Source organism: Micromonospora sp. 15K316 (assembly GCF_004348525.1).
Taxonomy (GTDB): Bacteria; Actinomycetota; Actinomycetes; order Mycobacteriales; family Micromonosporaceae; genus Micromonospora.
Map to the genome: position 1 here is coordinate 1 of NZ_SMKG01000010.1, position 57,671 is coordinate 57,671.

Annotated in this window: 39 protein-coding genes and 5 tRNA genes (1 of these 44 running past the window's edge); 24 read left to right on the forward strand and 20 right to left on the reverse strand. The window is 72.6% G+C overall.

Annotation, left to right across the window (positions count from 1 at the left end):
* Positions 1–2 precede the first annotated feature (2 nt).
* Both E1211_RS04460 and E1211_RS04465 read right to left on the reverse strand, forming a co-directional pair.
* Entirely contained in the window at positions 3–1,226 is a 1,224-nt protein-coding gene (locus E1211_RS04460) for an acyl-CoA dehydrogenase family protein (RefSeq protein WP_132345663.1), read from the reverse strand.
* Positions 1,226–2,326, reverse strand: a complete 1,101-nt coding sequence (locus tag E1211_RS04465) for a phosphotransferase family protein (protein ID WP_132345665.1) — start codon at positions 2,324–2,326, stop codon at positions 1,226–1,228. Before E1211_RS04465 ends, E1211_RS04460 begins: the two co-directional genes overlap by 1 nt.
* A gap of 149 nt (positions 2,327–2,475) precedes the next feature.
* Between E1211_RS04465 and E1211_RS04470 the strand changes: the two genes are divergently transcribed.
* Both E1211_RS04470 and E1211_RS04475 read left to right on the forward strand, forming a co-directional pair.
* Positions 2,476–3,171, forward strand: a complete 696-nt coding sequence (locus E1211_RS04470) for an amino acid-binding protein (protein WP_132345667.1) — start codon at positions 2,476–2,478, stop codon at positions 3,169–3,171.
* A 272-nt stretch (positions 3,172–3,443) separates the two neighbouring features.
* Positions 3,444–4,475: a GNAT family N-acetyltransferase gene (locus E1211_RS04475; RefSeq protein WP_132345669.1), complete on the forward strand. Its 1,032-nt coding sequence runs from the start codon at positions 3,444–3,446 to the stop codon at positions 4,473–4,475.
* 39 nt (positions 4,476–4,514) lie between these two features.
* On the opposite strand, the gene E1211_RS04480 is transcribed toward E1211_RS04475, so the two are convergent.
* The gene (locus E1211_RS04480; RefSeq protein ID WP_132345671.1) at positions 4,515–6,080 is read right to left on the reverse strand and encodes an aldehyde dehydrogenase family protein; all 1,566 of its coding nucleotides are present in this window, start codon (positions 6,078–6,080) and stop codon (positions 4,515–4,517) included.
* A gap of 128 nt (positions 6,081–6,208) precedes the next feature.
* Positions 6,209–6,721, reverse strand: a complete 513-nt coding sequence (locus tag E1211_RS04485; protein ID WP_132345673.1) for a GNAT family N-acetyltransferase — start codon at positions 6,719–6,721, stop codon at positions 6,209–6,211.
* 246 nt (positions 6,722–6,967) lie between these two features.
* Between E1211_RS04485 and bioD the strand changes: the two genes are divergently transcribed.
* The 3 genes from bioD to E1211_RS04500 are packed head-to-tail and all read left to right on the forward strand — an operon-like array spanning position 6,968 to position 10,075.
* Positions 6,968–7,672 (forward strand): dethiobiotin synthase, encoded by a 705-nt coding sequence (gene bioD, locus E1211_RS04490; RefSeq protein WP_132345761.1) that lies wholly within the window; start codon positions 6,968–6,970, stop codon positions 7,670–7,672.
* Between the two features lie 55 nt (positions 7,673–7,727).
* A complete protein-coding gene (locus tag E1211_RS04495) occupies positions 7,728–9,401 on the forward strand; it encodes a sensor histidine kinase (protein ID WP_243709339.1) in 1,674 nt (557 codons plus the stop codon).
* The gene (locus E1211_RS04500) at positions 9,398–10,075 is read left to right on the forward strand and encodes a response regulator transcription factor (RefSeq protein ID WP_165947167.1); all 678 of its coding nucleotides are present in this window, start codon (positions 9,398–9,400) and stop codon (positions 10,073–10,075) included. The genes E1211_RS04495 and E1211_RS04500 overlap by 4 nt, the downstream gene beginning before the upstream one ends.
* Before the next feature lie 21 nt (positions 10,076–10,096).
* Here the strand turns inward: E1211_RS04500 and E1211_RS04505 are convergent, their stop codons facing one another.
* The 8 genes from E1211_RS04505 to E1211_RS04540 form a co-directional block, all read right to left on the reverse strand.
* On the reverse strand, positions 10,097–10,963 hold the full coding sequence (locus tag E1211_RS04505) for a polysaccharide deacetylase family protein (protein WP_243709340.1): 867 nt from the start codon (positions 10,961–10,963) through the stop codon (positions 10,097–10,099).
* Positions 10,964–11,030: 67 nt separating this feature from the next.
* Positions 11,031–11,828, reverse strand: a complete 798-nt coding sequence (locus tag E1211_RS04510; protein WP_132345676.1) for an ABC transporter permease subunit — start codon at positions 11,826–11,828, stop codon at positions 11,031–11,033.
* Complete coding sequence (locus E1211_RS04515; RefSeq protein WP_132345678.1) at positions 11,825–12,760, reverse strand: ATP-binding cassette domain-containing protein; 936 nt, start codon at positions 12,758–12,760, stop codon at positions 11,825–11,827. The genes E1211_RS04510 and E1211_RS04515 overlap by 4 nt, the downstream gene beginning before the upstream one ends.
* Positions 12,761–12,892: 132 nt before the next feature.
* Entirely contained in the window at positions 12,893–13,561 is a 669-nt protein-coding gene (locus E1211_RS04520; RefSeq protein ID WP_132345680.1) for a methyltransferase, read from the reverse strand.
* Between the two features lie 159 nt (positions 13,562–13,720).
* Positions 13,721–16,660, reverse strand: a complete 2,940-nt coding sequence (locus E1211_RS04525) for a M36 family metallopeptidase (protein ID WP_132345682.1) — start codon at positions 16,658–16,660, stop codon at positions 13,721–13,723.
* A gap of 128 nt (positions 16,661–16,788) precedes the next feature.
* Entirely contained in the window at positions 16,789–18,915 is a 2,127-nt protein-coding gene (locus E1211_RS04530; RefSeq protein ID WP_132345684.1) for an acyltransferase family protein, read from the reverse strand.
* A 234-nt stretch (positions 18,916–19,149) separates the two neighbouring features.
* Positions 19,150–19,731 (reverse strand): TIGR03086 family metal-binding protein, encoded by a 582-nt coding sequence (locus tag E1211_RS04535; protein ID WP_132345686.1) that lies wholly within the window; start codon positions 19,729–19,731, stop codon positions 19,150–19,152.
* A 69-nt stretch (positions 19,732–19,800) separates the two neighbouring features.
* Complete coding sequence (locus tag E1211_RS04540) at positions 19,801–20,403, reverse strand: TetR/AcrR family transcriptional regulator (RefSeq protein ID WP_132345688.1); 603 nt, start codon at positions 20,401–20,403, stop codon at positions 19,801–19,803.
* Positions 20,404–20,702: 299 nt separating this feature from the next.
* On the opposite strand from E1211_RS04540, the gene E1211_RS04545 reads away from it, so the two are divergent.
* The 3 genes from E1211_RS04545 (at position 20,703) to E1211_RS04555 (ending at position 20,972) form a co-directional block, all read left to right on the forward strand.
* Positions 20,703–20,775, forward strand: a tRNA-Gly gene (locus E1211_RS04545).
* Positions 20,776–20,809: 34 nt separating this feature from the next.
* Positions 20,810–20,880 (forward strand) — tRNA-Cys (locus E1211_RS04550).
* A 17-nt stretch (positions 20,881–20,897) separates the two neighbouring features.
* A tRNA-Val gene (locus E1211_RS04555) sits at positions 20,898–20,972 on the forward strand.
* 103 nt (positions 20,973–21,075) lie between these two features.
* On the opposite strand, the gene E1211_RS32910 is transcribed toward E1211_RS04555, so the two are convergent.
* Positions 21,076–22,011: a hypothetical protein gene (locus E1211_RS32910; RefSeq protein ID WP_207915234.1), complete on the reverse strand. Its 936-nt coding sequence runs from the start codon at positions 22,009–22,011 to the stop codon at positions 21,076–21,078.
* 480 nt (positions 22,012–22,491) lie between these two features.
* Here E1211_RS32910 and E1211_RS04560 point away from each other — a divergent pair, with 480 nt between their 5' ends.
* Complete coding sequence (locus E1211_RS04560) at positions 22,492–23,163, forward strand: YceI family protein (RefSeq protein ID WP_132345690.1); 672 nt, start codon at positions 22,492–22,494, stop codon at positions 23,161–23,163.
* A 31-nt stretch (positions 23,164–23,194) separates the two neighbouring features.
* Here E1211_RS04560 and E1211_RS04565 read toward each other — a convergent pair whose 3' ends face one another.
* Positions 23,195–24,166 (reverse strand): DUF5937 family protein, encoded by a 972-nt coding sequence (locus tag E1211_RS04565; RefSeq protein WP_132345769.1) that lies wholly within the window; start codon positions 24,164–24,166, stop codon positions 23,195–23,197.
* 72 nt (positions 24,167–24,238) lie between these two features.
* On the opposite strand from E1211_RS04565, the gene E1211_RS04570 reads away from it, so the two are divergent.
* The gene (locus E1211_RS04570) at positions 24,239–25,057 is read left to right on the forward strand and encodes an isocitrate lyase/phosphoenolpyruvate mutase family protein (RefSeq protein ID WP_132345692.1); all 819 of its coding nucleotides are present in this window, start codon (positions 24,239–24,241) and stop codon (positions 25,055–25,057) included.
* A 97-nt stretch (positions 25,058–25,154) separates the two neighbouring features.
* Here the strand turns inward: E1211_RS04570 and E1211_RS04575 are convergent, their stop codons facing one another.
* Positions 25,155–25,442 carry a DUF6458 family protein gene (locus E1211_RS04575; RefSeq protein WP_132345694.1) on the reverse strand — a complete coding sequence of 96 codons (288 nt, stop codon included), beginning with the start codon at positions 25,440–25,442 and terminating at the stop codon, positions 25,155–25,157.
* Between the two features lie 151 nt (positions 25,443–25,593).
* On the opposite strand from E1211_RS04575, the gene E1211_RS04580 reads away from it, so the two are divergent.
* Together E1211_RS04580 and E1211_RS04585 are read left to right on the forward strand one after the other, a co-directional pair.
* A tRNA-Gly gene (locus E1211_RS04580) sits at positions 25,594–25,666 on the forward strand.
* A gap of 54 nt (positions 25,667–25,720) precedes the next feature.
* Positions 25,721–25,795: transfer RNA gene (locus E1211_RS04585), tRNA-Val, on the forward strand.
* Positions 25,796–25,929: 134 nt separating this feature from the next.
* Here the strand turns inward: E1211_RS04585 and E1211_RS04590 are convergent.
* Entirely contained in the window at positions 25,930–27,255 is a 1,326-nt protein-coding gene (locus E1211_RS04590; protein ID WP_132345697.1) for a hypothetical protein, read from the reverse strand.
* A gap of 13 nt (positions 27,256–27,268) precedes the next feature.
* Positions 27,269–28,837: a hypothetical protein gene (locus E1211_RS04595; protein ID WP_132345699.1), complete on the reverse strand. Its 1,569-nt coding sequence runs from the start codon at positions 28,835–28,837 to the stop codon at positions 27,269–27,271.
* Between the two features lie 409 nt (positions 28,838–29,246).
* Between E1211_RS04595 and E1211_RS04600 the strand changes: the two genes are divergently transcribed.
* From E1211_RS04600 to E1211_RS33680, 6 genes are all read left to right on the forward strand, one after another.
* Positions 29,247–32,327 (forward strand): S8 family serine peptidase, encoded by a 3,081-nt coding sequence (locus tag E1211_RS04600; RefSeq protein ID WP_132345701.1) that lies wholly within the window; start codon positions 29,247–29,249, stop codon positions 32,325–32,327.
* A gap of 139 nt (positions 32,328–32,466) precedes the next feature.
* The gene (locus tag E1211_RS04605; RefSeq protein ID WP_165947168.1) at positions 32,467–34,851 is read left to right on the forward strand and encodes an AAA family ATPase; all 2,385 of its coding nucleotides are present in this window, start codon (positions 32,467–32,469) and stop codon (positions 34,849–34,851) included.
* A gap of 74 nt (positions 34,852–34,925) precedes the next feature.
* Positions 34,926–35,939 (forward strand): NAD-dependent epimerase/dehydratase family protein, encoded by a 1,014-nt coding sequence (locus tag E1211_RS04610; protein ID WP_132345705.1) that lies wholly within the window; start codon positions 34,926–34,928, stop codon positions 35,937–35,939.
* Positions 35,940–36,377: 438 nt separating this feature from the next.
* Positions 36,378–39,854: a LamG domain-containing protein gene (locus E1211_RS04615; RefSeq protein ID WP_132345707.1), complete on the forward strand. Its 3,477-nt coding sequence runs from the start codon at positions 36,378–36,380 to the stop codon at positions 39,852–39,854.
* Positions 39,855–39,943: 89 nt separating this feature from the next.
* Positions 39,944–46,918, forward strand: coding sequence for a polymorphic toxin-type HINT domain-containing protein (locus E1211_RS04620; protein WP_132345710.1), 6,975 nt, complete (start codon positions 39,944–39,946; stop codon positions 46,916–46,918).
* A 465-nt stretch (positions 46,919–47,383) separates the two neighbouring features.
* Positions 47,384–47,749, forward strand: a complete 366-nt coding sequence (locus E1211_RS33680; RefSeq protein ID WP_256371307.1) for a barstar family protein — start codon at positions 47,384–47,386, stop codon at positions 47,747–47,749.
* A 448-nt stretch (positions 47,750–48,197) separates the two neighbouring features.
* Here the strand turns inward: E1211_RS33680 and E1211_RS04630 are convergent, their stop codons facing one another.
* The 3 genes from E1211_RS04630 to E1211_RS04640 all read right to left on the reverse strand — a co-directional run bounded on the left by E1211_RS04630 (position 48,198) and on the right by E1211_RS04640 (position 52,397).
* Positions 48,198–49,061 (reverse strand): universal stress protein, encoded by an 864-nt coding sequence (locus E1211_RS04630; protein ID WP_132345714.1) that lies wholly within the window; start codon positions 49,059–49,061, stop codon positions 48,198–48,200.
* Positions 49,058–51,460, reverse strand: a complete 2,403-nt coding sequence (locus E1211_RS04635) for a phosphoketolase (protein WP_132345716.1) — start codon at positions 51,458–51,460, stop codon at positions 49,058–49,060. Before E1211_RS04635 ends, E1211_RS04630 begins: the two co-directional genes overlap by 4 nt.
* A 106-nt stretch (positions 51,461–51,566) precedes the next feature.
* Positions 51,567–52,397 (reverse strand): universal stress protein, encoded by an 831-nt coding sequence (locus E1211_RS04640; protein ID WP_132345718.1) that lies wholly within the window; start codon positions 52,395–52,397, stop codon positions 51,567–51,569.
* Positions 52,398–52,543: 146 nt separating this feature from the next.
* Between E1211_RS04640 and E1211_RS04645 the strand changes: the two genes are divergently transcribed.
* From E1211_RS04645 to E1211_RS04670, 6 genes are all read left to right on the forward strand, one after another.
* Positions 52,544–52,780, forward strand: a complete 237-nt coding sequence (locus E1211_RS04645; RefSeq protein WP_076471445.1) for an HTH domain-containing protein — start codon at positions 52,544–52,546, stop codon at positions 52,778–52,780.
* Positions 52,780–53,358, forward strand: coding sequence for a Clp protease N-terminal domain-containing protein (locus E1211_RS04650; RefSeq protein WP_132345720.1), 579 nt, complete (start codon positions 52,780–52,782; stop codon positions 53,356–53,358). Before E1211_RS04645 ends, E1211_RS04650 begins: the two co-directional genes overlap by 1 nt.
* Positions 53,359–53,531: 173 nt before the next feature.
* Positions 53,532–54,536, forward strand: coding sequence for a diacylglycerol kinase family protein (locus tag E1211_RS04655; protein ID WP_132345723.1), 1,005 nt, complete (start codon positions 53,532–53,534; stop codon positions 54,534–54,536).
* On the forward strand, positions 54,529–55,572 hold the full coding sequence (locus tag E1211_RS04660; protein WP_132345725.1) for a YihY/virulence factor BrkB family protein: 1,044 nt from the start codon (positions 54,529–54,531) through the stop codon (positions 55,570–55,572). The genes E1211_RS04655 and E1211_RS04660 overlap by 8 nt, the downstream gene beginning before the upstream one ends.
* Positions 55,573–55,626: 54 nt before the next feature.
* Positions 55,627–57,117 carry a phosphatase PAP2 family protein gene (locus E1211_RS04665; protein ID WP_132345727.1) on the forward strand — a complete coding sequence of 497 codons (1,491 nt, stop codon included), beginning with the start codon at positions 55,627–55,629 and terminating at the stop codon, positions 57,115–57,117.
* 3 nt (positions 57,118–57,120) lie between these two features.
* A protein-coding gene (locus E1211_RS04670; protein WP_132345729.1) for an endonuclease/exonuclease/phosphatase family protein crosses the window boundary here: on the forward strand, positions 57,121–57,671 show its 5' portion. 247 nt of this gene lie beyond the right edge of the window; only the first 551 of its 798 coding nucleotides appear in the window; it begins with the start codon at positions 57,121–57,123; its stop codon lies beyond the right edge, outside the window.

Here is a 57,671-nt window from a genome sequence, read left to right on the forward strand (position 1 = left end):
GGTTAGGTGGGGGTGGGGGTCCAGCGGCGGAGCTCGCGCTTGGCCAGGGAGGCGCGGTGCACCTCGTCGGGCCCGTCGGCGAGGCGCAGGGTGCGTGTGGCGGCCCAGAGGGCGGCCAGCGGAGTGTCCTGGCTGACGCCGGCACCCCCGTGCGCCTGGATGGCCTTGTCGATCACCCACTCGGCCATCGCCGGCGTGGCGATCTTGATGGCCTGGATCTCCGTGTGGGCGCCCTTGTTGCCGACGGTGTCCATCAGCCAGGCGGTCTTCAGCACGAGCAGGCGGGCCTGCTCGATGCGGACGCGGGACTCGGCGATCCACTCCCGCACCACGCCCTGCTCGGCGAGGGGCCGACCGAACGCGACCCGCTCGCTGACCCGTCGGCAGAGCAGTTCGAGGGCCCGCTCCGCCATGCCGATCAGCCGCATGCAGTGGTGGATCCGCCCCGGGCCGAGCCGGGCCTGGGCGATGGCGAAGCCGCCCCCCTCCACGCCGACCAGGTTCGCCGCCGGCACCCGCACGTCGGTGAAGTCGATCTCGGCGTGCCCGCCGTGCGCCGCGTCGCTGTACCCGAAGACCGTCATGCCCCGCCGGACGGAGACGCCCGGGGTGTCCCGCGGCACCAGCACCATGCTCTGCTGGCGGTGCCGGTCGGCGCCCGGGTCGGTCTTGCCCATCACGATGAAGATCTCGCAGCGCGGGTCCATCGCCCCGGACGACCACCACTTGCGGCCGTTGACCACGTAGTCGTCGCCGTCGCGGACGATCCGGGTGGCGATGTTGGTGGCGTCGGAGGAGGCGGCGTCCGGCTCGGTCATGCAGAACGCCGAGCGGATCTCGCCCGCCAGCAGCGGAGCGAGCCACCGCTCCCGCTGCCGCTCGGAGCCGAACTCGGCCAGCAGCTCCATGTTGCCCGTGTCGGGGGCGGCGCAGTTGAGCGCCTCGGGGGCCAGGTGCGGGCTGCGGCCGGTCAGCTCGGCCAGCGGCGCGTACTGGAGGTTGGTCAGCCCGGCACCGTAGCGCCGGTCGGGCAGGAAGAGGTTCCACAGCCCCCGCTTGCGCGCCTCGGCCTGCAACTCGGCCATCACCGGCGGACGCGCCCACGGGTCGCCCGCCTCGGCGACCTGCGCGGCGTGCAGCGCCTCGGCCGGGTACACGTGCTGCTCGAGAAACGCGGTCAGCTCGACCCGTAGCTCTTCGGTGCGGCTGTCGTACGCGAAATCCATCAGCGCTCCCCGGCGGCGGTCAACCCGTACGCGATCAGCGGCGCCACCATCTCGCCGATCCGGTCGAATCCCTCGCCGAGCGTCTGCCCGAGCGTGTGCCGGTAGTGGATCCCCTCGCAGATCACCGCGAGCTTGAAGCAGCCCAGCGCGACGTGCCAGTGCAGCGGGCCGACGTCGACCCCGCTGCGCTCCGCGTAGCGGGCGATCAGTTCCGCGCCGGTGGGGAAGCCGGCCCGTGGCCCGAGACCGTCGGCGACCGGGTTGCCCTCGGCCGTCTCACTGCCGCCGAGCACGTCCCAGTACGTCAGCAGCAGGCCCAGGTCGGCGAGGGGGTCGCCGAGGGTGGCCATCTCCCAGTCGAGCACCGCCCGGACCGCCACCGGGTCGACGGTGGCGAGGAGATTGTCCAGCCGGTAGTCACCGTGCACGATCCGTCCGGCGTTGGCGCTCGCGGGCACGGAAGCCGCCAGCCGGTCGCGCAGCTCGTCGATGCCGGGCAGCGGCCGGCTGCGGGACCGCTCCAGCTGCCCGGCCCAGCGGCGTACCTGCCGCTCCAGGTAGCCGTCAGGACGACCGAAGTCGGCCAGGCCGACCGCCGCCGGCTCGACCCGGTGCAACGCGGCGAGGGTGTCCATCATGGCCGTCGCCAGCTCGTGGCGGCGCCGCCCGCCGAGCCTGTCGGTCTGCGCCCGCGTCCGGTAGACCTCGCCGGTGACCCGCTCCATCAGGTAGAAAGGCGCGCCGATCACGTCCGGGTCGGCGCAGAGCAGCAGCGCGCCCGGCACCGGCACCTCGGTCGGTGCCAGCGCGGAGATCACCCGGAACTCCCGGGCCATGTCGTGTGCGGTGGCCAGCACATGCCCCAGCGGCGGGCGGCGCAGCACCAGCTCGCGGTCGCCGACGTGCAGCAGGTAGGTGAGGTTCGACTTCCCGCCGGCGATCAGCCGGGCGCGCGGTGGGCCGGCGGCCAGGTCGGGGCGGTGCCGGGCCAGGTAGCCGGCGAGCCGATCGAGGTCGACCCCGGCGGGCGCGCGAGTGGTGCCGGCGCGGGAGTCCGGGTCGGCCCCCGGCGGGGACCCATCGACGGCCGGATCGGTCATCCGATTAGTTCATGGCAGCGCCCTCACGTTGTCAAGGTCGGGTTTTGCGTCCGGGACATGCCGCGGCAACAGGGACGAAATGGGCGTCGCGCAGGCTGGAGTCCAGCCTGCCGGCCGTTCACCCGCCGGCCCGCCGAGCGGAGGGACGCATGTTGCTGCGAGTACGGGTCACCCTGCCGGACCGTCCCGGCACCCTCGGCCAGATCGCCCGCACGCTGGGTGTGTCCGGTGCGGACATCGTCCAGGTGGTGGTCCTCGAACGGCTCGGCGGGCGGGCTGTCGACGACTTCACCGTCGTCTGGCCGGGCGAGCCCCGCGTCGAGCGGCTGCTGGCCGGGCTGGCCGCGATTCCCGGCGTACGGGTGGACGGGGTGTGGCGGGCGATCGGTGCGCCCACCACCACCGGCCAGGACGCCGAACTGCTGGCCCAGGTCGCCGCGAACCCGGCCGACGGTCTCGCGACCCTGGTCGACGCGGTGCCCGGCCTGCTCGCCGCCGACTGGGCGGTGGCCGCCATGGTGCCGCTGGACTGGGCGTCCCGCTCCGGTGGTGGCGCGGCGGCCGTGGTACGGGCGAGCTGGCGTGCCCCCGTACCGCCCGCCCTGCCGGAGGTGACCCCGTTGCGCGCCCGCGCGATCTCCTCACCCGAGGGCACCCACCACGCGGTCGCGCCGTTCGGCCGGGCCGGTCTGGTGCTGGTGGTGGCGCGCCGGCACAGCTCGCCGCTCACCGCCGCCGCGTTCCACGCCACCGAGGTCGACCGGCTGGCGCAGCTGGTACGCGCCGGCGCGGTGATCCTCGGCGACCGGCTCGACCTGGTCGGCCCGCCCCCGGTGACCGCCTGAGCCGTCGCCGGCGGCGCCCGCTCCTCACCTCGGGGCGACGGTCGGCCTCCCGGAGGCTTTGGCGCTGAATCGTTCGTGACATCGAGGGTCGGCGCTGAGGCGTCACGACCCTGACGCGTTCGCGACATCAGCTCCGAAGGCCACGAGGTGGAGGTCGGTGGGCCGGGCCGGAGGAGAGGCGCGTCGTTCCCGTCGGGACCGGCCGGGACCTGCCGTGCCGTTCCCCCGGCGGTTCTCGACACCATCCGGTCGAGCGAGGAAGGAAGCCGACCATGACGTTGTGGCGGATCCGGGCCACCGTGGACGACCGGCCCGGTTACCTGTCGGTGCTCACGGCGAGCCTCGCCCTGCGCGGGGTCAACATCCTCGCCGTGCAGGTGCACACCACCGAGCGGGGCGCGGTCGACGACTTCCTCGTCGACGCGCCGGACGCACTCGGCGAGGACGACCTGATCGCGGCGGTCGAGCGTGGCCGGGGACGGGACTGCTGGGTGGCGCGCAGCGAGGCGCGCGGCCTGGCCGACGAGCCCACCCGGGTGCTCGGGCTGGCCAACCGGCTGGTCCGCGACCCGGACGCGACAGGTGAAACCCTGCGTGCGCTGCTCGGCGCCGACGCGGTGACGTGGCGGCCGGAGCCGGCGGGCGCCCACGTGGGGATCGCGGGCGGCACCATGCTGATCGCCGAGCCGGGTGGCGGCTGCTACACGCTGGGCCGGGCGGTGCCGGAGTTCACCCCCGCCGAGCACGCCCGCGCCCAGGCGCTGGTCGAGCTGGCGGCCACCGTCGCGCGCCGGGCCGCCGAGCAGGTCACCCTGGTGCTGCCCGACGGCGCCGAGGTGTCCGTCCGACCGTCCGTCGTCGAGGACCTCCCCGGCGTACGCGAGCTGCACCTCGCGTGCGCGCGGCGCGGGCGTCCACCGGGCGGGGCGTCGGTGTCCACGCCGGAGCGGATGCGCCGGCTGCTGGCGCCGGCCCGCGGACTGACCCTGGTCGCGGTGACCGGCGACCGGGCGGCGGAGACGGTGGTCGCCACGGCGAACCTGGTCGTCGAGGGGGACGAGGCCGAGGCGGCGCTGCTGGTACGCGACGACTGGCGGCGTCGCGGGCTGGGCTCCGCGCTGCTGCGCCGGCTGGTGCAGCACGCCGACCAGGCCGGGTACGCCGCACTGGTGCTGCACGTGCCGGCCGGGAACACCGCGATGCTGGGCACCGTACGCCGCTTGGGGCGACCGACCCGCACCGAGGCCGACGGCGCGATGCGCACCCTCACCCTGCCGCTCGACACGTCCGCGGCGGTGCGGTGAGGCAGGGGCACGCCGTCGACCGCCCCTGCCTCCGGCCGGTCAGGTGGTGGGGTAACGGCTGTAGTCGGGGAAGTTGCCGTAGAGCCGCTCGTCGCCGCCCTGCGTGACCGCCTGCACGAGCAGGTCGCCGCCGACGAACGCCCCCTTCCAGGAGGCGCCCCGACCGCCGAACGGCTCCTCCCGGTCCCCGCGCGAGCGCGGCTTGTTGATGCCCACCTTGAACGCCTGGAGGTCGACCGCCAGCTTGCCGGCCAGCTCCTCGTCGTCGCAGGCGAGCGAGGCGACCAGCGCGCCGTTGGAGGCGTTCATCTGGGCCAGCAGCTCGTCGGTGGTGTCGACCACGACGATCGTGTCGACCGGCCCGAACGGCTCGGCGTGCATGAGCCGGGACCGGCCGGGCGGGGCCAGCAGCACCGCCGGCGCGACGTACGCGGAGGTGTCCTGCCCGTCCAGGAACGGCGCGCCGGCCAGCTTCCCCCGGTGCAGCGGCACGGCGCCGCCGCGTACCGCCTCGTCCACCTTGCGGCGCAGCTCGTCGGCCTTGGCCGCGCTGATCAGCGGACCGAAGTCCAGTTCGGGCAGCGCGTCGCCCACCTGCCAGTCCTCGCCCACGGCGAGCGGATGCCCGAACCGGACCGAGCGGACCACCGGCAGGTACATGTCGAGGAACTCGTCGACCAGGTCCCGCTGCACCACGAACCGGGGGTACGCGGTGCAGCGCTGCTTGCCGTACTCGAAGCCCTTCTTCAGGTGCGCGGCGAGCAGGTCCCACTGGGAGAAGTCCCAGATGCCCCAGGCGTTCAGCCCCTCCTGCTCGATGAAGTGGCGCTTGTCGGAGTCGAGCAGCGCGGCGGCCACCTTCCCGCCGTTGGAGCGACCGCCCACGAAGGCGACCGCGCCGATCTCCGGCGCGCGGACCAGCACCTCGGAGAGTTCCTCGCCGCCGCCGGAGAGCAGCGTCGCGGGCAGCCCGGCCCGCCGCATCAGCGCGTGCGCCACGGTCAGGCAGACGGCGCCGCCCTGGGACGGGGTCTTGGCGATGACCGCGTTGCCGGCCAGCAGCTGCACGAGCTCGGCGTGCACGAGCACGCTCATCGGGTAGTTCCAAGAGGCGATGTTGCTGACCGGGCCGGGCAGCGGCTCCCGACCGCCGGTCAGCATCCGGTCGATCTCACCGACGTACCAGCGGACACCGTCCAGCGCCCGGTCGACGTCGGCGCAGGCGAGCCGCCACGGCTTGCCGATCTCCCAGACCAGGAGCAGGGCGAGCAGGTCCCGATGCGCGGTGAGGGCGTCCAGGGCCTCGGTGACGCGGGCCTTCCGCTCGGCCAGCGGGGTGTCCGCCCAGGCGCGGTGCGCGCCGGCGGCGTGGGCGACGGCGGCCCGGGCGGCGTCCGCGTCCAACCGGAGCAGGTCGACCAGGACGGTGTTGTCGACCGGGGTACGCACGGGGGTGGGCGCGCCGACCGCACGCCAGTCACCCTCGATGAGGTTCCGCACGGCGGCCACCCCGTCGACCTCGGCGCGGAACGCCTCCGGGGTGGCGGCCACCGCACGGGCGAGAGTGTCCGGCCAGCCGGTGCCCTCGGCGAGTCGTAGAGCCATCGCGTCCTCCTCAGGATGTGTCCAGGGGAGCGGCGGCGTCGATGGCACCGCTGGTGTCGCGTACTGTCGCGCGTTCCGTGGCGGGGCAGCAACCGTACGCTCGTATGTCAGGACGGCACGTCCCGCCCTCAGCCGACCAGCTCGTCGGCGAGCAGGTCCATCAGCAGCCCGTCACGCCAGCGCCCATCCTCGCCGCGTTCGTAGCGGCGCAGCACGCCGACCGGACGGAAACCGACCTTGGCGTAGCTGCGGATCGCCTGGGTGTTCGCGGCGGCCGGGTCGATGGTGAACCGGTGGTGGCCGTACGCCTCGACGAGGTGGCGCACCAGCGTGCGGATCGCGTCCGGGCCGAGGCCGAGCCCGTGCACGTCCGGGTCGAGGAAGATGTCGAGGTTCGCGTGCCGGTAGTCCGGGTCCTCCTCGGCGTACCACTGGACGGCCCCGATCAGCCTGTCGTCGTGGTCGACGGTGTAGACGGTCGTCGTCTCGTCGGCGAGGTCGGCGCGGACGGCCGCGCTCACGTCGTCGCCGCCGCGCCACCAGCGTCGGACCTCCGGGGTGGCTCGGATCTTCGCGAGCGCCGACACGTCCGCGTCCGTGGCCGGGCGCAGCGTCACCGCCCGTCCCCGCAGCTCCGGCATCGGACTCAGCCCCCGATCTCGTCGCGCTCGACGTGGGTCGTCCGTACCCTACAAGGCTTCCGCCCGCGGCAGCGCCCGCTCACGGGCGTGACCTGACGGCGGGTGGGCCGAGAGGATCGGTGTGCGGGATCCGGCGGGTGGTAACTTCGCCCGGCGGAGCGGTCGGCAGCGACCGCGAACGAGGTGGTTCGGGGGCGTCGTGGAGAGTGCGCCGTGAGCACGGAGGCCGAGCCGTGGCAGGGACCGGTGGTGGTGACCGGCACCGACACCGCGGTGGGCAAGACGGTGGTGACCGCGGCGATCACCGCCGCGGCCCAGGCCGCGGGGCTGCGGGTGGCGGTCGTCAAACCGGGCCAGACGGGCACGGCGACCGGGGAGCCCGGCGACGTGGACGCGGTGCAGCGTCTCGCCGCCCCGCTCACCGGGCGGACCCTGGCCAGTTTCCCGGACCCGCTCGCCCCGCTCACCGCGGCCCGGGTGGCGGAGCTGGAGCCGCTGGAGCTGTACACGGCTGTCGACGCGGTCCGCGAGGAGGCCGAGAAGCACGACCTGGTGCTCGTGGAGGGCGCGGGCGGGCTGCTCGTACCGATGGGGCTGCGCCCGTCGGGTGAGCCGTGGACGGTGGCCGACCTGGCCGTCTCGCTGGGCGCGCCGGCCGTGGTGGTGGCGCGGGCGGGGCTGGGGACGCTCAACCACACGGCGCTCACCCTGGAGGCGCTGGACCGCCGCGCGGTACCGGCCGGGGTGGTCGTCGGCGCCTGGCCGGCCGCGCCCGAGCTGGTCCACTGGACGAACCTCGGGGACCTGGTGCCGAAGCTGCTCGGCGCGCTGCCGGCCGGTGCCGGCGCGATGGACCCGGGGGTGTTCCGCCGCTCGGCGCCCGGCTGGCTCACCCCGGCGCTGCACGGGGTGCTGGACGACTGGCGCGCCTGGGCCGAGGAGATCGGCTGAACACCTGACTTTCGTCGGTGCCGGCCCCGGACCGGCGGTGGGTAGCGTGGCCGCCGTGACCGATCGGCAGCGAACCCGGGCGGGCCGCGGGGAACGCGGTCCGCTGGTCCACCGGCCCCGGCGATGGGCGCGTACGGCCGGCCGCGCGCTGGCCGGGCGGGCGGCCACCCTCCGGGACGCGCTGCTCTTCGGCGTGGTCGCCGCGCCGGTCGGTTACGCCGGCGTCACCCCACCCCTGCCCCGGTACGCGCTGCCGCTGCTCGCGGCGAAGCTGCTGGTGCTCGCTGCCGCGGTGGTCGTGGGCCGGCGCCGACCGCTGGTCGCGTTGGTGCTGGTGGTGCTCGGCTCGGTGGTCGACGGCAACTTCGTCTTCGCCATCCCGCTGCTCAGTTACCTCGTCGGTCGGCGCAGCGCCGGCACCGCGCCGGCGGTCGTCGTCTTCGCGTTGATCGCGGCGGGCGGCACCGTGCTGAACCTGTGGGTGCTCGGCACCGCGGCGGCGACGTGGTTCCTGCTCGCCTCGGTGCTGCTCTTCGCGGGGGTCTTCCCGTGGTTGCTCGGCCGGTACCGGCGGCAGCAGCAGGAGCTGGTGGAGGCCGGTCGGCGGCACGCGGACGCGGCGGCCCGGGAGCAGCGCGGCGCGGCCGAGCGGATCCGGCTGCGGGAGCGGGCCCGGATCGCGCAGGAGATGCACGACTCACTGGGGCACGACCTCAGCCTGATCGCGCTGCGCGCCGCCGCCCTGGAGGTCGCGACCGACCTCGACGATCGGCACCGGAGCGCGGCGGGTGAGCTACGGGCCAGCGTCGCTGCCGCCACCGAGCGGCTCCACGAGATCATCGGGCTGCTCCGGGAGGAGGAGGCCGGCCTCCGACCGGCCGACGAGAGCGTCGCCGAGCTGGTCGACGGCGCACGCGAGGCCGGGATCGCGGTACGCCTGGAGGCCGAGTTCGACGCCGACGAGCTGCCGACGGTGGTCGGTCACGCCGCGCACCGGGTGGTCCGGGAGGCGCTGACCAACGCGGCCCGGTACGCGCCCGGCGCACCGGTGACGGTCCGCCTCACCCGGGTGGGTGAGCGGCTCGAGGTGTCGGTGCGCAACGCGCCGCCGCCGGCGGGCCCGCTGCCCGGCCCGCCGTCGCACGGCAGCGGCCTGCTGGCGCTCGCCGAGCGTGTACGCCTCGCCGGCGGTGCCCTCGACGCCGGCCCGGCCGAGGGCGGTGGCTTCGCCGTGCGGGCCTGGCTGCCCGTGCGGGCACGGGACGGGTGGGGGCCGGAGCGGGCCGACGTCCCCGTCGACCCGCCGGTCGCGGCGTCAGCGCCGGGACGGCCGGCCGAGGATGCGGGGCTCACGCCGGACGGCGCCCGGCCGGCGGAGGAGCCGGCCGACGCGGAGCGGCGCCTGCGCGACGCCCGCCGGCGGGTCCGGCGGAGTCTGCTGGCGGCGCTGGGCGCTCCGGCGGGCTTCGCGCTGGTGCTCTCGCTCGTCCACTACCCGGTGGCGACGGCCGGTACGGTGCTCGACCGGGCGACCTTCGACGGGCTGCGGGTGGGCGCGCCGCGCGCGGACCTGGTCGGGCTGCCCCGCCGCCAGCTCGACCGTCCGGCCGGGGTCGACAGGCGCGGATGCGAGTACTACACGGACGGCAACTTTCCACTCGCCCAGCCCACCTGGCGGCTCTGCTTCGCCGGGGACCGGCTGGTCAGCAAGGAGAAGATCGACCAGTGACCACCGAGGCAGCCGGGGCGCCGCCCGTCCGGGTGGTACTCGCCGACGACGAGGCGATGATCCGCGCCGGTGTCCGGGCGATCCTGGCCACCGACCCGACCATCGAGGTGGTCGCCGAGGCGGGTGACGGCCGGGCGGCCGTCGAGCTGGTCCGGGCGCACCGGCCCCGGGTCGCCCTGCTGGACATCCGGATGCCCAAACTGGACGGGCTGAGCGCGGCCGCCGAGATCCGCCGGCTGGTGCCGCAGACGGCTGCGGTCATGCTCACCACGTTCGGCGAGGACGACCACATCGCCCGGGCGCTCGGCCACGGGGCGAGCGGTTTCCTGCTGAAGGCCGGTGACCCGCGCGAGCTGATCGCCGGGGTGCACGCGGTCGCCGACGGCGGGGCGTACCTGTCGCCGCGGGTGGCGCGCCGGGTGATCGAGCTGGGCGGCGGGCGGCTGGCCCGGCGGCCGGCGGCCCGGGACCGGACGGCCACGCTCACCGACCGGGAGCGGGAGGTGCTGGCGCTGGTCGGCGCGGGGCTGTCGAACGCCGAGATCGCCCGCCGGCTGCACCTGGTCGAGGGGACCGTGAAGACGTACCTGACCAGCATCTTCACCCGGCTGGAGGTGCGTAACCGGGTGCAGGCAGCGATCATCGCCTACGAGGCGGGGCTCGTCGCTCCGTGACGGCGCGGCCTGGCGCTGCCGTCACCGGATGTAGTCCTCCAGCAGCGCCGGGGTGAGCCCGGACCTGTGGATCGCGCGCAGCGCGGCGAGCAGGTCGTCCATGAGCGCCGGGCGGAAGTGCATCAGCAGGATCTCGCCGGGCTTCACCACCTTCGTCGGGGTCTGGTAGCGCACCTTGCCCTTGTCGACGGTCTCGCGCCAGTGCAGGGCCGCGATCATCCCGCAGTCGCGGGCGGCCTTCAGCGTGTTCGTGTCGCGTTCGCCGAACGGTGGGCGGAACAGCGTCGGTCGCTTGCCGAAGAGCTGCTCCAGCTTGTCGGCCGCCCCGCAGATCTCGTGCTTCTGGTAGGCGTAGGAGCGGCCCCGTAGGGACGTGTGCGTGATGGTGTGGTTCTCGACGACCCCGCCCGCCGCCTCGATCTGCCGGAAGTAGTCGGTGTGCGCGGCCGCGGCGGGGGAGTTCAGGAACATCGTGACCGGGATGTGCGCCTCCCGGATGAAGTCGATCACCGCGGGCGGGCGGGCCAGCCCGCCGTCGTCGATGGTGATGAAGGCGACCTTCTGGTCGGTCGGCACCTGGAACCAGAGCGGGACGGTGGGGCCCGGGGTCGGCCGCACCGGTCGCGGTGGCGGTGCCGGAGGGAAGTCCGGCACCTGGGCGAGGTACCAGGGCAACGTCTTGGGTGCGGGTGGGGACGACGGCGAGCCGGCGGTGGGGGTCGCCCCGGCGGCCGGCGAGGACGCGGCCGACGAGCTCGGCACACCTCCGGCGGGCGGGCTGCCGAGGGCGTGCCGAGGCTCGTGCGCGCAGGCGGTGAGCGCGAGGAGGGTCAGTGACGTGATGACGGCGAGAGCGCTTCGGACGCGACGAGCGCGGTGTGACGACACGCCGGTGAAGGGTACTCACGAACCATAAGGTTCCTGTCAGTGCGCGGACGACGCCCCGCGTCGCCGTTCACGCGTCGCGGCGGCGCAGCGCGGCCCGCCCGATCCCGAGCGCGGCGCACGCCCAACCGGCCAGCAGCAGCAGGCCGGCCAGCGCCGGGTAGGGCTCCGCGTCCCCGGCCATGAAGTGCCCGCCCGCCACCGCGGGAAAGCCGTCCGCGATCCGGTTGAGCACGGTGATGTCCGGCTCCTGGAGCGACAGCGGCACGACCATCAGGGTGGCCAGGAGCACGATCAGGGTGAGCACCGCGCTGCGCAGCGCCGCGCCCAGCCCGAGGGCCAGCACCCCGACCAGCGCCAGGTAGGTGGCGACCGCCAGCAGGTCACGCAGGGTGTCCGCCACCGGGGCGGCGCCCCACTCGCCGAGCACCGGCCGGGCCACCAGCACGCCGACTCCGCCGAGCAGCAGGCCGAGCGGGAAGGTCACCGCCGCGGTGACGACGGCCTTCGCCAGCAGTACGCGGCCGCGCGACGGCGTGCACTGCAACGTCGTACGGATGGTGCCGCTGGTGAACTCGCTGGTGACGGCGAGCAACCCGAGGGCGAGCACGGCGTACTGGGTGAGCTCCATCGAGTCGACCAGGACGCTGCCGACGGTGACGATCCCCCGGTCGTCGGCCGGGTCGTCGTTGGTGTTCGCGTTCGCCGCGTAGATCGCCAACTGCCCGGCGGAGGCGGCGGTCACCAGCACGGCGGCGAGCAGCGTCCACCAGGTGCTGCGGACGGACCAGAGCTTGGTCCACTCGGCGGCGACGGTGCCGCCGAACCCCGCCGACCGGCTGGCGGAACGGGTGCGGGTGGTGCTCATCGGTGCTCTCCTACCGTGCCGGGGACCCCGGCGTACTCGACGCTGTCGGCGGTCAGTTCCATGAACGCGCGCTCCAGGGACGCGCCGTGCGGGCTGAGCTCGTGCAACCGCACACCCGACTCGTACGCCAGATCGCCGACCCGGTCGACGGTGGCGCCGGTGACGGTCAGCTCGTCGGGGCCGGCCGGTTCGACGGTCGCGCCGGCCGCGGTGAGCCGCTCGGCGAGCTTCGCCAGCCCGTCCGGGTGCGGGCTGCGTACCCGCACCGCCACCGCGCTGCCCGCGACGACCTCGTCGACGGGCGCGTCGACGAGCAGCCGCCCGCGCCCGATGACGACCAGCTGGTCGGCGGTGAGCTGCATCTCGGTCATGAGGTGGCTGGAGACGAAGACGGTCCGCCCCTGTTCGGCGAGGCGACGCATGAGCTGCCGTACCCAGCGCACCCCGTCCGGGTCGAGCCCGTTGACGGGTTCGTCGAACATCAGCACCGGCGGGTCGCCGAGCAGCGCACCGGCGATGCCGAGCCGCTGACCCATGCCGAGCGAAAGGGTACGTCCCGGCTTGGCGGCGGCGCGGTCGTCCAGCCCGACGGTGGCGAGCACCTCGTCGACCCGCCGCGCCGGGATGCCGTTGCTGCGGGCCGTGGCCAGCAGGTGCGCCCGCCCGGAGCGGGCCGGGTGGATGGCCTTGGCGTCGAGCAGCGCGCCCACCTCGTACAGCGGGTGCCGCAGCTCCCGGTACGCTCGCCCGCCGATCAGCGCCTGCCCGGCGGTGGGCCGGTCGAGCCCGAGGATCATGCGCATGGTGGTGGATTTGCCGGCGCCGTTCGGGCCGAGGAACCCGGTGACCCGGCCGGGTGCGATGTCAACGGTCAGGGAGTCGACGGCGGTGGTCCGCCCGAACCGTTTCGTCAACCCACGGAGTGTGATCATGCGCCGACGCTAGGCGTTCACCTGGGCGCTCCACCGCGCCCGAACGGCATCACCGGCACCTGACTTTCGTCAGGCGCAGTGGCTGCGGCTGCTGCGCCGCGGGCCGCGGGACAGCGGCGGACCGCGCCCGGCCTAGCCGTCGGCCTTCGGCAGGCCGGGCCGCAGCTCCCACACGGTGGTGCGCTTCACCGTGGCGCTCTCCAGCGCCGGTGGCACCGGTACGTCGTACGTCGCCAGTTCGTCGAAGCGGTCCCGGGGCAGGAACGCCCGCCCGGGGTCGCCGACCAGCACCCGCGCCCCGGCCCGGGCGGCGCGCAGCAGGAAGCGCAGCATCCGCCGGGCCATCGCCTCGCTGTAGAAGACGTCCCCGGCGAGCACCACCTCCGCCCCGGCGGCGTCGCCGTCGAGGATGTCGCCGAGCTCGACGTCGACGCGCACGCCGTTGGCCTCGGCGTTGAGCGCGACCGCCGCCACCGCCAGCTCGTCCACCTCGACGGCGCGAACGGTGGCCGCGCCGACGCGCGCGGCGGCCACGGCGACAAGTCCGGACCCGGAGGCGAGGTCGAGCACCCGGCGGCCGGCCACCAGCTCGGGGTGGTCCGTCACGTAGCGGGCGAGCGCCTGCCCGCCGGCCCAGGCGAAGGCCCAGAAGGGTGGCGGCTGGTCGCTGCGGAACTCGCCCTCGGTCAGTTCCCAGAGCCCGATCGGCTCGTCCGCCTGGTGCAGCCGCACCTCGGGGACGAACGCCACCGGGGCGAGTCGCGCGTGCAGGCGGACGAAGGTGCTGTTGAGCTCGGACACCCGCCGATTCTGCCTCACCGGCGACGGCCGCCCGCCGGGGCGACCCGGGAAGCCCGCGACGGGTGGGCGGCACGCGACCGGCCCCGCCCGGTACGAGGGCGGGGCCGACGGGTGGTGCGGTCCGCCGGGGCCGGCGGCGAACGCCGGCCCCGGCGGCGGTCACTTCGAGAACACCTGGAACTCGGCGATCCGGACCTGGTCGCGCGCCGGACTGGCGGTCGCGCAGTCGGTAGTGGTCGCCGGATCGGCGTCCTGCTCACCGGCGTACGCCGGGCCGCCCGTGCACTGGCTGTCCAGGACCTCCAGCCGCAGGTGGGTGGCGAGCGTGGTGGAGACCCGGAACTCCCGGAGGTTGATGTCCCGGGTGTACGCCCGGTACGCCCCGCCCGGGAACGCGTCGCTGCGGCTCGTGTAGATCCGCTTGAAGTTCGCCGAGTCGGTGCAGTCGGCCTTCTTCGCGTTGCAGGCCAGCACCGCGAACGAGCGCAGCGCGCTGAGCGCGTTCTGGCTGCCGGCGTCGGCGTCCCCGCTGATCCCCGGGCGCAGCATGGCGCTGACGTTCACCCGCTTCACCACGTGCGGCTTGTCGCCGGGCAGCGCCACGGTGACCTGCTTGCCGGCCACCCCGTCGAGCGAGGCCCAGTTCGTCGCCTCGGTGTCGTCGGCGATCCGGTCGAGGTTGACCCCGTCGCCGGCGACCGTGGCACCGGACGCCGTGGAGGCGAGGTTGCGGTCGAGCTTCAGGTCGAGGTGCTGCACCTTGTGTCCGGCCTTGGCGGTGACCCGCATCCGCTGGTGCCCGAAGCCGGGCGCCACCGCGATCAGGTCGTACGTGCCGGGCACGAACTCGACAGTGTCCCCGAGCGGGGTCGCCGGGTCGGTGTCCGCGATCGGCGTGGCCCGTGCCTCGTACGCCCCGACGTAGAGCCGGATCGGCGCGTCGGCGCTCTCCCCGCGCGGGCGCAGGACGAACGTCGCGTTGCCACCGGTCGGCGAGGCGAAGCTCGGCGTGGGGTCGGTGTCGGCGGCGCCGTTGGTGACGGCGTCTCGACCCATGCCGGAGCGGGCGAACTCGGTCCAGATCAGGTTCTGGTTCGCCCCGCCGAAGCGCAGCAGGTCGGCGGTGAGCATGTTGTCGCGCATGTCGAGCATGCTCACCTGACTCGCCGCCTGCAGCAGGAACGAGTCGAAGACCAGCTGCGACCAGCGCCGGTTGCCCGGGCAACGGTCCGCCGGCACCTTGCCCTGCGCGCACGCCAGCTGGAGCTTCGGCGTGCCGAGGCCGTACCGCTTCACGAAGGCGGAGCGGACCCGGTAGTTGGTGGCGCCCCAGATCTCCCCGTCGGCGTGCACGGCCGGGCCGCCGGTGTTGTACCCGACGTCGGAGTAGTTCAGCGGGCTGCGGCTGAGGTCGTAGTTCCGGATGCCGCTCACCAGGTTGCCGGTGACGTAGCCGCCGACGATGAACGGCGTCTCGCCCGGCGCCCGCAGGCCGTGCTGGAAGAGGTACTCGGTGGCGAGCAGGTCGCTCCACGACTCACCCATCGAGCCGCCCTGGTGGCCGCCGATCCCGCTGTCCGGACCGGCGATCATCCGGTTGCTGATGGCGTGGGTGTACTCGTGACCGATCACGGTCATGTCGTAGTCGCCGTCGACGCAGGGCGGGTACGGACCGCCGGCCTGCGGCTGCCACAGGTACATGTTGGTGGTCGGCGGCAGACCGTCGCGCGGCGTGCCCTGGTTGGCGTTGTTCCGGTTGCCGCTCAGCGCGCCCTGCTGGGCCCGGCCCTGCTCCGCGTCGCCCCCGAGGCCCTCCGGGGTCAGGTTGACCGCCTGCAGGTTCCACGCCGACTCGGTGAAGCCCAGGTGGTAGGCCCAGTCGTGCATCCGGTTGTGCATGGCGAAGAGGTTGCCGATCGCGGCGTCGGCGTCGTTGCGCTGCGCCGAGGTGAACACCTCCGGGTTGCACTTCGCCTGGTGCCACTGGTCGGTGAACGGGTACTCGTAGCGCCGCTCCGGGCTGGTCGTGGCCGGCAGCATCGGGCTGCCGGCGCCCCAGGAGACCACGGTGTTGGCCGAGTTCCCGCGGGAGGTGAACGTCGGCGTGCCGGTGGCGGCGTCGACGTCCCACGTGTTGCCGGTGACCGGGTCGTGGTAGGACGCCTTGCAGCCCGGCGCCGGCTCCCCGCACCAGCGGACCCGCGGGTCCTGCCCCGGGCCGAGGTTGCGCGGCGGGGTGGCCGGGAAGACCGCCCAGCTCGGGTTCTCCGAGTCGAAGTCGACGAGGTCCTCGCGGACCAGCACCTTTCCGGTGATGCCGTCGATGTAGGTGGTGAAGGCGGCCGGGTGATCGGTGTCCGACCCGATGAGCGTCACCTCATACGCGCTGCGCGGCCCCTCCAGTGGGGTGGGCACCGCGACCGGGCGGACGGTGTGGTCGGCCACGCCGGAGGCGTCCAGACCGGCGTCGGCGAGCGCCGCGGCGTACGCCTGCTCCTGGGTGAGCGTGGCCGGCGCCGGCGTCGCGGCGTCCCGGGACAGCGAGGAGCTGACCGAGAGCACCTTGCCCCCGCTGATGGCGAGGGTGACCAGGCCGTCGTGGCCGGCGGGCAGGTCGCCGAAGCGCTGCCGGAGGGTGACCACCGCGCCGCTGCCGATCGGGCGGACCAGCACCCGCTCCATCTCGGCCACCGCGTCGGCGTCCAGCCCGAACAGGTCGCGATTGCCGGTGAGGTAGGCGCGGGCGGCGGCCTCCGGTTCGGCGGGCAGCCCGGTGGCGAGCGGGGTGGTGCCGGGGCCCAGCGAGTGCGGGGTGCCCAGCTTGTTCCACCGCACGTCCGGGTCGGCCTTGCTGGCGAGCCCGCGCTGGCGGGCGTCGGGCGCGGCGCTGCCGGCGCGGTTGTCGACGTCGGCGTGCTGGTGCTGCCCCTCGGCGAAGGGGCCGGAGCGGCGCTCCGCGGGGGCGGCGGCGCCGCCGGTGGGCGCCGCGGAGCTGACGCCGGTGGGCAGCAGCGCGGCGACCACCGCGGTCGCCGCCAGGACGGGGACGAGCCGGCGGCGTCGCCGGCTCATCCAGGGTGACCACTGGGGGTGTGGCACGGGACCTCCTCGTGGGAGCGGTGGCCGGCGATCCGCCGGCCGCGCAGCATGACGATGCATGCGCATCTGTAAATACCAGGAGGTAGGTCGGGCGGCAAGGTCCGGAACGGCGCGCCGGTCCTTTCAGTTCATTCGAGTTCGGTGCGCAGGGCATCGCGGACCCGGGGCGCCAGGCTGCGTGCGTACGTCGCGGTGAGATGTCCCTGGTCCCGATAGATGAGCACGCCGCCGATGACCGGGGCGCATCGTTGAGCGGGGCAGATCGAGTCGTTGAGATCGACCAGGCGTACGCCCTTGAGGCCCTTGGCGGCCTCGACCTGCGGCTCGCTCAGCCGCAGGGCCTCCGCCCGGGGGACGGCGCAGCGGGTGAGCTTGGTCCGGTTCTCCGAGACGCACTCGGGTACGTCGATGCCGGGGTAGGGCACGTCCCGGATCACCAGGGTCCGCAGACCGGCCTGGGCGTACCGGTCCCAGGTGTCCCGCATGGCCTGAGTCCGGGCCCGCTGGCCTGCGGCGCCGGTGAGCGCCTGGCCGTCCGGTGCCGGGTAGTAGGTGAGGCTGGAGAGGATGAGCAGCTGAGGGCGTTCGGTTCCGGTCAGCGCGGTGCGCAACCGTTCGTTCCACTCGGTGCAGGTGTCGAAGGGCTTGTCCCGGTAGAGGATGGGCTCGCTGAGCACCGGACAGCTTCCCTTGATGTGTGTGACCAGCCGCCACTTGTTCGCCTCGGCGACGGGCTGCAGCGCCGGCAACCAGTGCGCGGCATGGGAGTCACCGGCGAGCACGACCGTGAAGTTCGAGGTGGGGTCGCCGTAGACGCACGGCTTCAGCGCCGCCTCCGTCACCTGGAGCAGGCACCGCTCGCGGTACGTCGCCGGCAGGTCCTCCCGGGCGGCGAGGGGGTCCGGTGTCATCGTCTCGACCCGGTCGGCCGGCTCGCCGGCGGCGCTGCTGCGTGGATCGTCGCCGAGCACGCCGGCGCCGAAGGTCGGCTGTCCCGCCTCGGCGGAGCCGGTGGTGGTCACGGTCAGCGGCGGCATCGCCGCGGTCAGATCGGCCGGGGAGCGGGCCGGCGGCCAGATGGTCAGCTGGAACAGGATGGCCGCGACGACGGGTATGCCGGTGGCCGCCGCCCCGAGTTTGGCGGCCTGGTGGGGGAAGTGGAGCGAGAAGCGGATGGGGTTCTCGACGAGCCAATACGTGAGCGCGGCCGGCACGAACGACAGCGCCACCACCACGGCGCCCTGCGCCGGGGTCAGCTCGCCGAACTGCGCCTCGGCGGCCACCAGTAGCGGCCAGTGCCACAGGTACAACGAGTACGAGAGGGCGCCGATGAGGCGGATCGGGGCCAGGCTGAGTAGGGCGGTAGGGCCGGCGCGTCCGGCGGCCGGGCCGGCAGCGATCACAGCCGCGGTGCCGAGCGTGGGCAGCAGGGCGGTGTAGCCGGGGAAGGCCAGGTCAGGTGTGATGATCAGGCCGGCGGCGATGACCGCGGCGACGCCGCCCCAGCCGAGGGCCGCGGCGAGCCAGCGCGGCAGCCGTGTCAGGTGGTGACTGAGGATGGCCAGACCGCCGCCGAGCGCGAGCTCCCACATCCGCGTGGTGCTGTGGAAGTACGCCTGGGAAGGGTTGGCCTGGGAGAGGTGGATCGACCACGCCAGTGACGGGAGGGCCACCAGCGCCAGCCCGATCAGCAGGCGTCGCTCGAAGCGGCGCCGGCTCGTCGGTCCGGTACGCCGGCTGCTCCGGAACAGCGTCCACGTGACGCCTACCAGCAGCATGGGCCAGACCAGGTAGAACTGCTCCTCGACGGCGAGCGACCAGAAGTGTTGCAGGATGCTCGGCGCCTCGTCCGCCTGCAGATAGTCGACCGCCTGTTCGGCCAGCCGCCAGTTCATCACGTACAGACCGCTGGCGACGACGTCCCAGCCCGTGCTCGACCACCGCAACCGGGGTAGGAAGAGGTACGCCAGCACCAGGCTGGCGACGAGGACCACGGCCGCGGCCGGGAGGAGTCGGCGGACGCGGCGGGCGTAGAAGCCGGCGATCGAGATCCGGCCGGTCTCCGACAACTCCTTCACGAGGAGCCCGGTGATCAGGAAGCCGGAGATGACGAAGAAGACGTCCACGCCGACGAAGCCCCCGGGCAGGGCCGCGAGTCCGGTGTGACCGACGAGCACGAGCAGCACCGCGAGGGCCCGCAGGCCTTCGATGTCACCGCGGAAGGCCGATCGGCCGGCGCGCTCCTGCTGCCTCATGTCCTGCCCCACCCGTTCGCACGATGCCTCGCCGCAACGGCGGCGGGGGAAGTGATTCGTACATCCCGGTATAAAACGCGCCAGCGCCGTCCTGGCTATGGGCCACGTCCTTTTCGGCCGGCGGAAGCGTCGCGCGGACGGCCAGGTCGCCGAGCGGGGTCGCCGAACGGCCCGCGCCGGGGTGGGTCACCAGGTGACCGGCGACGTGCGGCGCCTGCCGTCGGGACGGAGCGGTCAGCCGGCCGATGTCCAGCGAGGATCGCGACCGAAGGCGGCGATCAGCCGGTCCTGCTCGTCGGCGTCGGCGGGCGGGTCGACGCCGGGGCGGGTCAGGTTCGCGCGCTGGTAGTCGCCCACGTGCGCCGCGAACCACCTCCCGCACTCCCGCACCGCGTCGGTGTCGAGCCGGGGGTCGTCGCCGATGGCGACGGCCAGGTCCCAGCCGTGGACGAGGTGCTCGGCGAGGAGCTGGTGCAGGTACTCCGACGCGGGGGCGCCGCCGGAGGAGAGCTGAACGGTGCGCTCCAGCGTGCCGGGGTGGAACGCGGCGATCTCCGCCTGCGACGCGGCGTCCCGGGCGGCCGCCACCGGCTCGTCCCCGAGCTGGTCGCCGTCGAAGCGGTCACCCACGTCGGCGATCGTGCGGCCGGCGAGCAGCGGGACGCTCCACCGGGCCTCGCCGACCACGTGGTTGACCAGTGTGCGGACGTCCCAGTCCGAGCAGGGGGTCCGGGCCGACCACTGCCGGGGGCTGACCCGCTCCACCCGGTCGATGAAGTCGGCCAGGCTGCGGCGGTAGCTCTCCAGCAGGTCCATGCCGCCGATTGTCCCGGCCGCCGGGTGGAACCGAGCCGGTTTGCCCGGTCTCGGCGCCGGGGTCTCGGGTCAGTCCAGCTCGGCCGGGTCCAGGCCGAGCTCCCGGGCGGTGAGCAGACGGACCCATTCGGTGAACTGCCGCCGGGAGATCACCCGGTCGTGGACCGCCAGCTGCACCGCCAGCCCGTCCATCACCGCGCTGATCCGCCAGGCCGCCCCGGCCGGGTCGGCGCACTCGAAGGTGCCGTCGCGTACCCCGTCGGCGATGACCGCGGCGAGATCCTCCCGCCAGCGCAGGTCGAGCCGGCGGGAGACGCGCTCCAGCTCCGGCGTACGCAGCGACTCCGACCATCCGTCGATCCACATCGGCCAGGAGGTCGGGCGCCCGGCGGGGGCGTAGAGCTTCAGGATCCGGCGCAGCTTCGCCAGCGGCGGGGCGGGGGAGCGGACCACCGCGTCCAGGCGGGCCAGGTCCTGCTCGACCGCGTACTCGAAGGCCTGGGAGAGGAGCCGTTCCTTGGTGGCGAAGTGGTAGAAGACAAGCGCCTGGCTCACCCCGGCGGCCTGCGCGACGTCGGCCGTACGGGTGTTGGCCAGACCGCGTTCCGCGATCACGTCGCAAGCCGTGCGCAGCAGGGCATCCAGGCGGATCTCGGCCGCACGTCTCGTCACGACCGTTACCGTAACCCATCCGGATGAACACGGGCAGTTACCGTCCGGCGTTGATCGGCTTGTCGAAGAGTCGGAAGACGGACACTTCGTCCCGGGTTCGACAGGTGCGTTCGCGGCTCGCCGGGCCCATCCGGCACCGGGGCAGTCTCCTAGGACGCCATGCGAACCGCGGTGCGCGACCCGCCTGCCCGGGAATCGGGCAAAGAGGGTGCGGACGCGCCGAGTGGGCACCCCGAGTTGGCAACCTTTCGCCGCCTCGGCTAGAGTTCTCATCCGTCACCGGGGAACGCCGGTGACACGCGGACGTAGCGCAGTTGGTAGCGCATCACCTTGCCAAGGTGAGGGTCGCGGGTTCGAGTCCCGTCGTCCGCTCGGAGCTGCCGCCACGCATGACGGGGGCAACCTCGGTGGGGTGGCCGAGAGGCGAGGCAACGGCCTGCAAAGCCGTGTACGCGGGTTCAAATCCCGTCCCCACCTCGGCAAGACACAAACTCGGGCGATTGGCGCAGTGGGAGCGCGCTTCCTTGACACGGAAGAGGTCACTGGTTCAAACCCAGTATCGCCCACCAGCTTCATGAACAGGCAGAACAGCTCGTCACCGGATTCCTGGTGACGAGCTGTTTCGTTCGTGCCCCCACCGGGCGGGCGGCCCGGCGGCCGCGACCGCGGCGGTCAGAGCTTGGGGATGACCGCCGCGATCGAGGTCGCGAGGAGCGGGCCGATGATCACCAGCCCCGACTGGAGTTCGCTGAGGCTGGTGCGGTTGACCCCGAGGATCTCCTCCAGCTTGATCCGATCCTCCGCCGCCGTGATCAGGTCGGCTTTCGACACGTGGGCGATGTCCGAGAACTCGTCCACGTACACCTGGCAGCGCCGACGTAGCAGGGTCGCCGACGGTATGTGCATCAGCGCGATGAGGATCGAGCCGGCGGCGCCGATGACGAGCGCGGTGGACTGGGGGATCGTCTCCGAGCTGCCCCAACCGACGGATGCCGCGCCGATCAGCACCAACACGAGCAGCAACGAGCCCATCATCTGCAACACCCGGGTGAGGATCCGGCGTAGCCGCATCAGCGCGGCGAGCTGCTCGCCGGGGGTGCCGGTGAGACCGCGCATCGCGACGACCCGCAGCCCCGCGAGGGTCGCCCCGGCCGGCAGGGCGCCGAGTATGACGATGCCGAGGAAGACCCCGAACCGCCAGGTGAGCCCCCGGCCGAGGATGGCGTGCGCGGCGGCCACCGCGCCGGCCACCAGCACGAGGAAGACCAGTATCGACGACACGACCCGGCGGACCGGGACGTGCTGGATCTGCTGGAGGTCGTGCCAGCGGGCCACGCCGGAGCCGACTGTCGAACCGCTGAGGGCGCCGAGCAGCCCGGCGGCGGAGGCCCAGAGCAGCCACTCGTTGCGGGACTCGGGCAGGAGCCGGTCCGGGCTGGTGTACGCGACGCCGAGCGCCACAGCCGCGCCGAACATCATCATGAGCGTACGCACGACCCGCGGCCAGCCGGCGAGACCCAGCGGGCGGGGTGTGCTCACCGGTGGGGGTGTGGCTGCTTCCGTCGGGGCGGTGGGCATCGGCGCGACAGGCGCCTCCACGGCGGTCATGGCCGGGGACTCTAGTCGATCTCCCGCCCGGCAGCCGTCCCACGGGTGGCGACGCGAGGCCACCCGTGCGGCGTACGCGACAGGTGCCGGCCCGACAACGCTGCACAGTGGCAGTGGACCTGTCGCAATTGCTGGCTTTCCTGCAGGTGCCCCGCGACACGTAATTGCCATTTCCCGTGAGATTCTTCACCGCGGCAGGCCGCCCCCGGTACGCCGACAGGCAGAGCCGGATCGAGGCCGGTCTCCCCGCTGGTGGCACCGGGTCGACCGGATTCCCTTCGCCAGCAAGGGATTCGCCTTCGGCAGGGGCCGGAAATGGGTGCCCGGCGCCGGTTTCGGCCACTCGTCGTCATCAGTTCGATTCACGTCGACGTGAATTCGACACGCCTTATTCTGAGCGCTCGGGGAGGCGTCCGCAGGCCTCGCGGCACGTGACGACGAGCGACCGGGCGGACCCGAAGGTCAGGGAAGGCGCAAGTGATGACGGGTCCCGCCACGCGGGTGTGGAAGGGCATGACGATCCCGACCGCCGGCACCTACCAGCTCGACCAGGCGCACAAGCGAGTGGGCTTCGTGGGCCGGCACATGATGGTGAGCCCGGTGCGCGGCGAGTTCACCGAGGCGAGGGCCTCGATCGTCGTCGACGAGGATCCGCTGCGCTCGTCGGTGCGGGCCAGCATCCGATCGGCGAGCATCGTCACCGGGCACGACGAGCGGGACGTGCACCTGAAGAGCCCCGACTTCCTGGACGTGGAGCGCTTCCCCACGCTCGAGTACCGCAGCACCGGGATGGTCCCGCAGGACGAGACCGACCCGATCTTCTTCTGGGCGCGGCTGCGCGGCAACAACCGTCTCCTCGGGCGCCGGGGCGGAGGTGGCGTCGAGCCGCCGCCGGTCCGCGCCTCCGGTCGGTTCGTGCTCACCGGTGAGTTGACGATCAAGGACGTCACCCGGCCAGTCGATCTTCAGGTGGAGTTCGGCGGCACCCGGACCGACCTGTCCGGGCAGGAGATCTTCGGGTTCACCGCGACCGCCGAGTTCGATCGCGAGGACTACGGCCTGCTGTGGAACGTCGCCCTGGAGGGTGGCGGCGTGCTCGTCGGCAAGAGTGTCCGCATCGAGATCGCGGCCGAGGCGATCCGCCAGTCCTGACGGCGTCCGGTTGCTCCGGGCCGGTCGGGCGTCACCCGGCGGCGGCGAGCAGCGCCTCGGCGACCTCCGTGCGGGTGCTGAGCAGCAGCCGACCGCGCCGATGTGTCACCACGAGCCCGGCCGCGCGTAGCACGGTGAGGTGCTGGGACACGCCGCCGGCGGACATGCCGGTACGGCGGGCCAGCTCGGTGGTGCTGAGTGGGGCGGCGAGCTCGGCCAGCAGCCGGGCCCGGCCGCGGCCGACCACGGCGGCCAGGGCGTTCGGGGTGGCGGCCGGACGTTCCCACACGGCGCCGATCCCCCGGGCCGGGTAGGCGAGCTGAGGGGTCTCCCCGGCGGAGATGCTGAGCACCGACGGCCAGACGAACACCGACGGGACCAGCACGAGGCCCGGGCCGTCGTGGACGTCCGGGGCCAGGCAGTGCCGCTGCGCGATCAGCAGGATCTCGTCCTCCCAACGGACCTGCTGGTGCAGGTCGTTGAGGAGTTCGGCCGCGCCCCTGTCGGCGAGGAGGCGGGCGCGGGCGCTGACCTCCGCGTCGAGCAGCGCCCGGATCCGGGACCAGTCCGGTGCCAGGGCGATCCGCCAGTACGCCTCGATCTCGTCGGTCAACCGGCGGAGCCCGGTCTCGGGGTCGTCGTACAGGGCGGCCACGGCTGGGCCGGGCGTACCGGGGTAGAGATCGAGGTGCGCGCGGACGGTGTCGGCGCTGGTGGCGCGCAGGGCGGCGAGTTCGGTGGGGAGGTCCGGGTCGAGGCTGGCGGCCGGTGGGGTGAGGAAGTCCGCCAGGTAGCCGGGCGGGGCGGGTACGAGCTGCCAGAGCAGGCCGCCGTCGAGCCCGGCCCCGGCCAGTCGCGGACGTACCCGGCGTGCCCAGGGGAGGTGGACGGCGTGGTCGCCCGGGTCGCGCAGCACCCGGACGCTCGCGACGACCTCCCACAGGCAGGAGACGGCGAACCGGATGCGGGCGACGGCGCCTGCCGACAGGCCGATCGCGACCACGTGCACCCCCGGTGGATTCAGCTGGGACTGAAACAGTACTTCCCGGCGGTGGGGCGGGCCGAGACTTGCCGGGTGAGCGAACAACACACCCGAGCTGAGTTCTTCCGGTCCCTGCACACTCCTGGATCGCCGCTGGTCCTCGTCAACGTCTGGGACGCCGCGAGCGCCCGGATCGTGGCAGCGGCGGGTGCCCGCGCCGTGGCCACCACCAGCGCCGGTGTCTCGTGGAGCGTGGGCGCTCCGGACGGGGACGTCCTCGGTCGTGACGCGGCCGTCGAAGTGGTGCGCCGGGTGGCCGCCGGCGCGGGGCGGCTGCCGGTCACCGCGGACATCGAATCCGGGTACGGCGCGACCTCGGCGGAGGTCGCCGAGACCGTGCGGGAGGTCATCGCCGCCGGTGCGGTCGGCGTGAACATCGAGGATGCCCGAGGCGAGGCCGGTGCACCGCTGCGCGACGTGGCCGACCAGTGCGGCCGGATCGCCGCGGCCCGGGCCGCTGCCGAGGGGGCCGGGGTGCCGCTGTACGTCAACGCCCGGGTCGACACGTTCCTGGTCGGCGCGGGCGGCCTCGACGAGACGGTGGCCCGCGCGCGGGAGTACCTGGCGGCCGGTGCGGACGGTGTCTTCGTGCCCGGGGTGGTCGATCCCGGGACCGTCCGTGCCCTGGTCGATTCGGTGCCGGCGCCGCTGAACGTGCTGGCCGGGCCGGGCGCCCCGGCGGTCGCCGAACTGGCCGCGCTCGGGGTGGCAAGGGTCAGCCTCGGCTCGTCGGTGGCCGAGGCCGCGTACGCGGTGGCACGCCGTGCGGCCGACGAGGCGTTCGGCGCGGGCACCTATGGCGCGCTGGCGGACGCGATCGACTACGGCACGTTCAACGAGTTGATGCGCTGACGGCACGACGGGGGCGGGCCGACCCCCTCGTCGGGAGGGGGTCGGCCCGCGATATGCCCGGTTCGGTGGCCCGGCGCGCCGGAAGCGGGGGCCGGTGTCACAGCGGCGGGGCGACGTCCCGGCGCTCCTCCACCCGGCGGTACTGCACGGGCTCCTCGACGCGGCGGTACTCGACGGGCTCCTCGACGCGGCGGACCGGCTCGTCGGCGGCGACCACGGAGCGACGGCGGCCCCAGATGAGCGTGGTCATGATGAGGCCGAGCACGCCGGCCGCCATCAGGATCCAACCAACGACGTCGAGGTCGATTCCGCCGACGCTCGCGTCGAGCGCGAAGGTGAGGATCGCGCCGACCGCGATCAGGAAGATGCTGGTTCCGATACCCATGACAGCCCTCCTTCTGGCGGGATGTGGTGCGCTGTCGGGGGACTCAGTACCCCGCTGTCGAAGTGCGCAACCACGTAACGGCCGGGTGCCGCGTCGGCCGATCTTGGGATCGGGTAGAGTTCACGTCGTCGCCGGCGCTCGCCGGGGATGTGCGGACGTAGCGCAGCTGGTAGCGCATCACCTTGCCAAGGTGAGGGTCGCGGGTTCGAATCCCGTCGTCCGCTCGCAGATCCGCCTGACGGAAGCCGGAGTTCTTCCGGGCTCCGGGCGATCACCACGGGCGATTGGCGCAGTGGGAGCGCGCTTCCTTGACACGGAAGAGGTCACTGGTTCAAACCCAGTATCGCCCACCAGCACCCGCGGCAGCTCCACGGCTCGTCACCGAAGACCGGTGACGAGCCGTAGTGCGTTCGGGGCTCTGCGGGTGGCCTCTGCGTGGTGGTGGTCCTCCCCACGTTCGCGGGGAGGACCACCAGCGGGTCCGACGTCAGGGGACGATGCGGACCGGTCCGCAACCGAAGAAGGTGAAGGTGCCGGTCGAGTCGGCGAATTCGCCGATCAGGCAGCCTTCGGTGTCTCCGGGTGTGAAGCCGCCGTCGGCGGCCCGGAAGTGCAGGACGGCGTCGAGGTCGGCGTCCCGGGTCCGCTCGTCGAGCTCGTAGCTGCGCTCGTCGTGCCGCCGGTTGTGCGTCTCCGCGGCGCCTCCGCCGCCGAGCACCACCGCGCGGTTCCCGAAGCGGGCCGTCGTGGCGACGACGGTCCGGGCGTCGAAGGCGAGCGGGTTGCCGTACTCGCCGGCCGCCGTCGTGAGCACCGCCAGGGGCGCGTTGTTCCCGCCGGCGCCCAGGTTGATGCTGTTCGGGTCGCCACCGGGTTTGATGTTGACGGTGACCGGCACCGCGCAGTCGATGGTGTGGGTCGTGGACCTGGTGTTGTTGGCGGCCACCAGGTCGACGTCGGCCGCGTGGACGGTCGCCACCGTCGAGGTGAAGGTGACGGTGTGCTTGCCCGGGGTGTCGCACCGCACGGTCCACTGGTCGGGTTCGGTGACGTCGGTGTTCACCGCGACGCCGGGCAGCGTCGCCGTCTGGGAGGCCGGTGTCACCGTCACGCCCGGGCCGACCGCGGCGGTCGTCGTGAGCGCGGCGTCCGCCGGGCCGTCGGGGCCGTTGTTGGTCACGACGGTCTCGACGGTGATCGTGGCGTCCGCGCCGACCAGGCCGATCGGCGGCGCGGCGGTCACGGTGACCGCCTCGACCGCGAGGTCGGCCCGGAGGCAGTCCTCGTCGTCGGGGTTGGCCAGGCAGAAGTCGTGGATCGCGTCGGTGAGGTCGGCCCGGACGATCTCGTCGGCGGCGGCGATGTCGGTGACGACGACGGTGGTCGCGTCCCGGTCGAACGGGGCGATCCACCGTCCCGACGCCTGCGGGTTGAGTCGACGGGTCTCGCCGCCGCCGGTCTCCTCGCCGAGCTCCCACATCGGGTGCCAGTCGTTGAAGGTGCCGATCAGGCCGGTCTCGCCCAGCACGTCCACCTTGGCCAGCGGTGGCGCCCCCAGGTGCGACGGGGCGCGCTCGTCGACCACCTGGATGCCGGTGACGGTGGCGTGGGCGCGACCGTTGAAGGAGACCCGTACGACTATCGACTTGGCCTCGTCCGCCGCGGCGTCGGCGGCGAAGTCGGGGATCGGTTGGATCGTCGGGTCGTTCGCGGGGTCCGAGAGGGCCGGGGCGCCGACCCAGAGCGCCCCGCCGACGGCGACCGGCAGCAGCCACCAGGCCAGCCGGCGGCGCGAGTTGGTTGTTCCGCGCATCGTCCTCATCCCCTCAGCACTTCGCGCCGCGGCACTCGGCGAAGTACCACTCGATGCGTCTGGTGTCCGCCGCCTGCGCGGTGGTGTTGTCGACCATCAGGTCGTTGGTGGCCGGGTCGGAGACCGACCAGTCGAAGTCGTCCCAGTTCTCGATCTCCTCCTCGAACTCGCGGCAGTCGGAGGCGGTCCGGCCGAGGTCCGGCGCGTCCTCGGCGCAGTCCTCCGGCTCCTCGTAGACGTTGGGGTAGACGTCCTGCTGGTAGTAGCCGCCGTCGCAGCAGTACTCGTCGGCGAGCCCGAACGGGCGGTGCCCGGATTCGTGGCGGATGGTGCTGAAGCTGGTGTTCTCGCCCGAGAAGACGTTCGAGCCGCCCATGGCGCAGTCGCGGAACGAGTCGACGTGCACCACCATCACGCTGTCGGCCCAGCCCGAGTCGGGCACCTCGTGGTCGCAGCCGTCCTCGGCCGGATCCGCCTGGCCGGTGCCGACCTGGAGCCAGAAGTTCATCGCGTCCTGGTGCACGAGGAACGGGTCGTAGCTGTAGAACGAGTTGTAGATGATCTGCTGCACGTCCGACTGGAACTGCGGGTCGGCGGCGCCGCTGTAGTCGTCGGAGTCGCCGACGAACACCCAGTCCACCCGGCTGTAGGTGCTGCCGGTGTAGAGCACCTGGACCTCGTCGCCGGCGCCGGCGGTCGCCGCCACCGACCGCCACCCGGTGAAGATGGGGACGCTGTCGTCGATGCCGCGACAGCCGTAGCTGAAGCTGCCCCCGCCGGTGATGGTGTGGTTGTACGTGAGGGTGAGCGAGTTCGTCACGCTCGTCTCGGGAGCGGTGCGGTCGTTGACCCAGATCTCCAGGGTGTCGGCCCGGGTCGGGTTGAGTGAGCCGTCGAGGAACTCGGCGGTGATGGTGACGGTGTCGCCGACCTGCGGGAAGAGCGGTGTGTGCAGGCATCGGATCCGGATGCCCGGGGCGGCCGGGGGTTCGGTCACCTCGACCCGTAGCCGGACGGAGGCCGACTCGTCCGGCGTGCCGGTGCTGGTGAACACGCCGCAGCCGCCGTTCAGGTCGCCGGTCACGGTGCAGGCGTTCAGGTCGACCGTGAAGCTGAGCGACTGGTCGGTGTCGTCGTCGTTGTCCGAGGGGTCGTCCGGGTCGTCGCCGTCGGGATCGAGGTCGGCGAGGTCGTCGTCGAACCGGAGGAACCCGTCCTCGTCGCGGATCTCCAGGTAGATGGGGACGGTGCCGCTGGAGAGGGCGACCTGCTTGGAGAACTCCCAGTTCGGTTCGATCGTGTAGGTGTCCTCGAAGGGGTCGGTGGCCGGCGTGTCCTCGTTGTTGAACGACTCGCCGGCGATCTCGACGTAGCTGTAGAAGTCGGGGTCCTCGCCGAAGTCGTGGCCTTCGACGCGCTCGACGGTCACCCGGACCGTCATGTTGAGATCGGCCGCCGCCGCCGGGCTGCTCAGCACCAGGACGGGCAGTAACGCGCTGACGAGAACCGGGACGATCGGTATCGCCCCCAGACGTCGTCGCCAGCCCGGAACGGGCGCGGCGGTGTGCACCACTGTGGTCATACGGACCTCATTCGAGCAGGTGGCCCGGATCCCGGGATCGGGCTGCCGACGGGGAAAATGCCTGGTGGGACGGGCAGGCACGTCGGAGCGTATGCGTCCGGTGACCGGAGCTTCGCGTACAGTCAGCTACTCGATAGGCGCACCGGCGGGGGTCCGGACGGGCGGTGGAGGGGCCGTCGACGTCCGCCGTGGACGGCGGGCCGGTCGGGTCGGCCGGAGGTGGCTGAACGGTCCCTCGACGTGCCTCGTGGTCCGCGAAATGACATGGAAAGTACCCGTGACGTTACGAGACTGTTTCCAAGGTAACGGCTGGATTACGGTCGCTTTCGCATGATCGTCCGTCGCTCCTACGTTTCGGCCACCGTCACCATTCGCGTGACGGGCGGCACACGACGCGGAGGACAACGACGTGCCAGAACCGAACGTGCAACGGTCCGGACGTACCCGGCGTGGGGTCGGCATGCTTGCCGCCGCGACACTGGTCGCGGCCGGCCTCACGACCCTGACCGGGGGCGCCGCCACCGCCGCCGGGTCGACCGGTGGCGAACCGACCGCCCGGTACCTCGTCCAGCTCGACGGCGAGCCGCTGGCGACCTACACCGGCGGCGTGGCCGGGATCGCGGCGACCAAGCCGGCCCGGGGCGGCAAGCTGAACCGGGACTCCGGCAGCGCCACGGCCTACCGGGAGCACCTGCGCCGCCAGCGCACCGACGTGCTGAAGGGCGTGGGCGTCACCGGCCAGCCCCGGGTGACGATGGAGACGGCGTTCAACGGCTTCGTGGCGGAGTTGACCGGGCCGCAGGCCGCCCGGCTGCGCGCCAGCCGAGGTGTGCGGGCGGTGTACGCGGACCGCAAGGTGCACGCGCTCACCTCCCACACCCCTGACTACCTGGGCCTGACCGGCCGCTACGGGGTGTGGCGGGAGCAGTTCGGCGGCACCGACCACGCCGGCGAAGGCATGATCATCGGGGTCATCGACAGCGGCTTCTGGCCGGAGAGCGCGAGCTTCGCGCCGCTGCCCAGCCCCCGTCCCGACCAGGCGGTCATCGACGGCAAGTGGAAGGGCGCCTGCGACGTCGGCATCGAGGCGCCGGTCACCTGCAACAACAAGGTGATCGGGGCGCGCTGGTACAACGACAGCGGGATCGCCGACGCGTTCCCCGACGACTTCCTCTCGCCCCGCGACCGCAACGGCCACGGCACCCACACGGCGAGCACCGCCGCCGGCGACACCGGAGTCCGGGCGACCTCCGGCGGCCGTGACCTCGGCACGATCTCCGGCATGGCGCCGGCCGCCCGGCTCGCCGTCTACAAGGCGCTCTACGACGACGGCGCCGGCTCGGCGGTGGGCAGCGAGATCGACATCGTGCACGCCATCGACGACGCGGTCGCCGACGGCGTCGACGTGATCAACTACTCGGTCGGTGACGACAACGAGACCCTCAACGCGATCGACGCGGCGTTCTTCAACGCCGCCGTGGCCGGGGTGTTCGTGTCGGCGGCCGCCGGCAACGCCGGCCCGACGCCGAGCACCGTCGACAACTCCAGCCCGTGGGTGACCACGGTGGCCGCGACCGCCACCGACCGGCAGTACACCCGCAAGCTCACCCTCGGCAACGGCACCACCGTCGAGGGCGTGGGCATGGGTGAGACCGGCGTCGGACCGGCGCCGCTGGTCACCGCGCGGGACAGCGCGATCGACCCGAACAACACCTACGCGGCCGAGCTCTGCGCCGACGACGTGCTGGACCCGGCCAAGGTCAAGGGCAAGATCGTGATGTGTCTGCGCGGCGAGATCCCGCGCACCGACAAGAGCATCGCCGTCGCGCGGGCCGGCGGAGTCGGCATGGTGATGTACAACGACACGTTGAACTCGCTCAACGCCGACGTGCACGCCGTGCCGTCCGTGCACATCGACGAGGTCGACGCGACGGCGGTCCTCGCGTACGTCGCCGGCGGCAACGCCACGGCGACCATCTCGCCGAGCACCCTGGAGACCGTCGAGGCCCCCTCCGTCGCCGCCTTCTCCGCGGCGGGTCCGTCGAAGTTGAGCGCCGGTGACCTGCTGAAGCCGGACATCAGCGCCCCGGGGGTGGACGTCCTCGCGGCGTTCTCGCCGTCGGCCGGCGGCAACGACTTCGCCCTCGAGTCCGGTACGTCGATGGCGGCGCCGCACATCGCCGGCATCGCCGCGCTGGTCCTGGCCAAGCACCCGGACTGGTCGCCGTCGGCGGTCCGCTCGGCGTTGATGACCAGCGCCGTCGACCGTACCGACAAGGGCAACCCGATCAAGATCGGCAGCTACGACGCGACCCCGCTGAACTACGGGGCCGGTGAGGTGCAGCCCGGCGGGGCGTTCGACCCGGGCCTGGTCTACGACTCCACCGCGCAGGACTGGCTGCGCTACCTGTGCGGGCTGGACAAGGACCGGGCGAGTGAGACCGGCGCGAACGTGGAGGACTGCGACACGATCGGCGCGATCGACACCACCCAGCTGAACTACCCGTCGATCGCCCTGGGCCGGATGGTCGGCACGCAGAAGGTCACCCGTACCGTCACCAACGTCAGCGACCGGACCAGCACGTACGCCGCGTCGGTCGAGGCGCCGTCGGGCTACAAGGTGAAGGTCACCCCGGCCAAGCTGACGATCCGCCCCGGCAAGACGGCCCGCTTCACGGTCGAGGTCACCAACACCGGCGGCGCGTTCGACACCTGGGCCGACGGTGCGCTGACCTGGCGCGACCAGTACCGGCACGACGTGCGGATCCCGCTGGTCGTGCACAACAGCGGGCTGATCGCGCCCGACTCGATCACCGGCTCCGGCACCTCGGGCAGCGTCAAGATCGCCACCGAGGTCGGCTACAAGGGCAGGCTGATCTCGCAGCTCACCGGCCTGACCGCGGGCACCGCCGACGCGGTCAGGCTGCGCGGCGAGGGAGCGTCGTGGGACTGGTCCTCGCTGGACAACCTGCCGACCCCGCTGCCCGCGTCGATGTACCGCAGCACCGTGCACGTGCCGGCCGGCACCCGCGACCCGCACGTGCTGGTGACCTCGCAGCTGCCCGCCTGCTCGGCCATCGACTGGGAGGACGAGGAGGGGGTGATGGCGTGCACCGAGTACAGCGTCTACGTCTACGACACCGCCGGTAAGTTCGTCACCGCCACGGTCAGCGGCCGCCGCGGCGCCAAGGTGGACCTGCCGGCGGCCGGGGACTACGTCCTCGTCGTCGAGCAGGAGTTCGTCGAGAACCTGCCCGCGGATCAGGACGGCGTCGGATACACCGTCACCACCTACCTGCCGGGCGCGCCGGGCAGCTCCACCGGCAAGCTCACCATCGACCCGAAGCAGCGCTCGGTCCAGCCGGGCGCCGACGTGAACCTGACGCTGCGCTGGTCCGGCCTGAAGCCGGGCGTCCGCTACGTCGGGCAACTCGAGTTCCGCAACGGTGACGGTCCACTGAAGACCGTGCCGATCACCGTCCAGTCCTGAATCCACCCCCGGGGCCCGGCGGGCCGGCTACGTGACCCAGGTCACCACCGGCCCGCCGGGCCGCCCTCGTTCGGGGCCGAGGTGATGTGCTCGCCACACGGTGACCGGCGGCGGTGAGAACGACGTGCGGGGCGGCGGGGTGGCATCCCCGAACCGCGCCGCACGCCTGCGCGGGCCCGTCGAGTTCGTCGGGCGTACCGACGAGCTGGCCCTGCTGCGCCGGCTCGTCGCCACCCCACCGTGCCTGGTCCTGCTGGAGGGCGAGCCGGGCATCGGCAAGAGCCGGTTCGTCCGCGAACTGCTCGCCTCGCTGCCCGGTCAGCTCCTCATCGGCGAGTGCGACGACGTTCCCGAGCCCTTCCCGCTCGGTGTCCTGCTGGACGCCGTCCGGGCACACGCCGATCGGCTCGGCCCGCTCAACCCGGTGGCCGGGGCGCTCGCCGCACTGCTGCCCGAACTCGCCGACGTGCTCCCCGCCGCGCCGCCGCCGCTGGCCGACCCGGCGGCGGAGCGGCACCGGCTGCTGCGTGCCGTCAGCGCCGTGCTCGCCGGGCTGGCCCCCGCCGTGCTGGTCCTGGAGGACCTGCACTGGGCGGACCCGGCGACCTGCGACTTCCTCGCCTACCTGAGCGGCCACCCGGTGGACGGTCTGGCCGTGCTGCTCACCGCCCGCCCGCCGGCGCCCGGCGGCAGCACCCCGATCCACGACGCGCTGGCGCGTACGCCGCCCGGCGCGGTGACCCGCGTTCCGCTGGGCCCGCTCGGGGCCGACGATGTACGCCGGCTCGCCGCCGGGGCGCTGCGCCTCGGCGAGCCGCCGCCGCAGCTCACCAGCGCCCTGCTCGACCGCACGGCCGGCATTCCGTTCGTGGTGGAGGAGGTGCTGCGGACGCTTGCCGAGCGGGGCGGCGACCCGCTCGCGGACGACAGCGTCCCGTTCGTCCTGCGCGACGTGCTGCTGTGGCGGCTGCGCCCGCTCGACGAGGCCACCCGGGACGTGCTCGGCGCCGCCGCCGTGCTCGGCCGCGCACCCGATCCGCGCGTCCTCGCGGCGGTGCTGGGACAGGACCGCGCCGCCGTCGGCGCGGCGTTGACCGCGGCGCACCGGGCCGGGTTGCTGCACGACGCCGGGGAGGGGCTGCGGTTCCGGCACGACCTCGCCCGGCAGGTCGTCTACGACCTGGTGCCCCGGCAGACCCGCGAGTGGCTGCACCTGCGCATCGCGCGGGTGCTGGAGCAGAAGCTGCCCCGACCGGTCGCCCAGCTGGCGCACCACTACCGGTTGGCGGGCAGCGACGCCGATTTCGTCCGCAACGCCGAGGCCGCCGCCGACCTGGCCACCGAGCGCGGCGACGACGCCACCGCCGCCGGTTTCCTCCTGCAGACGATGGACGTCGCGGAGCTGCCCCGACCGGTACGGGTCCGGCTCGCCGGCAAGCTCGGCCGCTCGGCCATCGACGGGCTCAGCCAGGCCACCGCCATCCCGGTGCTGGAACGGCTGCTGGCCGACCGGCGGCTGCCGCCCGGCGCTCGGGGCGAGCTGGGGCTGGTGCTCGGGCGTCTGCTGCGCCAGCAGGGGGAGGCGCTGCGCGGGTACACCGAGATCGAACGCGCGGTGCCGTACCTGCGGGCGCCACGCCGGCGGGCTCCGGCGCTCGCGGTGCTGGCGGCCCCGGACACCGTCGTCGGCCGGCACGCCGACGACCACCTCGCCCGCTGCGCGGAGGCCGAGGCGGCGGCGGAGGCGAGCGGTGACCCGGCCGCGCATCTCGCGGTCCGCATCGCCCGGGCCTCGCTGCTGCTGGAGCTGGGCGACCCGGCGGCCTGGGCGGTCATCGCGGAGCTGCGCGCCTCCGCCGCGCTGGCCGACCGGCCCCGGGAACACGCGCGGGCCTGCCTGAACTGGGCGCAGGGTGCGCTGCACGCGGGGCATCTGGACCAGGCGGCGGCGCTGCTCACGGCCGGCCGGGAACTGGTGGAGGAGACCGGGTACGAGCGGTTGACCGCCCTGGTGGAGGCGACCGGGCTGTCGCTGCAACGGGCCGCCGGGCGGCTGGACGGGCTGGCCGAGCGGATCGAGCGGCTGATCGCCGCGGCGCGGCGGATGCCGGTCACCCTGCTCGACGCGCGGGCGGAGCTCGCCACCGTGCTGGCGCTGACGGCGACGGGCACGGGGGTGGAGCGGGCCGAGCGGACGCTGCGGGAGGTCGTCGAGGCCGCCGAGCGGGTCGGGGCGATCTGGCCGCTGGTGCAGGCGCGCTCGGCGTGGGCCCGGCTGGTCCTCGGCACGCGGCCCGAGGAGGCCGTCCGGCACGCGACCGGCGCGTTGGCGCTGGTGCGCGCCAAGGGCATCTGGGCCTGGGCCGCCGAGGCGGTCCTGGTGCTGGCCGAGGCGGCGGTGGCGGCGGGTGAGCCGGCGCGGGCGGTGCCCGCGGTGCGCGAGTTCGCGGCCGGCATCGAGGGGCGCGACGCTCCCGTCGCCCTGGCCGCCCTGCGCCGCTGCCGGCGGCTGATGGCGGGTTGAGCTTCTGCCGTCGGCAGATACGCCCGCCGTGAACAGTGCTCGATCCCCGGCCGGCGACCGGGCACGGTGGGGCCATGAGACTTCTGGTGTTGGGCGGTACGGGATTCGTCGGCGCGGCGACCGTCGCGGAGGGGGTGCGGCGGGGCTGGTCGGTGACGGTGTTCAACAGGGGATTGCACGGCGAGGTGCCGCAGGGTGTGCACCGGCTGCGCGGCGACCGGACGGCACCCGGTGGGCTGACCGCGCTGGCCGGCGGCGAGTGGGACGTCGTGGTGGACACCTGGGACGGCGCGCCCCGGGTGGCCCTCGACGCCGCCCGCGCGCTGGCCGGCTCGGTCGGGCACTACGTCTACGTGTCCAGCGCGTCGGTCTACGCCGAACCGGTCGAGCCGGGCTCGGACGAGGACGCGCCGGTGGTCGAGGCCGCCCCGGACGCCGAGGACGGCGACTACCCGCAGAACAAGGCCGGCGCCGAACGGGCGGTGCGGGAGGTCTTCGGGGAACGATCCCTGCTCGCCCGCGCCGGGCTGATCCTCGGTCCGGGCGAGGACATCGGCCGGCTGCCCTGGTGGTTGGGGCGCGTCGCCCGGGGCGGTGACGTGCTGGCCCCCGGCCCGCCGGAGCTGCCGGTGCAGTACGTCGACGTACGTGACCTCGCCCGCTGGCTGCTCGATGCGGGCGCGCGGGCGCACGGCGGGGCGTACGACGTCGTCAGCCGCACCGGGCACGCCACGATGGGCGAGGTGCTCGACGCCTGCGTGCGGGTCACCGGGGCGGACGCGCGGCTGTGCTGGACGCCGCCGGAGCCGATCCTGGCCGCCGGGATCATGCCCTGGATCGACCTGCCGATCTGGGTCCCGCGTGGTCACGAGTACCGGTGGTTGCAGGAGCGTGGCGTCGAGCGGGCTCACTCGGCCGGGTTGACCTGCCGTCCGCTGATCGAGACGGTCGCGGACACCTGGAGCTGGCTGTCCGCGGTGGGTACGGTGCCGCCGCGGGCGGGGCGTCCGGCGCGGGCCCTGGTCGGCCTGGACCCGGCGCGGGAGGCGGCCCTGTTGGCTGCGGTTGAGGGCACCGAGAGTGTCTGATCCGCCGCGTTCCTCCGATCGGCGAGCACGGCGACCGTTTCGGCCGGCAAATTGATCACTTAGTGGTTGCTCGGGGCCCCTTCTTCGTGGGCTTTGCCGGGTTTGTGGTTACGGGTTGTGACTGGTGTGGACAGTAGCGTGATCGCCGCTTACAGTTCGCGCGTCTGGTTCACATCCTTCACGGGGGTTGCGATGGTGTCCGGCCGCTCGATGCTGCCTGCCCTTTCGCTGAGAGGTCGTCGTCGATTCGTCGCTGCCGGTGTGGTGGCGGCGGTGGTGGGTTCGGTTCTGGTGGCGCCGTCGCCGGTGGTGGCGGCGGGGCCTGTGTCCGCGCCGGGGAGTGGGTCGGTGGCGCCGGATGCGGCGTCGGCGGCTGCGCGGGCGGCGCGTTCTGGTGTGCGGGTCGAGGTAGGTTCGGCGCGGACCGAGTTGACGCAGGTGTTCGCGAATCCGTCGGGTGGGTTCACGGCGGAGTCGGCGGTGGTGCCGCAGCGGGTGATGCGCTCGGACGGTTCGTGGGTGGATGTGGATCTGTCGTTGCGTCCGGCGGCGGGTGGTGTGTTGCGGCCGGTGGCGTCGGTGGCGGATGTGCGGTTCTCCGGTGGTGGCGCGGGTCCGGCGGTGACGTTGGTGCGGCAGGGCCGGTCGTTGACGCTGTCGTGGCCGGGTGGCCTGCCGGCGCCGAGTGTGTCGGGTGATTCGGCGACGTACGCGGAGGTGTTGCCGGGTACGGATTTGGTGTTGCGGGCGACGCGGACGGGTTTCACGCATGTGTTCGTGGTGAAGTCGGCGCTGGCGGCGGCGAACCCGGTGCTGCGGAGCCTGCGTTTCGATCTCGGTGGTGACGCCCGGGTGGTGCGGGGTTTGGACGGGCGGTTGACGGCCGTCGCCGGTGACCAGGTGATCGCCTCGGCCGAACCCGCCGTCATGTGGGACTCGAACACGACGCCGCCGGCGGCCGCCGCGCGATCGCTGGCGCCCGTCGACGGCGGTGGTCAGCCGAGCCCGTCCACCGCCACCGCCCCGGGTGACGTCGCCAGGACCTCGCCCGTCGGCGTGGCCGTCACCGACGGTGACCTGGTGCTGCGACCGGATCCGACCCTGCTGGCCGAGGACGCGGCCTTCCCCGTCTTCATCGACCCGGCGTGGTCGACGGGCAAGTCCCGGTGGGCGTACGCGACGAGCAACAACACCAACAACACCGACACCTCGGTGGCCCGGGTCGGCCGGGACCCGGACAGCGGCAAGCTCTACCGGTCCTACTTCGACTTCCCGTTGACCTCGATGAAGAGCAAGCACATCGAGTCGGCGTACGTGCAGATGAAGCTCGACCACTCCTGGTCGTGCGGGAACACCCCCACGTACATGTACCACTCCGGGGGCATCGCCTCCACGCCCCGCACGGCGTGGGCGCCGAAGCTGAACAGCCTGAAGTCCTCAGCCAACTCGCACGCCAACGAGGGATCCGGCTGCTCCGACTCGCCGCAGCCGGACATGACCGTCAACTTCACCGGTTCGGCGGTCACGAGTGTCATCCAGTCGCACGCGACCAGCAACGCCACCAACATCACCTTTGGCTTCTGCGCGTGCAGCGCCACCAGCGGCACTGGCGAGTCGACGACCGACCGGTGGAAGAAGTTCTTCCCCAACAACGCCAAGCTCGTCGTCGACTTCGACAACATCCCCGGTAAGCCGAACAGCCTCCAGATCGCCGGCGTGGCCTGCTCGACGACCTCGACGAAGGTCATCGGCAGCACGAAACCGACGTTCTCGGCGATCTTCCCGGACGCGGACAGCACCCAGGCGCTGACGACCGGCTACGAGTGGGTGCAGGTACCCGCCGACGGCGTCATCGTCGACTCGACGCCCCGGCGAACGGCGCCCGCCGGAGCGTCCGTCCCGGCCGGCGGTCGATCCACCACCGCCGCGATCACCGTCTCCGAGGGGATCACGTACGCCTTCCGCGCCAAGGCCACCGACCCCGCCCCGTACAGCCGCACCAGCCCGTGGTCGGACTGGTGCAAATTCCTCGTCGACACGACAGTGCCGGACGTGAACGTGCTGGTCACCGGTGGTCGGCAACTCCCGGGTGAGCAGGTGACCTTCACGATCTACTCGAAGGATTTGACCGTGCCGAAGTTCCGGTACGGGTGGGTCGACCCGGCCACCACCGAGGTCGCGGCGGTGCAGGGCACCGTCCAGGACCCGACCTCCGGTCTGATCACGGTCAAGAAGGCCGATGTCAACCTGGTCGTGCCGAAGTACGGGATCAACGTGCTCTACGTTCGCGCGTTCGACGGGGTGGGCAACCTCAAGGACGGTTCCGCCGAGTTCACCGCCGAACGACCGTCCCCGGCGATCGCCCGGTGGGGTCTGGAGACGTACCCGGGCGTCACGACGGGCAGCGCGCTCAAGGACAGCCAGCCGACCCTGGGCGGGGACAACTCGCTGACCAGCGGCAGCGTGTCGTGGGCCGGTGACCTGCGACTCATCCGGGGCGAGACGGCGTCGTTCAACGGGACGTCGTCGTCGCTCAGCACCACGGCCAAGGTCGTCGACACCACCGACTCGTTCAGTGTGGCCGCCTGGGTACGGCTGAACGCCCTGCCGACCACGGACGACACGGTGGTCGCCGCCCAGGAGGCCGCGAACGCGGCCGGGTTCCACCTCGGCACCCGGCTGGTGGGATCCCCGCTGACGCCACGGTGGTCGTTCCTGATGAAGGACAGCGACGTGCAGGCCAGCACGACCCGGGCCGCGTTCAGCAGCACCGCGCTGACCACGGCCGACGTCGGCCGGTGGACGCACATCGCCGGGGTGTACGACAGGACCGCGAACAAGGTGCGGCTCTACGTGAACGGCGCGCTCGCCGCCGAGGTCGACCGGACCGTGGCGCCCTGGAGCGCGGGCGGGAAGTTCACCATCGGCCGCGGATGGTCCTTCGGCGCGCCGGGCAACTGGTTCAAGGGGAACCTCGTCGACGTGCAGGTCTACGACCGGGTCCTGGTCGGTCACGACTTTACCGGCCAGCTCGCCGAGGATCCGAGCTCGGGTGGCTTCGACGAGCCCGGCATGCTGAGCGCCGTCAAGGTCGGCGACTGGGACTTCGCCGGTGCCACTCCCTGCTACGAGGAGTCGACCGACCCGTTCCTGTGTGGCGCGCGGGAGGCCGGGCAGTTCGGCCGCCGGTTGGCGCTCGCCCAGGGCAGCAACGTCGGCTCCGGTCACCGCGACGACGGCCTCTCCCTCGACTCGGTCCACTGGGTGGAGGACCCGAACGACCCGTACTTCGGCCTGGCGACCCGGGAGTACGGCCGTTCCCAGGACAACCTCGGCGAACCCCAGAACCCCACCTGGCAGGACGGGCGGGTGCTGCGCACGAACGAGTCCTTCTCCGTGTCGGTCTGGGTGCGCCCGTCCTCGCTCGGGACGCAGACCGCGGTCTCCCAGCTGGGCGTGAAGCAGTCCGCCTTCTACCTCGGCCAGCGCCCGGTCGTGGAGAACGGAACCACCCAGAACCGGTGGTCGTTCACCACCTTCAACGCGGACAGCGACGTCAAGAACTCTCACACCGCGCTCATGAGGTCGCGAGCGATGAATGAGGAGGACGACCTGTCCCGGTGGACCCACCTGGTGGGCGTCCAGGACGTCGCGCGGCGGGAGATCCGGCTCTACGTCAACGGCGTCCTCGAGGACACCCTCACCTTCGGGGCGGACGTGGCCTTCGACTCCACCGGCCCGCTGATGGTGGGCGCCGCCCAGTTCACGCCGGTGGGCGGGGGAACCGTGAAGCCCACCGACCGCTGGCAGGGCGACATCGACGACCTCGGGCTCTACCAGGGCGTGCTGACCGACGCCGCCGTCAAGTCGCTCTTCGAAGCACAGTCCGTCGAGGCCGTCGAACCGGTCGACTGAACCGCGCGCGGTGTGCCGGCCCACCTCGGGTCGGCACGCCGCGTCGACCACTGACCTTCCCGTCCCGACCACACCTTCTGGAGACGTGGGTGAAACGTACGCTTCTGCATCCCCTCAGGTCCCTACGGAGTCCCGCCAGCCGCATCCGGGCCGCCGTCGCCGCGCTGCTGAGCGGCGTCCTGGTCGTGTCGGTCCTCACCGTTCCGACGCAGGCGGCGGCGAAGCCCACGCCGCATCTGGCGGCGCAGCAGGAGAAGGTCGACACCGACGGCGCGCCGGCCAAGGGGCGGGCGTGGCCGACGAAGGAGGTACGCAGCGCGCAGCTCGCCGCGCCGGTGTGGCCGGAGCCGGGTAGGGCATCGGTGACATTGCCGGCGACCCCGACCGGTGAGCGGCGGGCCGCCGCGCCGACGGCGCGGGCCGGGAGCCTGCCGGTGTCGGTGGGCCGGGCCGGGGGAGAGGCCGGGGCGCGTACCCAGGCCGTGACGGTCGAGGTGTTGGACCGGGCGTCGGTGCCGGCGCAGTGGCGCGACGGGTTGCTGCTGCGGGTGGCCGGCGAGAACGGGCAGGTGGCGGCCGGGACTGCGGCGACCGGGAAGGCGGCGGCCGCGACTGCGGCGGCCGGGCCGGGCGCGGCGTCGGTCTCGGTGGACTACCGCGGCTTCGCGAACGCGTACGGCGGCAGCTGGTCGTCCCGCTTGCGGCTGTGGCAGGTGCCCGAGTGCGCGCTGACCACGCCCGGCCGGTTGGGATGCGCGGCGACGCCGTTGGAGTCACGCAACCAGGACGGGACGGTCAGTGCCGACGTGCCGCTGGCGCCGGTCTCCCCGGCCGCCCGGAGCGCCGGCACGACGTCGACGCTGGTCGCGCTCGCGGCCGGCGTGTCGGGTGACGAGGGCGACTTCTCCGCGACGCCGCTCTCCCCCTCCTCGACCTGGTCGTCGGGCGGCTCCACGGGTGACTTCTCGTGGACCTACCCGTTGCAGTCCCCGCCGTCCGCCGCGGGTCCCACCCCGTCCATCACGCTCGCCTACTCCAGCAGCGCGGTGGACGGCAAGTCGGACGCGTCGAACAACCAGCCGTCCTGGATCGGTGAGGGCTTCGACTTTTGGCCCGGGTACATCGAGCGCAGTTACGTCGAGTGCGCCGACGACATGGGCGACGGCGCCAACAACACCCGGAAGACCGGCGACCACTGCTGGCGCTCCGACAACGCCACCATGTCACTCAACGGGCGCGGCACCGAGCTGGTCTTCGAGACGGGCAAGGGCTGGCACGGCCGCAGCGAGGACGGCTCCAGGATCGAGAAGCTCACCGGTGCCGGCAACGGCGACGACAACGGCGAGTACTGGAAGGTCACGACCAGCGACGGCATGCAGTACTTCTTCGGCCGGCACAGCCTGCCCGGCGAGACGGAGAAGACCCGCTCCACCTGGACCGTGCCGGTCGCCGGCAACAACTCCGGCGAGCCCTGCCACGAGTCCGGCTTCACCGCCTCCTTCTGCGACCAGGCGTGGCGGTGGAACCTCGACTACGTGGTGGACCCGCACGGCAACACCATGTCGTACTGGTACACGCCGGAGACCAACTACTACGGCCGGAACTTCACCGCCACCGACAAGGCCGACTACGTCCGCGGCGGCACGCTCGACCGCGTCGACTACGGCACCTGGGACCGCAAGCGCGCGGACGGCACGGTCGACCGTTCGGTGAAGCCGACCGCGCAGGTGCTCTTCTCCACCGGCGACCGGTGCACCGCGGACTGCGGCAAGCACGACGCGGCGCACTGGAAGGACGTCCCCTGGGACCAGGAGTGCACCGAGGCGGCGGCGGACTGTGGCACCAACTACGCCCCGACGTACTGGTCGACGAAGCGACTGACGAAGATCACCACGCAGGTGTGGGACACCACCCGGTCGACCCCGGACTGGCAGCCGGTGGACTCCTGGACGCTGGGCCAGGCCTGGCCGGCGGTCGGGGACGGCAGCGACTACGCGGGCATGTTCCTGACCTCCGTCGTCCACGCCGGGCACGTGGGTGGCACGAGCACCATGCCGCCGGTGACCTTCGAGCCGGTGTCGCTGCCTAACCGGGTGTTGACCAAGCACAACACCACCAACAACCGGATGCGTATCGGCAACATCGTCACCGAGACCGGCGCCAAGATCCAGGTGACCTACAGCCTGCCCGACTGCGCCTCCGGCAACCTGCCGGCGACGACGTACGGGAACACGAAGCGCTGCTACCCGGTGGTCGGGCCCGACCCGTACGACCCGGACGGGCCGGACATCACCGAGTGGTGGCACAAGTACGTGGTCACCAAGGTCTCCGAGTCGGACCTGATGGTGATGGTCGACGGCACCGACCACGGGCAGCCGGTCAAGAACACCTTCTACACCTACGTCGGCGACGCGGCCTGGCACTACGCCGACGACAACGGCCTCATCAAACCCAAGCGCAAGACCTGGAACCAGTTCCGCGGGTACGCCACGGTCGAGACCCGGGTCGGCGACGCGCCGAGCCAGACGCTTGTCCGCACCAGCTACCTGCGCGGCATGCACGGTGACCGGGCGTCCACCTCCGGGGGCAGCCGTACGGTGACGGTGCCCGCGTCGCTGGGCAGCGAGACGGTCTACGACGAGGACCAGTTCGCCGGCATGGTCCGCGAGCAGGTGACCTACAACGGCGTCGACACCAAGCCGGTCAGCAAGGTCGTCAACGTGCCCTGGATGTCGCCGGCGCTCGCCAGCCGCACCATCAACGGCGACACCGTCACCGCGCGGTACACCAACACCAAGGCCACCTACTCGGGCACCGCGCTCGGCGTCGACGGCGCCGCCGGCTGGCGGGTCGCCCGGACCCAGTCGTGGTTCGACGACCGGTACGGCACCGTCGACCGGCTGCAGGACGACGGCGACCTGAACAAGACCGGCGACGAGCGGTGCACCACCTACAGCTACAACCGCAACACCGGCGTCAACCTGCTCACGCTGGTCAAGGAGACCACCGTCACCGCGCTGGCCTGCGGCAGCGCGCCGCAGTCCACCGACGACGTGATCTCCGACGAGCGGGTCTACTACGACGGCGCGACCAGCGTCGACACGCCGCCGACGATAGGCGCCGTCACCCAGACGGAGAAACTGAAGGACTGGAGCAAAGCGGCCGGCACCACCTGGCAGGTGGTCGGCAAGGGCACGTACGACGTGTTCGGTCGGCCGCTGACCAGCACCGACGTCCGGGGCAACGTGACCAGCACCGCCTACACGCCGGCCTCCGGTGGCCCGCTGTTGAAGGTGAGCACCACCGTCCCGGACCCGAACGGCGGCACCGCCTGGACCTCCACCGTGGAGTCCGAGCCGTACCGGGGTTCGCCGACGAGGGCGACCGACCCGAACGGGCGGGTCAGCGACCGCGAGTACGACGCGCTCGGCCGGCTGGCCCGAGTCTGGCAGGTGGGCTGGCCGAAGGCGGATCACCCGACCAGCCCCTCGGTGCAGTACACGTACGTCTTCGCGCCGAACCGTGACGCGTACCCGTACACGAAGTCGCAGACCCTGCACGCGGGCGGCGGCTACCTGGTCTCGTACCAGATCCAGGACGCGCTGTTGCGTCCCCGGCAGACGCAGAGCGCGGCGGTCGGCGGCGGTCGGCTGGTCACCGACACGATCTACGACAAGGCCGGTCGGGCGGTGACCGGCTACTCGCCGCACGTCGAGCCGGGCGAGCCGGCGGGCGGTCTGTGGTGGGAGCCGGAGTGGTCCGTGCCGGCGCTGACGAAGACGGTCTACGACGACGCCGGTCGCGCCACCGACGCCATCTTCTTCGGCACCGACGGCGTCACGAACCTGGTGGAGAAGTGGCGCACCAGCACGAAGTACCTCGGCGACTCGACCACCGTCACCCCGCCCGGCACGAGCGCGGCGACGACCGCGGTCACCGACGTCCGCGGTAACACCGTCGAGCTGCGCCAGCACGTGACGCCGGTGCACTCGACAAGCTACGTCTACGACCGCAAGGGGCAGCTGGTCACCGTCCGGGACACCAAGGGCGACGAGTGGACGTACACCTACGACGTCCGTGGCCGCCAGGAGTCGGCGAACGACCCGGACAAGGGCCTGCTCACCACGAAGTACAACGACTACGGCGACGTCGAGCAGACCACCGACGCCAACGGCAAGGTGCTCGTCTACGACTACGACAAGACCGGACGCAAGATCGGCCTGTACGAGGGCAGCAAGTCGGCCGCCACCAAGCGCGCCGAGTGGAAGTACGACAAGCTGTACAGCGGGCCGACCGTGCGTGGCCAGCTCACCGAGAGCACCCGCTTCGACCCGCCCGGGTCGGCGAACGCATACACGATCCGGACGACCGGCTTCAACACCCGCTACCAGCCGACGGGTGTGGATTACGTGATCCCCTCGACGGAGGGCGCCGGACTCTCCGGCACCTGGTCGTACGGCTACGGCTACTCGCCGTACGACGGCAGTCCGGCGAGTGTCGCGTATCCGGCCGGCGGCGGACTGACCACCGAGAAGGTCACCACCAACTACGACAGTGTGACCGGTCTGCCGACGTCGCTGGACACGAACCGGATCAACGTCGGACGGTACGTGATCGGCCAGCAGTACACCGCGTACGGCGAGCCGACCGTCAACACCCGCAAGATCGACGGCGGGGTCTACGTCGAGCAGGCGTTCGACTACGACCTGACCACCCGGCGCCTGGCCCGCAGCCGCGTGCAGCCGGAGACCGCGGCGGGCACCGTCGCCGACATCCGGTACGCCTACGACGACGCGGGCAACATCACCTCCATCGCCGACGCTCCCGCCGTCGGCCCGGCCGACACCCAGTGCTTCCGCTACGACGGGCTGCGGCGCCTCACCTCGGCGTGGACGCCCAAGTCGGGAGTCGCCTGCGACACCGATCCGGCGGTGATCGACCTCGGTGGACCGGCGCCGTACTGGAACGACTGGACCATCGACGAGATCGGCAACCGGACGAAGGAGATCTCTCACGCCCTCGCCGGTGACACGACGCGCACCTACGCGCTGCCGACGCCGGGCAAGGGCGTCACCCGCCCGCACGCGGTGACGTCGGTGACCGTCGCCGAACCGGGGAAGGCCCCGGTGACCACCCGCTACGCCTACGACAATGCGGGCAACACCACCTGCCGTCCCAGCGGCGCCACCGCCAACGCCTGCCCGCCCGACGCCAACTCCCAGGCGCTGAGCTGGGACGCGGAGGGCCGGTTGGTCTCCGTGTCGGGCAGCGGGGACGCGGCGGGTAGCAACATCTACGACGCCGAGGGCACCCGGCTCATCCACCGGGACGCCACCAGCAGCACGCTCTACCTGCCCGGCCAGGAGGTACGCCGGGAGGGCGGTCTCACATCGGGCACCCGCTACTACCAGTTCGCGGGAAGTGCCGTCGCGTCCCGCAACGGCAGCGGCCTGACCTGGCTCTTCGACGACCACCAGGGCACCCAGAGCGTGGCCGTCGACGCGCTGAAGCAGACGGTCACGGTCCGGCGGCAGACCCCGTATGGCGTGCCGCGCGGGGAACAGTCGACTCCCTGGGTCAACCGGAAGGGCTTCGTCGGCGGAGACATCGACAGCAACGGCCTGACCCACATCGGCGCGCGGGAGTACGACCCGCAGCTGGGCCGCTTCATCTCCGTCGACCCGGTGCAGGACCTGACCGACCCGCAGCAGTGGAGCGCGTACGCCTACGGCAACAACAGCCCGATCACCTTCTCCGACCCGTCCGGTCTCAAGTTCTGCTCGGACGACGCCTGCGGGCCGGGCGCGGACTACGTGGACTCCCAGGGCAACTACCACTACGTCGAGGGGCACAACGACGGCTGCAACGGGTGCAGCGGGGCCAAGGACCCGAACGCGCACATCAAGCCGCCGACGATCAACGACGTGCTGGGCCACCGGTTCCCGGTGCCGGACAAGTTCAAGCCCGTCCTGAAGGCCCGAGGCTACGAGGGCTCCTCCCAGTACACGTGGGGGGAGATGCTCAAGTGGGCGGCGCAGAGCGGCGAGAACTGGGTCTTCATGTGCTCGACCCTGATGGGCGGTGACGCGCTCAAGTGCGACCTGCAGAACCCGCTGCGCCCGAAGCGCACCATCCTTCAGGACCTCACGCTAGGGGCGCTGATCCTCGGGGCGCTGGCCTGCGGAATGACGGGCATCACCTGCATCGGTGAGGCCGCCCTCGCCGAGGGCGAGTTCGCGGCCACCGGCTCCTTGATCGGTTCGAGCACCGGCTCGCTCGCAGTGTTGCGGAACTTCATCGGCCGGGAGGCGGTGAACGTCGAGGCGATCGTTGCGAGCCTCTGCAGCTTCAGCGGTGACACCAAGGTGCTCATGGCCGACGGCACCGCCAAGCCGATCAGCGAGGTCAAGGTCGGCGACGAGGTCGAGGCCGCCGACCCCGAGACCGGCGAGAGCGGCGACCGGAGGGTGAGCAACCTCTGGGTCCACGAGGACGACCTGCGCACCCTGGAAGTGGCCGGCGCCGTCCTCACCACGACCGAGGACCACCCGTTCTGGAACGCCACGGACCAGGAGTGGCAACCAGCCGACGCCCTGGAGCCCGGAGACCGGCTGACCGACTCCGACGGCCGCGCGGTCGTGGTCACCGGCCGGGTCTCGGAGTCCTCCAGTCGTGCTGCCGCCTACAACCTCACCGTCGATGGCCTGCACACGTACTACGTGGTCGCCGACGCCACGTCGGTCCTCGTCCACAACACTCCCTGCGATTCGCTCAAGCGTCTGTCCGACCCCCTACCGCAGGGAATGTCCAACAAGATCGTCAAGGCCTACGACGACATCAACGCCGGCAATCTCAGCCCGCATGACACCTTCCAGGGCCGGAAGCCGCACGAGAAGTGGTGGGCTGGCTCAGCGGAGTATCGAGTTCCGGGTGCAAACGACAAGACGCGGATCCTGGTCAAGAGGCTCCCGAACGGTCAGACTGTGATGGGCTGGACAACCGACCACTACACGACCATCCATAAGTTCTCGGCACCGCACTTCCCCGATTCCGGTTGGAATTGACGTTCCGTGCCTGGCGGGGTGTGCCGCTTTGAGACGCGGCGCGCCCCGCCCCTGCTCCACGCTCTTCGGATTGGCAAATAGCTGATGTCAGAAGCTTTTCCGTTATTTCGTCTAGTCGATGAGGATTCGGGCTCTCTGCTCGTGACGGCTCAAGAAATACGAGGGTTCTTCGTGGCGCCGGGTCGGCGGAAGCGGTCTGACGTGTCCTTGGTTGGCGTCCCTCGCCAAGGTGCGCCGAGCGGGCAAAGAGATGGTGTAGAGCTCCAAGTCTCGGCAATCGACGGGAGAGTCATCGGCTCCTACTACATTGGGCGAGTGGACTTCTGTGGCGTCAAGCCGAGCGCGCAGGGGGACGCATTCGTTGATCTTGCCACCTCGTTCTATGGGTACTCATGCGAGTACCCACATGCCGGCCTGCTCTGGCGCCGGTGGGCCACCGGGGAACCCGTGCGATCCGCGGAATGGATGCTTTACAGCCCGGACTTCCGTTCTAGCTGGCTGCACGTTGTGCAAACGGCTTGGTTCGAGCCGGGCCGTCTTGCGACCCGGTATGAGAGCACACCGGTCGTAACTCTCTCGGCGCAGAACATGCCTGACCAGGATGCCTTTTACTGTGCCTTGGGCGAGGCGATGAACGGCCCGGGTGGTTACTTCGGGGCCAACCTGGACGCGGTTGTCGACTGCCTGCGTTCGAGCCGCCGCGACTCGACACTCCCACGGCGCATGCTGTGGAAGGGCTTCTCGATGTCCCGAACCCTCTTGGGTGAGGAGTTCGTAGACTCGGTGGTCGGCCTCATGCAGGAGTTCGGGGTGGACGTGCTTCCGCAGTAGGTGTTCCCCGGGTCACTTGCTCCGCTTGGGCATCGCCCGCGTTGACGTCGACGCGGAGGATCGCCTTGTACGAGGCGCCCCTGGGCGAATACCTCAACTTCGCCTTGATGGTGCCGGGTGCGTGGGTTAGTGCCGAAGAGCGAGAGGCCGTTGGACACGCCCAGGGCGGAGAGGTTGCCCGGCCGTTAGGGATCGCCGGCCCCGGTGGCTAGCTTGTAGCAGGCCTTGGCAGAGGCGATCTTGGCGCAGGCGACTGCGTATCGGTGCTGGTGCAGTTGACGAGGCAGACCATCACGGTGAGGGCCCGTCGTGGGCGACCAGATCGGGTGCGCCGTCGTCACCGTTACGTGGCCCGGCGAGGTCAGGAGATCGGATCGGTGCCAGCTCATGGTGCTCGGCTGCCAGCGAGCGGGTTGATGAGACGGGCGGTGGCACCGGTCCGACCGGGTCAGCGTTCCCGGACCACCCCCACCGGGCACCGCGCGTGCTGGACGAGCTGCTGGCTCACCGAGCCGAGCAGCATGCCGCGCAACCCGCCCCGCCCGCGCGTGCCGACGGCGACCAACTGCGCCCCGTCGCTCGCCTCGACCAGCAGGGACGCGGGAGCACCGGCCGTCACCTCGACGACGGCGTCCAGCTGCGGGAACGTGCGCTGCCAGGGCGCGAGGGACTCCGCCAGCGCGGCACGTTCGGCCGCCACCGCCTCGTCGGCGTCACCCGCCGCCTCCGGCGACCAGGCCCGGACCACCCACAGCCGTACCCGTCGAGCGGCGGCCCGTTCGGCGGCGAAGCCGAGCGCCACCAGTGACTGCTCGGAGCCGTCAACGCCGACCACCACCGGTCCGTCGGGCGACCCGACCGGCACGTCCCCGGCGGGGGAGCGGACCACCACCACCGGGCAGTGCGCGTGGGCGGTGACCGTGACGGCGGTGGAGCCGACGAGGAGTCCGGTGAAGCCGCCGTGTCCCCGGCTGCCGAGCACCAGCAGCGCGGCGTCCGCCGACCGTTCCTGGAGCAGGAGCGCGGCCGGGCCGTCGAGCACCTCGCCGGTGACCTCCAGGCCCGGGTGCGCGTTGGCCGCGTCGGCCGCCGCCTGGTGCACCAGGTGGTCGACCTCGTTGCGGGCGGTCTCGTCCGGCCAGAATCCGGGGGCCACGCCGGGGCCGAGCCAACCGACCACTGTCGACCATTCGAAGACGTACGCGAGGCGGACCGGCCGGCCGGTGAGCCGCGCCTCGTCCAGTGCCCAGCGCAGGGCCACTCCCGCGTCGGGTGAGCCGTCGTAGCCGACCAGGATCTCGTTCCCGCTCACGTACCGCTCCGCAACTCCGGATCGGTCTCCCGGATCCAGCGCCACTCCGCTACCCGTGGGTCGTCCTCCCCGTGCCGGCGGGTGTAGTCGCGGCACGCCTGACGGCTGTCGACCATGTACTGGCGCAGGTGGGCGGCGCGGGCGGCCAGCCCGGGCACCCGGTCGATGACGTCGATGACCAGGTGGAAGCGGTCCAGGTCGTTGAGCATCACCATGTCGAACGGCGTCGTGGTGGTGCCCTCCTCCTTGTAGCCGCGTACGTGCAGGTTGTCGTGGTTGGTGCGGCGGTACGTGAGGCGGTGGATCAGCCACGGGTAGCCGTGGTACGCGAAGATGATCGGCCGGTCGGCGGTGAAGATGGTGTCGAACTCGCTGTCCGGCAGGCCGTGCGGGTGTTCGGTGGGCGGCTGGAGCCGCATCAGGTCGACGACGTTGACCAGTCGCACCTTCAGCTCGGGCAGGTGCTGGCGGAGCAGGTCCGCGGCGGCCAGCGTCTCCAGTGTCGGCACGTCGCCGCAGCAGGCGAGCACGACGTCGGGTTCGCTGCCGGTGTCGTTGCTCGCCCAGTCCCAGATGCCCAGCCCGCGCCGGGTGTGCTGGATCGCCTCGGACATGGTGAGCCAGTTCGGGGCGGGCTGCTTCCCGGCGACCACCACGTTGATGTAGTGCCGGCTGCGCAGGCAGTGGTCCATGGTGGAGAGCAGGGTGTTGCCGTCCGGCGGCAGGTAGACGCGGACCACCTCGGCCTTCTTGTTGACCACGTGGTCGATGAAGCCCGGGTCCTGGTGCGAGAAGCCGTTGTGGTCCTGCCGCCAGACGTGGCTGGAGAGCAGGTAGTTCAGCGAGGCGAGCGGGCGTCGCCACGAGATGCCCCGGGTGACCTTCAGCCACTTCGCGTGCTGGTTCACCATCGAGTCCACGATGTGGATGAAGGCTTCGTAGCTGGTGAAGAGCCCGTGCCGTCCGGTCAGTAGGTAGCCCTCCAGCCAGCCCTGGCAGAGGTGCTCGGAGAGCACCTCCATCACCCGCCCGTCCGGGGAGAGGTGGTCGTCGCTCGGGAACGTCTCGGCGACCCAGGTCCGCCCGGTGACCTCGAAGGCGGCGCCGAGCCGGTTGGAGGCGACCTCGTCCGGCCCGAAGAGCCGGAACGTCTCCGGGTTGGCGGCGATCACGTCGCGGATCCAGTTGCCGAGCACTCCGGTGGCGCCGGCCATCGGCTCACCCGGGCGGGGCACGTCGACGGCGTACTCACGGAAGTCGGGGAGGTCGAGTTCCCGGAGCAGGAGGCCGCCGTTGGTCACCGGGTTGGCGCTCATCCGCCGGTCGCCGCGGGGTGGGAGGGCGGCCAGTTCGGTGACCGGCGCGCCAGCGGCGTCGAAGAGCTCCTCCGGCCGGTAGCTGCGCAGCCAGCGCTCCAGCTCGGCGAGGTGCGCCGGATTGGTGCGGACCTCGGAGAGCGGCACCTGGTGGGCGCGGAACGTGCCCTCGACGGGCGCGCCGTCGACCTCGCGCGGACCGGTCCAGCCCTTCGGCGTCCGCATGATGATCATCGGCCAGCGGGGGCGTTCGACCGGTCCGCCGGAGCGGGCCAGCTGCTGGATGGTCGCTATCTCGTCGAGCGCCCGGTCCAGCGTGGCGGCGAGCGTCCGGTGCACCCGCGCCGGGTCGTCGCCGGCGACCACGTACGGCTGGTAGCCGTTGCCGCGCATGAGTTCGAGCAGGTCCTGCTCCGGGATCCGGGAGAGCACCGTGGGGCCGGCGATCTTGTAACCGTTGAGGTGCAGGATCGGCAGGACGGCGCCGTCGCGGGCCGGGTTGAGGAAGACGTTGGAGAGCCAGCTGCCGGCCAGCGGGCCGGTCTCCGCCTCGCCGTCGCCGATCACGCAGGCGACCAGCAGGTCGGGGTGGTCGAACGCGGCGCCGTACGCGTGGCTGAGCGCGTACCCCAGCTCGCCGCCCTCGTGGATCGAGCCCGGTACCTCCGCGGCCACGTGGCTGGGGATGCCGCCGGGGAAGGAGAACTGCCGGAACAGGCGGCGCATGCCGGCCTCGTCACGGCCGACCCCGGGATAGCGCTCGGTCCAGCTCCCCTCGAGCCAGGTGTTCGCCACGATCGCCGGGCCGCCGTGACCCGGCCCGGTGATGAACATGGCGTTCAGGTCGCGGTCGACGATGACGCGGTTGAGGTGGGCGTAGAGCAGGTTCAGGCCGGGGCTGGTGCCCCAGTGGCCGAGCAGGCGGGGTTTGAGGTGCTCGGGTGCGAGCGGCTGGCGCAGCAGGGGATTGTCCAGCAGGTAGATCTGCCCGACGGTGAGGTAGTTGGCCGCCCGCCAGTACGCGTCCAGCCGGCGCAGCTCGTCCTCGGTCAGCGGGCTCTGCGCATCGAGAGCGGTGTCCATGGTGACTGAGCCTCTCGTGGTTCGGGGAGTGCTGCATCCGGAAGCGCATCTCCTGGTGGCGGCTCGGCCGGCGCGCGGGCCGGCCGCCGGTCCCGCCGGGCGGACGTCATGACCCCTGCGGCGCGGTGTCGGTCATGCCGCGGACGATGATCACCGGTGAGGGCGCGTGGTAGAGCAGCGCCTGCGCCACCGCGCCGAGCATGCCCCGGCCGGGCTCGTCGCCGCGCGGCGCGACCATCGTCACCTGCGCCGAGCGGGACTGCTCGACGAGTACGGTCTCCGGGGCGCCGCGGACGGTGTGGCATTCGACGGGCACGTCGCGGTGCCGGCCGGCATACCGGTCGACGGCCTCGGTGAGCTGCCGGGAGATCTCCTCGTCCTGCTCGTCGGGTTCCACCACCCGGATGGCCAGCAGCCGGCTGCCGCGCCGCTTCGTGCACTCGAACGCCCACTCCAGGGCCTCGTGCGAGCTGGGTGAGCCGTTCACCCCGATCAGTACGGGTCCCTGCGGCGGCGGTTCGCGGCGGGTCACCAGCACCGGGCAGCTGGCCTGGGCGGCGAGTTGTACGGCGGGCGCGTCGGACGGTACGCAGTCGTCGCAGGTGCCCATGCCGCCGTCGCCGACGACGAGGAGGAACGCCCGCTGGGAGCGGCGCAGCAGGATGGGAACCCGGGGCCCCTCGACGATCTCGCCGGTGACCGTGAGCTCCGGTTCGACGTCGCGGGCCAGGTCGTTGGCGCGGGCGAGCAGATCCTCGGCCTCGTCGCGTGGCGCGGCCACGGTCTCCGCCTCGAACGCGGAACGCCAGTCGAAGGCGTGCACCAGGTGCAGGGGCCGGCCGTGCGCGACGGCTTCCTCGGCGGCGAGCCGCACCATCGCGAGGTTGCGCTCCGAGCCGAGGCCGACCAGCACGGGCCGTTCGGTGGCTGCGGTCATCGGACATCACCTCCCGGGCGTCGCGCCCGGCACGACCACGCTCCCTCGCCCCGAGGGTAGTCGCGTGACGGTGGGTGGCGGGTCGGTTCGCGGCCGGAATGTCAACATGGGTTGACAGGCTCCCGTCGTCAACGTACGTTGACAGCATGACTCAGGCGACGGAACTCGCGGCGGCCGCCGGCAGCCCCGACCCCCGGGTCGGGCTGCGTGCCGTCCGCGCGCTGCGCCGGCTGCTCGAGCGGCTGGAAGTGGTCCAGGTCGACAACGCCCGCCGACAGGGCTGGTCCTGGCAGGAGATCGCCGACGCGCTCGAGGTCAGCCGGCAGGCGGTCCACAAGAAGCACGCCGGACGACCGGCGGTCCCCACCTCCTGGGAGGCGTGATGTTCGAACGGTTCACCGACCGCGCCCGCGACATCGTCCGCCGGGCGCTTGACGAGGCCCGAGCCGAGGGGCAACGGCCGGTCGGGACCGAGCACCTGCTGCTCGCCCTGCTCGCCGACGAGGCGAGCCTCGCCAGCCGGGTGCTCACCGAGGTCGGCGTCGACGCCGACGACCTGCGGGCCCGCATCCGCCGGCACGTCGAGACCGGTGGCGTCGGCCTCGGCGACGCCGACGCGGCGGCGCTGCGCGAGATCGGCATCGACCTGGCCGCCATCGTGGCCCGCGTCGAGGAGACGTTCGGCCCCGACGCGCTGCGCGAGGCGGCACCGGAGCCGCGCCGCCGCTGGCGCCGGCGCCGCTACGCCGGCGGTCCGTTCTCACCCCGGTCGAAGAAGGTCCTGGAGCTGTCGCTGCGGGAGGCGATCCGGCTGCGGCACCACCACATCGGCAGCGAACACATCCTGCTCGGTCTGCTCCGCGAGGGCCACGGCCTGGCGGCGCTGGTGCTCACCGAGGCCGGCGCCGACCTCGACGACCTGCGTCGCCGGGTGGAACAGGCGCTGCGTACGGCCGCCTGAACGGCGTCCCGGACGGTCGCCCCGCGGCTACGAACCTCGGGGCGGCCGAGCCGACCGGCGAACGGGTCCGCCGCCCGGGCGAGGCGCACGCCGTCGCAAACCTCTCTGTGGCGCTTACGACCCCGACCCCGGCACGGCTCGCTGAACGACGCCGGTTGCTGCACACTGACGCCGTGAATGGTGGACGGCGTGCGCGGCCCGCGCGTGACGACGGCGGGCTGCGCTCCGCCGTCGTGGTCAACCCGGTCAAGGTGGCCGATCTGGAGCGGCTGCGTCGCACCGTGACCGACGCCCTCGCCGCCGCCGGCTGGCCCGAACCGCTGTGGTACGAGACCACCGTCGAGGACCCGGGCCGGGGCCAGACCGAGGCGGCCGTCGACGCCGGTGTCGACGTGGTCTTCGCCTGCGGCGGCGACGGCACCGTCATGTCCTGCGTGAGCGCGCTGGTCGGTACCGACGTGGCGCTCGCCGTGCTGCCCCAGGGCACCGGCAACCTCCTCGCCGCCAACCTCGGGCTCTCCACCGACCTGGCCGCCGGGCTGGAGGTGGCCGTCGAGCGCGGCCGCCGGCTGCTCGACGTGGGCGAGGTCGACGGGCGCTACTTCACCGTCATGGCGGGCATGGGTTTCGATGCCCAGATGCTCGCCGCCACCAGCGAGGCGACCAAGGCGCGGATCGGCTGGCCCGCGTACGTCGTGGGGGCCGCACGGCACCTTCGGGACCGCCCGATGCGGGTGTCGATCCGGGTCGACGACCGGCCCCCCGTGCGCCGGCGCGCCCGCTCGGTGCTGGTCGCCAACGTCGGGCGGCTGCAGGGCGGCATCCGGCTGCTCACCGAGGCCGAACCGGACGACGGCTGGCTCGACGTCGCCGTGCTCACCCCGCGTTCCCTGCGGGACTGGCTCTCCCTCGGCTGGGCGGTGATCCGCCGCCGGGGACGGGTGCCGAGGATGGAGGTGTTCCGCGGCCGCCGGGTGCTGGTCACCGCCAGCCGCGCCCAGCCCCGGGAGCTCGACGGTGACCTCATCGCCCCCGGCCGGCGGCTGCGCGCGGTGATCCGGCCGAAGTCGCTCTGGTTGTGCGTGCCGCAGCCCGAACGGGCGCGGGACCTCGCCGTCGACGTGGACCGCGCCGCCGAGCGGGGTGAGGAGCTGGTCGAGGAGGCGCGTCGTGAGTAGTACCCGCATCGTGCCGGAGACCCGCCTCATGGCCGACGAGGAGCTCTCCGCCGACGACGCCTGGCACACCCTGCGCCGGCAGGGCGGCTGGCACCTGCTGCGGGACGCGTTCATCCGGTTCCGCTACGGCGACGGGTTCAGCCACTCCCGCGCCTTCGCGCTCCAACTCTGCCTCGCCGTGGTGCCGTTCCTGATCGCGCTCACCGGCCTGATCAGCGAGCTCGGCGTGGAGGAGGGCGGGCGGGTGGTCGCCGACACCGTACTGGCGGTCACCCCCGGGGCGAGCGAGCCGGTCGTGGCCGAGCTGCTCGGCGAGGGGGAGAGCACCGAGCGCGCCGGCGAACTGGCGCTCACCCTCGGCCTGCTCACCGGGCTGGTGTCGCTCACCACCACCATGGCGCAGATCGAGCGCGGCGCGAACCGGATCTACGGCGTGGAGCGGGACCGGCCCGCCCTGCGGAAGTACCTGCGGGCCGCCGTCCTCGCGGTCACCGCCGGCGTCCCGGCGCTGACCGGGTTCCTGATCCTGGTGGGCGGCGGCCCGATGGGCGACTCCGTGCAGCGGCACTACGCCTGGGGCGTGTGGGTGCACGGCGCCTGGGCGGTGATCCGCTGGCCGCTCAGCCTGGCGCTGACCGTGCTCGCGGTGGCCGTGCTCTTCCGCCACGCGCCCCGGCGCCGGCAACCCGGGCTCTCCTGGCTCTTCTTCGGCGCCGGCATCGCGACCGCGCTCTGGTGGCTGACCAGCCTGCTGCTGGCCGCGTACGTCAACTTCAGCGACGCGTTCGGCCAGACGTACGGCGCGTTGACGGGGATGATGGCGCTGCTGCTCTGGGCCAACCTCACCGGTGTGGCGCTCTTCGGCGGGCTCGCGTTCGCCGCGCAGCTGGAGGCGCTGCGCATCGGTGTGCGGGAGCCGGCCGAGCCGGACCTGTGGGAGCCGGAGACGGTCCGCGCGGAGACGCTCGACCCGCTGGAGCTGCCCGCCCCACCCCGGCCACCGGCGCCCCGCCGCACGCGCGACAGTGCGGTGTAGCCGCCGAGCGAACCGGGTAAAGCCGCCTCGCCAGGGAGACCAGGGAGGTGCGGGGTGACCGCGGTCAGAGAGGCGGTGCGGCGACCTATCGGGCATTTCGCCGAGCGGAGCGTCGCCGGGCTGGCGGTGATCACCGGCGCCGGCGCCGCGTTCGGCCTGCTGCTCATGCTGGTCCGGTTCCGGTGGGGCCCGATGTACACCGCCGACCGCGCGGTGGCGGAGTGGTTCAACGACCTCGTCGCGCCGCACGGCCCCGTGGTGACCGTGCTCCAGGCGGTCACCGACCTCGGTGGACGGCCGGTCCTGATCTGGCTGGTCACCATCGCCGTGGTGGGGCTGCTCATCCGCCGCCAACCCCGGCTGGCCGTCTACCTGATCGTCACCGGGGTGGGCGGGCTGATCCTCGACCCGTCGCTGAAGACGCTGGTCGGCCGGCTCCGGCCGATCGTCGACGTGCCGGTCGCCAGCGCACCCGGCAACAGCTTCCCCAGCGGCCACGCCCTGGGATCGTTCGTCGCGTACGGGGCGCTGCTGCTGGTCTTCCTCCCGGCGCTGGCACCGCGCTGGCGTAAACCGGCGATCGCCCTTGTCGCCGCGCTGGTGGCCGTCATCGGGCTGACCCGCATCGCGCTGGGCGTGCACTTCGTCTCCGACGTGCTCGCCGGGTGGCTGCTCGGCGCCGCCTGGCTCGGTGTCACCGCGTACGCCTTCCGGCTGTGGCGGCGCGAGCGCGGCCGACCGGCGCCGCCGCTGGCGGAGGGGCTGGAGCCCGAGGCGGGGCACGACATCGCCGCCGCCCCGGCCGAGGAGCACGTGCTGGAGCACCCGCGCTCCGCGGTCGCCGAGCTTCTCGTCGGGTGGGTGCTGGTCTTCGGCGCGCTCTACGGCTTCGGCATGTACGTCAGCCACCACGCCGGCGGGACGTTCCTGGCCAGCCTCGACAGCGAGGTGCCGCGCTGGTTCGCGGAGCGGCACACCCCGGCCCTGACCGAGCTGAGCTGGTGGTGGAGCAAGTTCGGCGACACCCACGCGATCCTGCTCGTCTCGCTGGTGTTCTGCCCGCTGGTTCTGGCCGTGTGGCGGCGGTGGCGGCCCGTGCTCTTCGTGGCGCTGGCCATGTTCGGCGAGCTGAGCCTCTTCCTCACGAGCGCCCACGCGGTCGACCGGCCGCGCCCGCCGGTGGAGAACCTGGACGGGCCGATGCCCACGTCGTCGTTCCCGTCCGGTCACATCGCCGCGACGATCTGCCTCTACACGGCGATCGCCGTACTGGTCATGGCCCGCACCGACAGGTGGTGGCGCTGGCTGACCGTGCTGCTCGCCGTGCTGATGCCGCTCGGCGTGGCCACCTCCCGGATCTACCGGGGCATGCACCACCCCACCGACTTCATGGGCGCGATCCTGCTCGGCGCGCTCTGGATCGGCCTGCTGTACTGGGTCGTCCGGCCCAACGCCGACGTGCACGCGGGCAACCGGCCGAGCATCGAGTCGGAGGACGGGCACACCCTCGACGACGAGCTGGTCCGGGCCACCCGAACGGAGTGAATCGTGCTGCGCGTGATGACCTGGAACATCCGTACCGGTGGTCGCGACGGCGACGGCGCCGACCGACGGGACGAGATCGTCGAGCTGATCGACGCGCAGCGGCCGGACGTGCTGCTCCTGCAGGAGCTTCGCGGCTTCGACGACCGGATGCTGGCCGGGTTCGCCGCGCGGCTGGGCCTGCGCCCGTACCGGTCGGCGAGTTGCCTGGGACAGCCGGTGGCGGTGCTCGTCCGCCCACCGCTGCGTACGCTCGCGGCGGCTCCGCTGCGCCGGCCGTTCCACCATGCGGCGGGCCGGGTGGTGCTGGCCACCGACGCGGGGCCGCTCACCGTGCTCGGCGCGCACCTTGCCCCGTACTCGGGCGGGTGGCGGCGGGTCGAGGTGGACTGGCTGGTACGCGCCGTGCGGCGGGCGCCGGGCGAGCTGACCGTGGTCGGTGGCGACCTGAACGCGCTGGACCCGGCGACGGACCACACCGCGCAGTTGAGCCGGCTCCAGCCGAAGTACCGCCGCCGGCACCTGCGCCGCGACGGGCGCACGGTGGACACCCGGGC

Bases quoted from the DNA above. Each gene is read 5' to 3' on its own strand.
- E1211_RS04460 (WP_132345663.1), bottom strand. From the start codon at position 1,226: ATGGATTTCGCGTACGACAGCCGCACCGAAGAGCTACGGGTCGAGCTG.
- E1211_RS04465 (WP_132345665.1), bottom strand. From the start codon at position 2,326: ATGACCGATCCGGCCGTCGATGGGTCCCCGCCGGGGGCCGACCCGGAC.
- E1211_RS04470 (WP_132345667.1), top strand. From the start codon at position 2,476: ATGTTGCTGCGAGTACGGGTCACCCTGCCGGACCGTCCCGGCACCCTC.
- E1211_RS04475 (WP_132345669.1), top strand. From the start codon at position 3,444: ATGACGTTGTGGCGGATCCGGGCCACCGTGGACGACCGGCCCGGTTAC.
- E1211_RS04480 (WP_132345671.1), bottom strand. From the start codon at position 6,080: ATGGCTCTACGACTCGCCGAGGGCACCGGCTGGCCGGACACTCTCGCC.
- E1211_RS04485 (WP_132345673.1), bottom strand. From the start codon at position 6,721: ATGCCGGAGCTGCGGGGACGGGCGGTGACGCTGCGCCCGGCCACGGAC.
- E1211_RS04510 (WP_132345676.1), bottom strand. From the start codon at position 11,828: ATGAGCACCACCCGCACCCGTTCCGCCAGCCGGTCGGCGGGGTTCGGC.
- E1211_RS04515 (WP_132345678.1), bottom strand. From the start codon at position 12,760: ATGATCACACTCCGTGGGTTGACGAAACGGTTCGGGCGGACCACCGCC.
- E1211_RS04530 (WP_132345684.1), bottom strand. From the start codon at position 18,915: ATGAGGCAGCAGGAGCGCGCCGGCCGATCGGCCTTCCGCGGTGACATC.
- E1211_RS04535 (WP_132345686.1), bottom strand. From the start codon at position 19,731: ATGGACCTGCTGGAGAGCTACCGCCGCAGCCTGGCCGACTTCATCGAC.
- E1211_RS32910 (WP_207915234.1), bottom strand. From the start codon at position 22,011: ATGACCGCCGTGGAGGCGCCTGTCGCGCCGATGCCCACCGCCCCGACG.
- E1211_RS04560 (WP_132345690.1), top strand. From the start codon at position 22,492: ATGACGGGTCCCGCCACGCGGGTGTGGAAGGGCATGACGATCCCGACC.
- E1211_RS04575 (WP_132345694.1), bottom strand. From the start codon at position 25,442: ATGGGTATCGGAACCAGCATCTTCCTGATCGCGGTCGGCGCGATCCTC.
- E1211_RS04590 (WP_132345697.1), bottom strand. From the start codon at position 27,255: ATGCGCGGAACAACCAACTCGCGCCGCCGGCTGGCCTGGTGGCTGCTG.
- E1211_RS04595 (WP_132345699.1), bottom strand. From the start codon at position 28,837: ATGACCACAGTGGTGCACACCGCCGCGCCCGTTCCGGGCTGGCGACGA.
- E1211_RS04610 (WP_132345705.1), top strand. From the start codon at position 34,926: ATGAGACTTCTGGTGTTGGGCGGTACGGGATTCGTCGGCGCGGCGACC.
- E1211_RS33680 (WP_256371307.1), top strand. From the start codon at position 47,384: ATGCTTTACAGCCCGGACTTCCGTTCTAGCTGGCTGCACGTTGTGCAA.
- E1211_RS04635 (WP_132345716.1), bottom strand. From the start codon at position 51,460: ATGGACACCGCTCTCGATGCGCAGAGCCCGCTGACCGAGGACGAGCTG.
- E1211_RS04640 (WP_132345718.1), bottom strand. From the start codon at position 52,397: ATGACCGCAGCCACCGAACGGCCCGTGCTGGTCGGCCTCGGCTCGGAG.
- E1211_RS04645 (WP_076471445.1), top strand. From the start codon at position 52,544: ATGACTCAGGCGACGGAACTCGCGGCGGCCGCCGGCAGCCCCGACCCC.
- E1211_RS04650 (WP_132345720.1), top strand. From the start codon at position 52,780: ATGTTCGAACGGTTCACCGACCGCGCCCGCGACATCGTCCGCCGGGCG.